Below are 57,671 nucleotides of genomic sequence, written 5' to 3'. Positions count from 1 at the left end.
TCTTACCGTTTATTCTATCCAGTAATGCATTTAATACCGCTTCTTCTCTGAAGTCCCCCTGAAGGAAATCAACCCCCGCTAATGAGTCCATCGGTAAGATATCACAAGCAATAACTTGTCCGTCAATATCTACCTGCTCTGCGAGATACTGCGACCAGCTCCCTGGAGCCGCCCCTAAATCAACTACCGTCATTCCTTTACGGATCAATTTATCCTTTTGCTGGACTTCTTCCAGCTTAAAAACCGCTCGTGAACGATAGCCACGTTTTTGGGCTTCATGCACATACGGGTCTTCTACGTGTTCTTTTAACCAACGTTTCGAACTGGCGGAATGTTTTTTATTTGCCATATTAACTACAACTCATTAGTAATATTGTCTAGATGGCGTTAGAATATCGATAATTCAAGCCTTTTAATAAATAAGATTGTATCAATATGACCTTATCAAATAAACAAAAGCAGTTCCTAAAAGGGCTAGCTCATTCTTTAAACCCAGTTGTTCTTCTAGGCGCAAACGGCCTAACCGAAGGCGTCATGGCTGAAATTGAGCAAAACCTGAACATTCACGAACTTATCAAGGTAAAAGTACCAACCAATGATCGTGAAACTAAGAAACTGATTTTTGAAGCAATTGTTCGTGAAACAAATGCACATAAAGTACAAACCATTGGCCATATCATTGTATTGTACCGCCAAAGCGAAGACAAAAAGATCCAGTTACCTCGTAACTAATCTTTGTTGTCTGCGACGTTTTCACCTGAAGACGTCGCAATCTCTTGTAATAAACTTGCTTCTTCCGCTTTTACTTTCTTAATTTCCTGCTCACTCACCTGAGGCAGTAATTTCTTCTCAAGCGCCAATGCGTCAACAATAAAGTCGTTCGTTAACTGATTAATAATGCCACTCTCTGCATTTAACAGTAGACTAAACCCAATTCCAAGCTCTGGAATAATCACCACATCGGTACGATAACCTTGCACCCAGCCGCTATGGTAATAGAGCAACTTGCCATCATAGCGATAAATTCGCCATCCAAGTCCATAGTAAGCTTCTTCTACGTGGCCACGCCAAACACGCCTGCGCAGCTCACGTTTCGTCAACGTATACGGCACTGATTGCTTACTCAAAGCATCTGGTGATAAAACACTTGGATACAGACCTAATTGTGCTTTTAACCACTGCGCCATATCAGCAGCACTAGCGTTTACACCAGCTGCGGGGAGTACTTTATAATAATGCGGCTTTAATTTAGCGGTATGCCAACGCTTTCGCCCTCTGACATGCGGCCACGCAAAATTATCATTTTTTGTCATTTGCTCGTAGCCTAGACCGGCGTCATGCATATTAAGTGGCGCGAAAACAAACTCTTCCATCCAAGTTTTGTAACTAATGTTCGTCGCCTGCTCGATAACATCTCCAATTAAGCTAAACATGACATTTTGATAACCATAACACTCCCCGGGCTTACATAACGCTTTGACTTGCAGTAAGCGCTCAACAATTTGTGGGTAGTCCATGCGAGACTCGATTAAATTATCGTAGGCATTAGGCACTAAGCCACTCGAGTGACTTAACAAATGATAGAGCTTAAGTTGGCTATAATCACCTTTGGCGACTTGCGGCAAATAGCTACCCACTCTATCGTCAATATTAAAATACCCTTCGCTCGCCAATTTAGCCGTTAGACTTCCTGCAAACGTTTTTGAAACCGATGCCAAGCGAAAGCGAGTTTGTTCGTTGACCACACTTCCTTGACGACTTTTTGTCTTGCCAAAACCTTCTGCGTAGCTGCCGTGCTCGACATGCACGACGGATAAAGCAGCACCGGGCACCGATTTTTCTTTTAGTTTGCGCTCGACTTGCTTAGAATAGCTCTTTAAAAATTGTGACCATTGCTGGTTTGGGGTTTTTGCAATCGTTATTTTTGGATAACTAATGCAAAAAAAACAAACTAATGTGAGAATTAGCGACTTCATAATGACTCATTTCATTAACACTCGCCCGCCATACTAACATGATGAATTGGCGGAACTCACTAAATATAAGAAAATAACTGTTTAATTGAGGTATTTTAATGCGTTTAGTGCTAGCAGCTCTATGTACAAGTCTACTTTTTGGATGTGTCACCACAGCGCCATTAGCGCCAAAGTTAGATGTACCTAAGAAGCCACTACTAAAAAAGTCTGTTTATCAAATCAGCTATAGTACCGAACTTAATTCCGCACGAATTAAATCAGTGCAATTGCCCGCTCACCCACTTGCTCAAGGTGACACAGTCTACATCAATGCCGATAAGGTCAGTTTGACTGATACACTGAGAAAGCAGATTGTTGCTTTACTTGAGAAAAAAGGTCTGAAAGTTGTTGCAGCTAAAAACGCAAACTACACGCTAACGATTCATCAACTTGATTTGGAATTTGCAGCTAATAAAACGTACGCACTGGATAGGCCAAGAAATCCACATCCACATATTGCTGAACTTGCTCAAAATTCGCCAGCATTTCAATGTACTAATATTGTAGCTTCTGTCAGTATGCGTTTAGCGCATCAAGCATCATCCGATGTTGTCTGGTTTGCCAAGTCATCGGTAGATAGCGCAGGCTTCCAAGGTATCCCTTTACAATTCACCTTTACTGAAGTGGAAAAAATAGAAAACGAACACGATGTACTGTCGTTTATCGTCGCACAAAATACCGACGAGGCACGCCGTCAACGTGGCGAGAAGCCGGTTGATATTCCTCCTTACAAGGTAACTAAAACGGTTTCACCGCTTGAGAAAACCGCTGGTGCATGTACCCAAACGGAAGTGTCAGCGTTAACTGCGGATATGCAAAAACACTTGGCCGAGAGTTTAATTGAAAAGCTAAACGTTAAGTAACATAAGTACTCGCCAGTTTGACAGAGGTCAACTGCAAGCTGGCGCTACATTTATTTACAGACAATAACGCTTTTAGGATTATACTCGACGCAGAAAAATAAAAAGTTCGGAGTAAAGACATGGAGCAATACGGCACAATCTTATTGGTTGAAGATGATACTTCATTGGCGCAATGGGTCGCCGAATATCTTGATAACCAAGGCTATAAAACACATTGCTGCTATCGCGGTGATGAAGTTATTGAACGTGTTAAGTCACTAGACCCCGACCTTGTTTTACTTGATCTTATGCTCCCTGGTAAGGACGGTATCAGTGTATGCCGCGACTTACGTCAGTTTTATAACAAGCCTGTTATTATGCTCACTGCCAAAGATGAAGAAATGGATGAAGTCATCGGTTTGGAAGTTGGTGCTAGCGATTACGTTATCAAGCCCGTTCGTCCTCGTGCCTTACTCGCTCGGATCAAAGCAAATGTGCGCGCTGCACAAGAAAAACCCCAAGATCATCACGCAGCCAATCACGAACTCGTAGTTGGACAGTTATGCATCGACACTCAAGCTCGCAAAGTCAGTGTTACTGGCCAAGAAGTCATCGTTTCTAGCGCTGAATACCTACTACTGCAATTTTTAGCCAGTCACGCTGGTGAAGTTGTCTCTCGCGATGCGGTATTTAAAGCGACAAAAGGAAGAGAGTATGACGGCCTCGACAGAAGCGTTGATGTGCTCATTTCTGCCTTGCGTAAAAAGTTTAATGATGATCCTCAAAACCCAGAAAAAATTAAAACGGTGTGGGGTAAAGGATATCTACTCGTACCATCAGCTTGGTAATGAAGGTCGCAAGCTAATATCGTGAAGAAACTCTACATCTACTTACTCGCTGGTGCATTGATTTCGATCTTTGCACTGGGTTGGGTGATCGACACCTATAATCAGCAAACCGCTCCTTTAGAAGATAGTTTTGAGTGGCAGAGCAAACTAATTACAGGCCTTGCGAAACAAGTTGCAAATATTGAGCAGGAAGAGCGCGAAAATGCAACGGCTTTAATTGCTCAACAATTCGACATCAACATTCGTTATAAAGATGGCGATACTTTAGCCATGCCGCTCGAATTAAAACAACAGATGTTACTACCTGATGGGTTAGTGATAGAAAACGAGAATGTATATCTGCTAAAAACAACCCCTGAAATGGCGCCTGATTACGTTGAACTTGAATGGGAGCCTCAGGTTGAACAGGCAGATTACGACGTATTGCTGACGTTATTTTTCTACGGTGGCATTTGCGCAATATTATGGTTTATTCTTTCTCCGTTAGTTAAACGCTTGATCGTTCTCAATACTGCAGCAAAACACTTTGCCAGTGGTAATCTAAGCGCGCGCATCGCCCCAAATCATTTCACTTATATTCGTGACTTAGAAAATACCTTTAATCGAATGGCAAGCCAAATAGAGAAGTTGATGGCTGAGAATAAGCTCATGGCCTCCAGTCTTTCTCATGACATTCGAACACCTGTTGCGTGTTTAAGATTTGGCCTAGATGCAGCTTTAGATGAAAGTGATATCGATGCTATTCACGACTATTTGGCGCGCATGGAAAAAGATCTAGATCAAATGGAAGATATGCTCTCAAGCTATCTATCTTTTGCGACGCTTGAACAAAAGTCTCATTTACTCAAGCACGAAGTAACAACCCTATCTCGCTATGGTCAAGACCTGATGCAGCAAATGCAACCAAAGCTGCAAAAGAACCAGCTGTCTGGCCGCGTAGAAATTCCTGAACACTTAATGATCCATGGTGACTTACATTGGCTTGCAAGAACGATAAGTAATTTGATCAGCAATGCCTGTGATTTTGCCACTGCCAGTGTGCTATTAAGTGCACACCGCACCGAGCATTGGCTCATTATTACCGTTGAAGACGATGGCCCAGGGATCGCGAGACAAAATTGGGATAAAGTCTTTAGTCCTTTCTTTCAAGAACAAACTCACCGCAACCGTGCAGGTAAAAGCTATGGCTTAGGCCTTGCAATCGTTGCAAAAGTCATGGATTGGCATCATGGTACAGCCACCGTTAGCCAGTCAGAACGATTAGGTGGCGCAAAATTTGTGCTTTCGCTACCCTGTAAAGAAAAATAATTATTGTAAATAAGTCGCTACACGTCGACTTATCTCATATAGAAATAATCGTGAAAACATTAGCTTATAAGCTAAGCTTTGCTTTTTGAGTGCAACAACTTAATTACGGCTAAATATCAGGCTAAAACTTGCGCTAAATCAAGGTAATTTACTCTTTTTATTTCTTTTTAATTACAGTAGATTGTCAGCGCCGTTAGAAATTTTTAGAGAAGTATAATAATTATGAGCAATGTCCGAGGAGAGTTCAGCTCTCGCTTTGGTTTTATTATGGCTGCCGCAGGATCGGCGGTAGGTTTGGGAAACATTTGGGGGTTTCCAACACAAACGGCATCCAATGGTGGTGCTGCGTTTGTTTTAGTTTATCTGGTTTTGGCTTTTTGTCTTGCCTATCCAGCACTAATGGCAGAACTCGTCATTGGTCGTCACGGCCAAGCAAATGCCGTATCTTCACTGCGCAAACTAACAAATACAGCATGGCAAAGTAAGCTTGCTTTTGTTGTCGGATTCGGCGGCATAATTTGTGCGGGTCTTATTTTAAGTTTCTATGCAATCGTGGCTGGGTGGATGTTTAGCGCAACACTTGAACCCATCGCGGAAGTTGCATCCATGACTCAAGCGCAATCTTGGCTTGCTGATTCGTCTATGTCGCGCAATATAGTGTTTACAGCGGCCTTTATTGCACTCACAGTGCTTATAATTAGTAAAGGCGTAGAAAACGGCATTGAAAAGTGGTCAAAGCGTTTGATGCCCGCACTTATCGGTATTTTATTCTCGTTAATTGCGTATGTATTAACCCAAGAAGGTGCCGTTGAAGGACTTAAGGTGTATCTTGTTCCTGACTTTTCTTCTGTGCTCAATCCGCAGTTACTCGTTGATGCCCTAGGACAAGCATTTTTCTCGCTTTCGCTTGGTACCAGCGTGATGATCATTTACGGCTCATACATTAGTAAAAAAGAGAATTTAGTTTCACTTGGTGCCATGGTTACCTTAATCGACGTCTTTATCGCGTTCGTTGCTGGCTTACTTATCATTCCCGCCATGTATGTTGCGCAAGCGCAAGGCGTAGAGATTTTTGCAGCTGACGGCTCACTGCTAAATGAAGACACCTTAGTGTTTCAAGTATTGCCAGCATTGTTTGATAGCATGGGGAGTATAGGCCTTTTAGTGAGCTTTGCTTTCTTTGCTCTGATGAGTATTGCCGCACTCACCTCATCTATTTCAATGCTAGAAGCGCCAGTTTCTTATGCCGTTGAACGTTTTGCATTGGGCAGAGTACAGGCCACCTGGATCATCGGTACCTTGGTAACAGCCGTGAGCTTCACCATTTTGGTAAACATCGAAACCCTGTTCGGCTTTACTGTTAGCCTAACAACGAAGTTTGGTCAGCCACTACTTGGCATGCTGTGCTGTGTATTTGTCGGTTGGATTTGGCACAGAGCAAAACTGCTTAAAGAAATTGAATCAGGATGCCCGGAAGTTGGCAGTAGTTTTTTCTGGAAGGTATGGCCTTGGTACATCCGCTTTGTTTGTCCAATTGCTATTGCTGCGGTATTTTTAAATTCACTATAATTTCGCTCATAAAAAGAGGCTACGCATAGCCTCTTTTACTTTTTAACAAATAGCATATCCTGATGCGGGATCCCATCTTCTAGATATTCTTCACCTTGCTTCACAAAGCCGAGCCCCGTATAAAACTTGTCTAGATAACACTGCGCAGAAATAACTAGAGTCTCATTAGAAATCTCCGTTTCACAACAAGCAATCGCACGATGCATAAGGTCATGTGCAACGCCCTGTCCTCGCAGCGTTGATGAAACAATAACACGGCCAATGGATGCAGTAGTTACGGATTTTCTATAACAACGTGCATACGCTAAAATTTGTCCATCTTTAACTAAAAATAGATGTCGAGTTTCAGGCGCCCTATCGGTATCATCAATTTCTGGATAGGGACATGCTTGTTCCACAACGAATACATCAACCCTTAGCTTTAAAATCTCAAAAAGCTCATCTTTAGTGAGCGCATCATAACTTTTAATTTGCCAATTCATATTATTCTCTGTCATACCAATTAGCTTTATTAAGACTAATTGGTATCCTTTATGCCTAAAGTAAAAGATCCACCTTCTAAAGAAGGTGGCTTTGCATTAGCCCCCTAGAAGGGGGCGTTGTTTACTGGAGTGTTAACTGCGCCTGCTCTTGCACCTCTTCCTTTTCTTGGTGCCTGACATACCGCCTTATTATTTCTTCATTTATCCCTACAGTATCTACGAAGTACCCTCTCTGCCAAAAATGGTTTCCCCATAACTTGTTTTTCCTTAAGTATGGATATTTGCTAAATAGCTTTAACGCTATTTTTCCCTTTAAAGCACCCATTAATTTCGAGACTGACAACTTCGGCGGTATCTTTACTACCAAATGAACATGGTCAACCTGCACATTTAACTCGACTACTTTGCACCCTAACTGCTCACAATAAACTTGTATGCACCTGTAAACATCTCTGCCTACTTTGTTCTTCAATATTCTGAACCTATACTTTGGTGTCCAGACTATATGATATTGACATCGCCAATACACATGCGATGCTTTCTCGTATCTACTCATGTTTTTTCCTTATATGACTTCGCTAAAAATCAAGTAAGGAATTAACATGAGTATTTTTTCAGGCAAAGCCTAAATGATGATAACCACCTACTGAAGTAGGTGGTTTAGGGCCGAAAACAAAAACGCCCAGACAAAGCTGGGCGTTTTAGAGTAAATTAAGTGATTATGAGAACAGCCGCTCCAACTGATCGCACAATTGAGAGATATTTACGTGATCGTGCTCAATTGTTAGATCGACGTAACCATCCCCTCGAAACGCTCTGTCCAACTCTATCAGTACATGAGTTCGATGCGCTTCAGGTACAAACGAAAGTTCAACTTCTTGTAGTCCAAATAATGCACGTGAGTTTGGTCGGTATTCTAATTCTTGGTAACAACCAGAAACAGACTGAAACTCAGACGCTCGTAAATAGCCCTTTTCTACATCCGCTTTCACCAAATGGAAGCCTAAACGCTCCATCGCTGTCATACATGCTTTCACTGCTTCATTTGGATAAATGTGTAAAGCATCTTTGTCTGACGGATCGATTGCTAAATCAATGTCTAAGCCAGTTTCAATCCAAACATGACAACGGTTGAAGCCCGCATTGATTTCTGTGATTGGTGTTTCTGAATGAAGTCGAGCTTCAAAAGGAATAACTTTTTCTTCGCCTGGGCCTATCGTGAAATTATTACCTACACGCCAACGGTCAATAACATGATTACTAAAGTATTCTCCGTCTTCCCCTTCAACCTTAACTCTTGTCATTAGCGCAAGCTCTAAACCTGTTACTTCTTGGCTAACGTCACCGCCTTTTACTACAATTTGCGCTTGAAATTTCTGTCCCGGGTGCAAATGCTCTGTTTCCAATACAGTATCTACTTTTGCCGCACCGATACCGACAGATGCTAGGATCTTCTTAAACATTACGTCTCCTGTCCGGTATGTCCTTACCTGCATCATAACCATATTTTTTCCAACTTGTCAGCGAAAATTTATAATTTATATATCAGGAGGTTTTGGTACACTGCTCATATCTTGGATAAAAATTTAAAGTTATGGAACTGCTCTATTTTGCTGTCGCATTTGCATGCGGATTTTCTGTTTATCAATTAAAGCTTCCTCCTTTAATTGGTTTTTTGATGGCAGGCTTTGTCTTAAACCTACTTGGCCATAAAACCACGGACTTACTTACCCAACTGGCAGATCTTGGTGTCACGCTGCTGCTTTTCAGCATCGGCTTAAAGTTACGAGTTGGTAACTTGATAAAGCCTCAGGTTTGGGCGCCAGCGAGTATGCACATCATTACCAGTACGGCGTTTTTCGCTAGCCTGTTGTTGATGCTAGGGGCGATGAGCCTACCTTTATTTACCGACCTAGACTGGCAAAGCGCTTTACTGGTTGGTTTTGCATTTAGCTTTTCCAGTACCGTTTTTGCGGTAAAAGTGCTGGAAGAACGCGGTGAAATGGCAAGTCTTCACGGTAAAATCTCAATCGGTATTTTGGTTATGCAAGATATCTTTGCGGTTATCTTTCTCGCCGTCAGTACAGGCAAAGTACCCAATATTTGGGCACTGGCACTGCTTGTGGTGCTACCGCTTGTACGTCCAGTTATGTTTTGGGTATTAAGCCGCTCAAAGCATGGCGAGTTACTCCCTCTTTTTGGCTTCTTTTTTGCCTTGGTCGCAGGTTATCATGCCTTTGAATTTGCGGGTCTCAAAGGAGATCTCGGTGCGCTGATCATGGGTATGATTTTCGCCCCACATAAAAAAGCTGGTGAGTTGTCAAAATCACTACTGAATGTGAAAGACATCTTGCTTGTTGGGTTTTTCTTGAATATTGGTTTGAATGCCACGATTACACTGGACGCGCTTTTAATAGCGATTCTACTGGTAATTGTTTTACCGATTAAAGTCTCTCTTTATTATCTCTTCACCAATATGTTCAAATTGCGTGCTCGTACATCGCTATTGAGCGCTTTTACACTCACTAACTATAGCGAGTTTGGTCTTATTGTCTGTGCCGTTGCATCTGCTTCTGGTGCGGTTGCTCCTGACTGGTTAGCGGTCGTGGCTATTGCTGTTTCTATTACTTTTGTGATTGCGTCTCCGCTAAACAAACGCTCGAACGAAATCTACGTTAAATTAGAGCCTTGGTTATTAAAGTTTGAGAGCCAAGACCGCTTAGAAGAAGAACTACCCGTAAACCTGACCGATACAAAAATCGTAATATTTGGCATGGGAAGAATTGGAACAGGTGCTTATGAAACAATACAAGCCAGTTTCCCTGATACCGTTGCAGGTGTAGATATTAAACCTGAGGTGGTTGAAAAACATGTGTCCAGAGGCCGCAGAGTATTAACCGCCGACGCAACCGATCCTGACTTTTGGCAACGTGTAAATCATTCTGAAGTAGAAATGGTAATGCTCGCGATGCCAAAGCATATGCAAAACATTTACGCACTGGAGCAGCTCAAAGCATCGGGTTATAACGGCCAAGTTACCGCCATTGCGAACTACCCTGATCAACAGAAGGAATTAGAAGAAATGGGCGTGAATTCTACCTATAACTTCTACCTTGAAGCAGGTAGTGGTTTTGCAGAACACGTAAAAGAGAAATTATTTACTTAAATTAGATATTGGTTCTCAGTATCATAATTGGTACTGAGAACTATTTTCATATTCAGATCATTGTGTTACGTCTAGACGTCTATTTTTATTGTTTCATTCCTCTCATTATTCGATTTACAAAGCTTTACATCCAAGATGGTAATTTGCCCCCACTTCAGAGTAAACTGATCACATCGGACATGGCGTAAGTATCTATTTTATGAACATAAATTGATACCGAATGCCCTTTGAACATCGTGTCACTGGATTGTGAACAAGCTATACCTTTGGGGGTTTTATGATTAAGAATAAATCTAATGGTCAATTTTCTGCAGTAGTGGATGACGTCAAGGCTGCGCCTTTTTCAGACCTCCAAGAAAGACTAGACGCAATTCAGGACAGCGGCATGACAGCGCTGGCAATTCGCAATATCCTATTTCATAAAATGCTCGATATGCATGCAGTACCAAACGATCATTATTTAAGAGATGAAGAAACTCCGAGCCGTTTAGACGATCCTAAAATAATTGAGAAGTTAAATGAGCTGGGCTTTTTCCGCAGCAAGCCTTCATCGCAACTACACTAGTAAAGATTTAGGGAGCCTACTCTCCCACATAGGCTGACAATGCCCGTCGTCAGCCTATTTTCCTCTTCCAAGCACAAGCTTTCACCTCTTTCACAAGCATCCTAATAAAGTAATAAATAGCGTAAGCTATTACGGTGATTAGCAACACCAATTTTTCCCTGCAAAGAAGTGGAACTGAGTAACCGAGATCAGTCACCCTGCGAAGATTTTAGTGGCGGGTTATTTTTCTTTTTCGGTAATAATGTTTTCCAAGCCTGCTTGAATGGCTTCAAGTAAATTGCGGTCAGTGAATCATGCCCTGCATCATATTGCCCAACTCCAATGGTAATTTTACCCGCACTCGAGGCCTTAATAAGCGAACCATACATACGGTCCCAAATGGCTAGTGCTGAACCTAAGTTGGTATCAAAATGGATTGGATTGCTACTGTGATGCACTTGGTGTTGTGCAGGACTAATAAACCAATTCTCTAGCCTATTACCCCAACTCAGCCATATATGTGAATGCCTTAAATTAGCCCCAAAGATATTAAATAAAAAGACAAACGCATTCGCACCAAGAATATCGTACATACTCAAGCTGCTGCCAAATACGTAATACCCTATTCCAACTACAATTCCTTGAGTTAATGCCATACGACAGGCGTACAGGTAGCTTTCAACGGGATGTGAGCGATAAATGGTAAAGGGAGTCAGGACTTTTGCAGAATGGTGCACCTTGTGAAACTCCCAAAAGAATGGGATTTTATGTAGCATCAGGTGCAGCAAGAACCGAGTGAAGTCATCGACTATAAATAAAAATAACGTAAATAGTCCAATCACCAGCCATTCTGGCGCTTCAAGATGTAAAGCTGGACCAAAAAGCGCTTCAAGCCCACCGGATAACCCTAGCGCCACCGGTACCATAGTCAACACGATAGGCGTGAACGTCGCCGCCTTTATCAATCGATTTGTGACCAATAAACAGTAATCGAGCTTGGCGCTTTTGCACCACCACACTTGCTTGGGAAACAGAAACTTTAAAAAACCTTTACCAGAGCGCGCTTTTTCTGTGGCGATATAAACAGGAACAGCCATCAAAATGGCACTAAACAAGTATGGCAAATACACTCTTTTATTGGCATCGAACAAGTAGCCTGGGAGTTCAGTAATGCTTTGCCATAATTGCTCTAACATAGTCATTTCCATCAAAAAGAAATAATGAGTTCATATATTTTTGGAATAGCTCCATAGGCCTTACGACAGGCGCCATGAAGCTGCGGCCCTTATTTTAAGAGCCGCATAGACAATCAATTAAAACTGGTATTTATAGCCTAAACTAAATTGTCTTGGTTTGCCTGGGCGCGCGCCATACGGGCGGCGACTGACAATTTCTGCTTCATCGAACAAGTTATCGATTTTAGCATAAACTTGACCATACTGACCTAGCTCGTAACTTGCGGATACATCAACGATGGTTGTGCTAGGCACCTTGGCACCTTCAAGTACAAGCTCAAAGTCTTCAGTGCTTCTGCCAGCAGCTTCGTTCATCTCACTGATGTATTTGATGGCTACGTTAACTTTCCAGTCATTTGCTGCGAGGCCAATGTTAAAAGTGGCTTGATGAGATGGTAAATACGGAAGCTCATCACCATTTTTAATATAACCCCATTGTGCGAACGTTGTCGCACGCTCATTCTGGAATTCACCTTTCGTATAGGTGTAGGTGAGACTATAAGGGATATCCAATTGAAGGCTCAAAGGGTAACGTTGTGCAAACTGCATTTCGAGACCGTAAACATCCACCTCACCACCACTGAATTGCTGGTCTTGTTGGTCATTAACACCACAATTAGACTGACCACAGCTTTCGTTCAGATTCTCATAATCGTTGAAAAAGCTCACAATCTCAAACTGAGTCACACCATCATTAAAGCGCCCACCAAATTCGTAGTTAACGCTCTTCTCAAGCTCTATATCCGGATCTTGTTGTGGTGAAGAAGGCACAAAACCTTGGTGCACACCAAATAAAAGACCGGCATCATCAGAAAGCTGATAGAAACCACTTAGGCTAGGTAGCCAAATACGGGTGGTTTTATCAATCCAAACATCGGCATCTTTATTATCTTGGTAAGACATGTCCATCAGCTCGCCACGAAGGCCAAGGCCTAGTGTCAACGCATCAAGTTGTACTTTATCTTCTAGATATACCGACCACGCTTTGGTATTTTCAGTATTCAGTGATGTAAACTGCTTTGAACCTTCCAGCAACACAGGTGAACCACCTTCCATTGCATACGCTTGCTCAAAATGTTTGCGCTCAATTTCATCTTCGTGGAAACGCACGCCAACAGCAATATCATGGGTTAAGTTAAACAGACTAAAGCTCGTATTGGCATCGACTTGAAGACCTTGAGAGAAATACTCACGGTCATTAGTCCCCATATTCAAAAAGATATTTGAACCTGCAACGACAGAGTCCCTTGCCCCAGTGATCACACCGTACTCATTTGCAAAAGTCTCTGGGGTTGCCATGATTTTTGAAAGAGATGGTCCACTTTTGCTACCCACACTATTGAGCTTAAGCCAAGCTCGCTCATAGTCATTACGGTACAGTCTTGTTGTAACGTTAAAGTCTTTGCCATCAAGCACATGGGATAACATTACCTGAGTATGCTTGGTATCCATCTCTGCCGGCTGAGACGCTGCGTATCGACGATACGGGTTTTCAGCAAAATCTGCCTCCGTTAAACCAAGGTAGGTTTCGTCAGACAACTCGTCGGCGTAGCTGAGTTTTAAGCCAAAGGTATGATTTAGATCACCTTGTGAAAGTTTATAATTAAACTTGGCTAAGATATCGTTCTTCTCAAACCCCGTATCACCACCGCCATCAAGCTCTTTAAAACCATCGGCTTGTAGATTAACCGCTTCGAATAAGAAGCCGACATTATTTACGACTGAACCGTAGTAGCCGTGCGCTTTGGAATAACCATCGCTGCCAGCCGCAACATCAATACCGCCTTCTGTAAATTCTGGCACTTGGCGAGTCACCAAGTTAAGCGCACCAGCAACGGTTTGCGGGCCATGCTTGATAGCCGCAGGTCCTTTAAACACTTCAACTGCAGTCATACGAGTCGTAACCGGGAAATAATAAGCAGCTGGCGCAGAATAAGGAGCCGGACCGATGAGCACACCGTCTTCCATTATGGTGATTTTCTTGCTTCGCTCAGGTGTTACACCACGAAAACCGATGTTTGGTCGCAGGCCATAACCATCTTCTTCACGAATATTAACGCCAGGCACATTGGAAAGAATACGGTGAATATCATCGTATTCGTATTCTGCCAACTGCGCTTCTGACAACAACGTTGCAGAGCCAGCTTCTTTTCGCAATTTATCGTGGTGGCTGATAATAGAGATATGCTCAATATCTTGATTGTCATCCGCAGCTTGCGCTTGAGGTAGTGCAAAGATTACCGCTACCGTTAATAAAGATTTCTTCATGTTCATGCGCTTAGTCATTGTCACCTGCCGAAGTTTGTGGAAGTTCTAGGGCGAGCTTTTCGATAAACTCGGTCTTTAAATCATCCGTCACTTTTTTAACGTCTGTATGCGTTTGCGTCACTTGCTCTGTAGACCCTGCAAGCTCAGCTTTAAGGCTCGCATTCATCGCAAGCAGTGTAGCTTCTGCATCCGCTAGTCCTGCAAGCATGCGCTCTTTTACATCACTACCATTCTCAGCATCTAAAAAGTCGTCAAAGCCCAATGTATTCTCAGCATCTTGGCCATTACCGGTGAAGATGTTTCTAAATGCTCTGATGTTAGCAAGTAAATTCTCTTTCGAATGTTCTGCAATTGGCGACTCCACCGCATCAGGGCAAGCCTCTAAACCACACGCATTCGGAAAACCTAGGCCTAACGGCGTCGCTATTTTGCCGTCTTTTAACTCTTCGGTCATGTAAAATAGCGCCTTTGATATTTCATTGAGCGCTAAGTGGGGCGTGTCAAACGGCGAGCCTAGTTGTCCTGCATTAACAAGTTTAGCTGCGTAGCCATTTTCTCCAGTCCACTGAGACAGGAGTATGTTACTCTGTGCTTCAATGTCTTTAGCCACTTCCGTCGCAAACTCACAACGCGCAACCGCTCTTTCCTGAGTTGAACGGCTATTCCATGGTGCCAAAGCATCATTCACTGACGAGCAGTTGTGGTCAAGATTGGCATTGAATAGAAGGTGCTCTAAGGCAGTTAAGCCTTTACGGTTTGCAGTACGCTCAGAGATATTATAAGGATTGCTAGCATTACCGTTAATAACGCCATCTTCAAAATACACTACATCCAAGTCGATATCACATAACGAGCCTGTAGCGGGCCAAACATAAATATTATTTTTAAGCTCTTTACTATTGGCAGTAAGTGGACCCATTTGCATCAATTCAACATACTGCCACCCAACCATAGCGTTGCGCCAACTTTGTTGAGCATTTTGCCTTAACGCAGCGGTATTTTCAGCCAGTACTTTTTCAGCACTACAATAACTCGCAACTTCAAGTTGTTGTGTTACAGCGAGTTCATTGAATTGCTCAATTGCAGGGGTAAGCACATTATTCACAAGGTTACTTACCAAGGCTGCTTCATCAAATTGCGTGGGTAAAGTTGGATTATCCGTTCCAGAGTTATTATCCTTCACTCCAGGACCTTGGCTACTTGAAGTACTTTCACCACAACCCGACAATACCAAAGCCACAGCGACGGCAGCGGCACTTAAACGTTTAGATACTCTCATTTGTATTCTCTATTATCTATATACAACAAAAGGTTAGCAGAATTAACGGCTAACCTTTTAACGTTATAAACGAAAATTTAGATTACCAGTTGGCAACATTCTCAGCATCGAAATCATATGCAGTTGCAATGATTTCTCGCGCTTCCAATAAAGCAGTCTTATAAGCTTCCACTTTATCTGCCGCGAATTCAGGCTTATCACCCATTAATTCATGGATTTTAACAAAGTCTGCATCTGTAACAGGAGAAAACGGATTAAACTGGAAGTTTAATGCGAAGCCTTTCATTTCAGACCAGTGCTTTGCTACTGCATAGAATTGATCAGCATCAAAATCACCTGATGCGATATCGTCTAAATCACCATCATCATTTGAGATTGTATCATTGATATAATGCACAACGGTTGCAGCGATAGACTTTTCCCATGCTAACAACGCTTGATTACGCAATGTCTCTAAACGCGCTTTATCCTCGTCTGACCACTGCGCAACATTAGTACCAACATTAGCGTTGATAAGTTTACGCGCTTCAATAAACGCTAATTGTGCTTCAGCGCTGAAGTCCGTTGGGTTAGCGTTAGATTTAGTGCCACGGTCACGCTTTGCTGCATTTGTTGAGTTACCAAAGTTAAATTCAGATAGTAGATCGATTTTGCCATCATTATCCAAATCATGATAACCATTTGCATACGCTTCACGGCCACCTTTAGCTGAAAGTTCATCATCTGTATAGTCTAGATAATCAACAGCAGCTCCGAAATAGCCATAGCCTTCATCAAACTTGTGTTCAAGTTCCGTGTAGCTTTTGCCATCCGCTAATGTCGCGTTATCAGCTGACTTTTCACCAATGAGTAAATCATCTAGATAATCGTCCGCACCTTGAGAAAGCGACACTGCACCATTTAAGTGTTTTTGCATTAGCTGGGCAAGATCAAGGCCTTCCGGTGTTACGTAGAGTTTGTTCAGCGTGATAGCTGTGCCATTATGCTCTGCTTTGATTGTTGAGCCATTTTCAAACTGCTGAAGTTGCGCTTGTAGCAGGTCTAAATAGTGTAGGGCTAAACCTTCAGGTGTTTTTGGCTGTGTACCAAAGTTAACCCAACCAGCCATGACCCCATCCTCTTCCCATGCTTTATGCATATTAGAGGTATCACGTCCTGCAATTTTACCACCTTCGCCAGCGACGTTTTTCAGTGAACTTGAAATTTGTCCTAATGTGGTTTGTGCAGCGTTTGCGGCAACAGCGAAATCAAGGGTTTCGTCCAACACCACTGTATCTGTAGGCATTAAGAAGGTTTTAATCTCAGTGATTGCCGCTTCAGCTGTTTTTTGCTCCGCCGCATTACCCACAGTTTCATTATTAAGCTTACCCATTAGGCTCTTAATATGAACCATAGCTGCGTGACGTGCGATTTGGCCAGAATAAGAAACTGAAGATTCACCTTGTGTGTTATTAAAGGCATAGCGGTTTACACCCGCTTTGTTTTCTTCAGCAATTTGTTGAACAGCAATTTCAGCTTCAACTTCTGTTTTTTCGCCTTTGCTATCAGTTGCCGTGATAGTTACCGATACTTTACCGCCTTCAACCTGTTCGAAATTTAGTGCGTTTGCAGCTTTGAGCTTAACCGCACCGTCAACAATTTCAAAACGGTTGTCAGAGATGGTGAGTGTTAATGCACTTACTTCATCGTTGTCGTCAGCAAAAGTAATATTTGCAACCGCAGCACCAAGTGTATCTTCAGATACTGATGCACTGTCTACGGTAATAGTAGGTGCCGCATTGGTGGCTGGAGGTGGTGTTGTGTTGTTATCATCGTTGTCATTTGAGTTGCTGCTAGAGCCACCACATGCGGTAAGGCCTAAAGTTGCAGCGAGGATAGCAGTCGTTAACAGAGACTTTTTAAGTGCCATTGAATTGTTCCTTTGAGACTAATTATGTTTATATTTTCATAACTAGGCGTAAAGTATACACACACCTAAATAGCAATCAATATTATTTGCATTGTATAAATAACAATTTTTTTAAAAAATGCTACGTAACAGCTAACTACTCCAGCGCTATCACTCTTCAAAAGGAGTATAGATACTTCATATAAAACAAAGGGATAACACCATATAGCTGGCATTATCCCTTTGTATCAGAAATCTGTTTCACAAATTTCTCCGAATTGAGCATTCGGAAAATTCGAAGTATCTTTGCGTTAAATCAAATTGTTACTTTTTAGTTCCAAACATCAGTAACAAATAAGTAACCTTGACGCCAAATCGTTTTGATCTTTTCTGGACGACTCGGATTATCATGTAGCTTTTTACGCAAGCGAGAGATGCGGACGTCTATTGTTCGAGTATCTGGGCGATAGTATTTACCAAGGATCTGCTCGTATACAAAGTCACGCTTCACTACTTTGCCGCCATTGCTCGCAAGTAACCATAGCAACTCAAACTCATGGGTTGTGAGGTCAATTCGCTCCTGCCCATAACTCACTCGTCTGGTGTTTTTGTCGATATGCAGCTGGCCAAAGGTTAACTGCTCTGGCTCATCGTCAAACTGCGAGTTTGCAGCTTGCCTTCTTAACACTGCATCAAGTCGAGCTCGCCATAATCTAGGCTTTGCGTCTTTGGAAATAACTTCGTCAGCACCGAGCTCTAAAAACAGGCTGTGAACATCCTCGTCATCGCTGTCAAGACTGACGATCACAGGGGCTTTGAATCTTTGTCTAAATTGGCTGATTGAATCGCAGGTTGGTACGGATGCGATAGCTTGATCAAGCACGATACCGTTAATAGACTTCCCTGAAAAACCATTCAATTGACCTAATTCCCTCAACAACTCAACAGTATAGCCTTGCTCTTCAAGCATTTTTTGTTGTGATGTCAATATATTGTTATTGCTTTGTGCAACCAAGATAGTGGACACGGACGCACCTCATTCATTCAACATGGATGAACACAGTGTAGTCACGCAACCTGAATGGATGCTTTACAGCGTAAATAATCCTTTTGCCGTATCCCAAAGAGCTTTAACAACTGGGTCATATAACCGTTTATTCTTAGTTACAAGTCCAATTTCAATTTCATCCGATCTAAGCTGCAAAAGCTGAACTTGATTCTTAAATGGACTTTGACTAATTACTATCTCGGGGACACACGCAATACCAAACCCTAAACTCGCGAGCGCAACCATAGCTTCATGACCCGAAACATGCGCATAAACTTTAGGAACAAAATTGTGTTTTTTGCAAAAGTTATCGATTCGATCTTTTAACACGCCTTGCTCTGGCATAATAAAAGACAGCCTCTGCCACGGCATTTCACTATGACTATATTCATCAATAATAGACTTAAGCGGACAGTCCATCGTTGGGCCAATAAACACCAATCTCGAACGGCCGATTGGCAAGTACTCTATACCGTTCGGTAGATGTTTTGGCTTCACTGCTACCGCGACATCTTCTTTACCACTGGCAACTTCTGCTATTGAATGCGCGGGGTCGCCGGTAATAAGATTTAACTCTACTTGCGGGTACAGATGGCGAAACTTGGAAAAAAGATCATAAATAAAACTGTAAGTCGCGGTCACTGAACAAAATAAACTCAACTCACCAGTCAAAGGCTTATCATCGTCAACGCATTCGCTCTTAAACTGCCGCCAGCTTGCTAATGTCGCTTGCGCGTAATGAACAAACGCTTTGCCTTGTTGCGTCAGCTCAACGGTGCGATTATCTCGTAGAAATAAAGGTGCGCCGACTTCCTCTTCTAACTGTTTGATTTGACGACTTAATGTCGGAGGGCTAACAAAACAGCGCTCACTCGCCCGAGAAAAATGCAGCGTATCTGCAAGTGCCAAAAAATATTTTAGTTGTTTGTGATTCATAGTATTTCACCTTTTGAAACACTATAGTTCAAATATATCATTTTACGCAATCAAAAGTTCGCCATACTCTGACTTCAATCTATTTCTACAGAATCAGGAAATATCATGTCGAATTACTTTAATACTTTATCTTTACGTGAGCAATTAGCTCAGCTTTCTCAATGTGAATTCATGGATCCAAAAGAATTCGAACAAGGTGTCGACGTTCTGATTGGTAAAAAACTAGTCATTGTTGGTTGTGGCGCACAAGGCTTGAACCAAGGTCTAAACTTAAGAGATTCTGGCTTGAACGTCAGTTACGCACTACGTCCTTCAGCAATTGAAGAAAAACGTCAATCTTTTCTTAATGCATCTGAAAACGGCTTTATTGTTGGCACCTATGAAGAACTCATTCCTGAAGCTGATTTGGTTCTAAACTTAACGCCTGACAAACAACATACTTCTGTTGTAAACGCAGTCATGCCGTTAATGAAAAAAGGCGCAACACTTGCTTACTCTCACGGCTTCAACATCGTAGAAGAAGGTATGCAAGTGCGTGAAGATATTACCGTAATCATGGTTGCACCAAAATGTCCTGGCACAGAAGTACGTGAAGAGTACAAACGCGGCTTTGGTGTACCTACGCTGATTGCAGTTCACCCTGAAAACGACCCCGAGGGTAAAGGTCTTGCGCAAGCTAAGGCGTACGCTGCCGGAACCGGTGGTCATCGTGCAGGCGTATTGCAGTCATCATTTATTGCTGAGGTAAAGTCAGATCTAATGGGTGAGCAAACCATCCTATGCGGTATGTTGCAAACTGGCTCATTACTATGCTTTGACAAAATGGTAGAAGAAGGCATTGAACCTGGATATGCATCAAAGCTCGTACAATATGGCTGGGAGATCATCACTGAAGCGCTAAAACACGGTGGTATCACCAATATGATGGACAGACTGTCTAACCCCGCTAAGTTACGCGCATTTGAACTGAGCGAGCAACTAAAAGACATCATGCGCCCGCTTTATAACAAGCATATGGACGACATCATCAGTGGTGAGTTTTCAGAAGGTATGATGGCTGATTGGGCTGAAAACGACAATAAATTGCTTACATGGCGTGCAGAAACCGCACAAACTGCGTTTGAAAAGCAATCGAATACTGATGCTGAAATTTCAGAGCAGACTTTCTTCGACCAAGGTATTTTGATGGTTGCTATGGTCAAAGCTGGTGTAGAGCTAGCGTTCGAAACCATGACAGCGGCTGGCATTATTGATGAATCAGCGTACTACGAATCACTACACGAAACGCCGCTAATCGCGAACACCATTGCGCGCAAAAAGCTTTTCGAAATGAATAGTACGATTTCAGACACCGCAGAATATGGTTGCTACCTTTATAATCACGCATGTTTGCCACTGTTGAAGCCATTTATGGAATCAATCACAAAACGTGAGATTGGTGAAGGCTTGTTAGACAGTGACAATTATGCTGACAACCAAAAGCTCATCGCTGTAAACCGTGCGATCCGTAACCATCCGGTAGAAAAAATAGGTGAAATCCTTCGCGGTTATATGTCAGATATGAAAAAGATTGTTTAGTAAGTAGAAATAAATTTGCGTCAATAATATAGCAAACTAGTTCGCTTGTTAGTAACCAAGGCCACTTTCCACCCTGAGATTGTGGCCTTTTATCTCTGTTTCTCAACATAACCTCCCATTTAACTCAAATACAGTTAACACTAAATACTGAGGTTAACTTTATTTTATAAACCAAAATTATTTTTTTGTGACTTGGATTGTTACTTGTTCCGAGCTGGTTATTTACTATGCTAGAATAATCGGTTCCACGGGATTACACACACAAATCGAATGCAAAACACAGGTTTAACAATTACTCAAAGAATTACCCTTCTGGGTAGTCTCATTGCGATTGCTGTCGCTTGTTTAATCGGGTTTACCTCGCTTTACAGCGCCAAAACGCTCATTAATGAACGCATGATGCAATCTGAATTGCCAAGCAAGATAGAAAGTATCAATAAATCATTAAGCAAGCAGATAGACACGTTGAAAAATGCAGCCGAGCAGCTTTCAAGCAATTTATTAATCACCCAAAGTGCCAAACAAAATACTTTGGATGAAAAACTTCTTGTCAACGAACTCAAGCGTATTGCGGCGCAGTATGACTTAGTTACGGCTTCTTGGGCTAACCGCGAAACCAAGCAATATTGGAATCAAAACGGCTTTCTGCGAGTACTAAATAGAGAGCAGGATGGTTGGTTTTTCGGCTTTACCACTAGTGGCTCGGCTTACTCTATTAGTATCTATCAAGAAGCGCCGGGCGATGTGAAAATGTTTGTAAACCATCAACAGCTAAACGGTGTTGGTTTAGCTGGACTTGCGAAAAGTATTGATGATATGCAGGCGATGCTTGCTAATATGAAAATCGAGCAAAGTGGCTTTGTTTTCGTCATTAACAGGCAAGGTACGGTGCAATTGCACCCAGATGCAAGCAAAGTCGCAAAGTCCTCAATTGAAGACTTTTACGGCCAGCACAGTCGCGATTTTACCTCCACACGTGGATTTATCGTTAAAGAGTTGGAAGTGGATGGCGAAACCAATTTAGTTGCAGCGAGCCCAATTCCAAACACAGATTTGCTTGTGATTGCCCAAGTGCCAACCAGTGAAATCAATAGTGGGATCACTTCTTTGCAGTGGCAAATCATTGGTTTTTCGCTGGTGATTGCGCTAGTGGCGAGCTTTTTTAGTATGCTACTGGCTAAAAACTTAAGCGCGCCACTTAAAAAGATGGCGGATTTATTTGAACAACTTGGCAGCGGCGACGCAAAACTCAATTATCGTTTACCAGACTCAGCACAACCTGAACTTCATGCTTTGGCTGGTGGCTTCAACCAGTTTATGGCTAAGATCGAAGAAGCTATCCACATGGTTGCACAAGAGAGCCGTTCAATTCGCGTGACGACCGAAGCCGTGTTTAAACAGAGCCAACAAAACTCTCAGTCTCTGGATGAACAAAAGTCTCAAACTATGTCTGTTGCCGCGGCAATCAATGAGATGGGCGCGACAGTACAAGAGATAGCGAGCAGCGCGACCAACACGGCAAAATTAACAGAAGAAAGTAAAACGTCAACCAAACGCAGCCGTCAAGGTGTGCAAGAGAGCCAAGAAACACTTCACCTACTTGCTGGTGACATCGAAAATATGGCAGGTCAAGTCGCTACGTTGGCCGAAAAAACACAGTCCATTGCCAACATCGTTGATGTGATCAGGGGCATATCTGAACAAACCAACTTGCTTGCACTTAATGCCGCGATTGAGTCTGCCCGTGCGGGTGAGCATGGTCGTGGGTTTGCCGTCGTTGCAGATGAGGTGAGAGCGCTTGCGAGCCGTACATCACAATCAACTGACGAGATCCAAGCAACGATATCTGAATTAACTCAGGTGTCTGGCGCTGTCGTAAGCCAAATCCAACAATCCAGTGAACAAGCAGAGCAAAGTGTTCAAACGATGCAATCGTCAGTGGAGTTAATGTTGGAAATCTCGGAAACCGCAAATCAAATAAATGACATGACCGCGCTTATCGCAACAGCGACAGAAGAGCAAAGTAATGTCGTCGCGGACGTCGGCCGCAACATCGAGCAAATTAGCGAAATAAGCGATGCAGTGATGAACGAGCAGCTTGACACGGAACAAGCAATTCAGCGTCTTGCTGCATCAGCAAAAGCGCTTGATGATCTCGTCGCGAGCTTTTAAAACCTCTGCTCAACTCTAAAGTAAGCCTGCACGTTTCGTCTTGTAGGCTTACCCTTTCACATTGTCTCTTTGTTACATGGTGTAACAATCACACCGCGCAAATTTTGCAATTATAGTCTAAATTCAATAATAGTAAGGGCCAAAGGTAAGCAATTAAGCCATAACTAAAAGCCAGCCGAATGCCCAATCTGGAGGTTGTATGAAGATAGTAATTCAGTTCTCTATTATTGTGCTTAGTGTTTTACTTAGTGCCTGTAATAGCACTCCCAAAGCGACGATAGACACGTCAATTCTTAATTCAGAGCATCAATTTAATATCCAGCCTGTAGAGTCATACTCAGAGGTATTTCAGCTAAACAATCAAATTAAAGCAAAACTCGCTCAATATTTTCATCACGACGAAATTGGCGTTAAACGCGCAAAAATGTTGATGGCGTTTTTGGTCAATAGTGGCGACGATTCAATGTCATATTTATCTGGCGCAAATCTCACTGCCAACCAAGCTTTTAGTAATATGAATGCCAATTGTCTTTCGCTTTCAATTTTAACCCATGCTATCGCGAGACAAGTGGGTTTGAGAACTCAATTTCAACGTGTACACATACCCGAATATTGGGACGAGAGCCAAGGCTACAGCTTGCTTACAGGGCACGTAAACATAAAAATCTTTGAAGTGGATAATACCCAAGATTCTGTAAAGACACTGTATGTCAAACCCGCTTCCGTTACCGTAGACTTTGACCCTAATAGCCGAGCACAACATTTTAGTACCTCGGCAATAGATACAAACACTATCTTATCCATGTTTTATAACAACAAAGGCGCCATGGAAATGATTAATGGCGACCTTGACATGGCCTACAGTTACTACAAAGCAGCGGTAGAGAGCGATCCCTATCACGATGGCGCATGGGGTAATCTTGGGATCCTATATCGCCTAACTCAACAGTACGACCTTGCTGAGCGCGCATATAACCAAGCACTTGCCATTAATCATGACAATCGAAACGCACTAGGCAATCTTGCAAAACTTTACCATCTCACAGAACGTGACCACGAAGCGAAAGTGATCGAAGCCAATATTCACAACTTAAGAAAGAGCAATCCCTATTATATGCTAGTGTTGGGTAACGAAGCGTTTAAGCATGGAAATTTAAGTCGCGCTAAGCATTTTTATCAAAAAGCTTATCAACTCGACCATAGTATTCATGGCAGTTTCTTTGGGTTAGCTAAAGTTGCATTTGAAGAAGGGAACAGAGAAAAAGCAGAGTATTACCTCAATAAAGCATACAAAGCATCTGTCTTCGAGCACGACAAAGCGCGCTACGAAGGCAAGTTGGCCTTGTTGAGAGGTGTTGCAAGCAACCAGTTAAATTCCACAGACAACGATGAGAGATAACAATAACAATGAAGAAGCTCCCTTTCCAACTACTTGGCATGATGCTAACCGCGATATGTACCACGAATGCAGTAGCGCAAACGCAACATCCAAGTATTGTTCATGTTGATAATATATTGGTGCAGGATTTACAAACACTCACAAGTGCTCGCCACCAAGGCCGTAAAAGTGGAGCCCAATCGCCTAACATCAGTGCGCAATATATTTTTGCTGCTTTTGAGCAATTAGGTGGAAATCCGAGCTATCAGCACTTTACCTTTAGAGCCGGCATTTTTAGTAAAGACGCAGGTCACAACATCACAGCGACTTTACCTTGCACCCAACCTCGTTGTGACAAGGCCATTGTTATCAGTGCACATTACGACCATTTAGGAACTACAGGACAAAGACATTATCCAGGCGCCAATGATAATGCATCTGGCGTAGCAGCGATGTTACATATGGCTAGGCAACTCAGTAAAACAAATCGCGCTCGCGATATATTGTTTGTCGCAACCGATGCTGAAGAGCGCGGCTTACATGGTGCAAAATATTATGCCAAACACCTTAATCAGGAAGTTGAACTCAATATTAATTTAGATATGTTAGGGGTAAATAACAACAACCGTTTATTTGCGTTGTTTTCACCGGGTTTTAAGGAATATAAAACTGAGCTCCAGAACAAGGCAAAATATCAAATCAAATTGACTATAGTATCGTCACAACGACAAATTGAGCGTTATACAAATAATCCAAGAATTGATTGGCACAAAGCAAGCGATCACTACGCCTTTTATCGCCAAGGGATCCCCTATATTTATTTCGGTATGGGTGAAGATAAACATCATCACACTACAAGAGATACATTAGATAATATGGATTTAAATAAGTATCAGGCAGGGGTAAATCTCATCAATGACTTTATTTTGTCATTAACTCGCTCACCATTTGACTCTACTAGCTGAATTTTTTGTGCTTTTGTAAGCTGCTTAACATGCCACTCAAGTTTTGCAGCTTGGGATTTAGTACCGACTCGATATTGATATTTTAACGTTAAGGGCCCTTTACCTTTTAAATTTTTTGCCCCTTTCCCAGCCTGATGTTGCTCTATGCGCCGTTCTACATTGGTTGTTATTCCTGTGTACCAATGACCAAAGCGCGTTTCTAGGATATATAAGCTCCAAGTAGCTTGGTGTTCCGTTTTATTGGGCTCGCTAAGTAACATCTTTCCTAGCACTTCGTGGTTCTCCTCAAGATCTTATCTACAATTTGTGTTGCACATGATGACTATTGCAACTTATGTACGAACTTTTTACACTTAGTGCAGTCCAATTCCGCTAAGAGACTTTACCTTCTCTGTGCAATCGGTATCATGCAAACAACTGATAATAAGGATACACAATTTCATGCTGTCTAATAAAACCCTTTCTGTTTGGCTCAGTGCTGTAGTTATGACGGTGTTTATGTCTGGCTGTTCAAGCTGGATTTATCGCATCAACGTGCCACAAGGTAATTTCTTAGAGCAGTCAGATGTAGATAAGCTTCGCGTCCAAATGACCAGAGAGCAAGTGCTATATGTACTAGGTACACCACTTGCAAAAGACACTTTTAATAACAATGTCTGGCATTACCAATACGTATTTAATATTGACAGAGACTCTGAGGTCCGAAAGTCATTTAGCGTTTATTTCGAGAATGACAAACTAATTCGCGTAAGCGGCGACTTCGAAGAGCCAGAAGAATTTAACACGCCTTTAGACTCATAGAGTCAAAGGGCACACATTATTTCGTAGTCAAAGGGGAAAGGTATTTCCCCTTTTTTAATTAACCTGAGGTTTGGATAAGGAATGAGCTAACTCATTGTTTTTAATACCACATTAAATTATACCCTTATCTAGCCAGACAGTTTTAGGGATAACAAGGCGAATTTACGCACCAATAGTTGGCTATTGGAAGTGAATTCAACGCAGTTAGCGCTAAAACTGGCTGCTAGAAAGGCATTAACTATCCGAAGCTCAGGTTAATTATTCCTTATCTCCTAAAGAGACAGGTCGCCCACCGGTAACTTTGCTTGCACGACCTTCTTCTTTTGCTTTCTCCGCACGGCGCCTGCGCGCTTCTTTCGGGTCAGCAATTAACGGACGATAGATTTCGATTCTGTCACCATCACTGACTACTTGCTGTAATTTTACCGTTCGGTTCCAGATCCCGAGCGTCAAATCATTCGCATCTATCTCTGGGCATTTTTCTAAAATCCCTGACTGTAGAACTGCTTGCTCAGCAGACGTCCCTTCAGGCACATCAACCGACAATGACGTCGCGCTGTCTGGCAATGCAAATACCACTTCAACCTTTATCATCATCTCGCTCCGTAAACAACTTTGGCTCGCTGGGTAAACGCAGACACCATATTCTTGGCCACTTCATTAAATAGCTTGCCAAACGCCATCTCAATTAATTTGCTCGCGAATTCAAACTCTAATTTTAAACTCACCTTACAAGCCTGTTCATCAAGCGCGGTAAATTCCCAATAACCATTTAAAGACTTAAATGGTCCATCTACTAGGCACATTTTTACTCGATTGCCGTCAAATTCATTTTTTGTGGTAAACCACTTTTTTAGGCCGGCTTTCGAAATTTCTAGACTCGCGGTCATCCCTTGATCATCATTGCTGATAACTTTTGCATCTGAGCAATGCGGTAGAAATGCGGGATAAGCGTCAACATCATTGACCAATTCAAACATTTCCTTGGTGCTATACATCACCAAAGCACTTTTTTCTATCTGTGGCATAGACACTCCAAATCTTAATACAAGGATTTTACCAAGGTTTTGCAGATTTATCTTGTTTGCAGCCACTGACTAAGTAAAAATACGTCACATTAATGAAAAAGCGCTGTCTTAAAACAGGATTTATAGGTAGACTAAGCCATTATGGCAAAGAAAAATTCAAGTAAATCAAATAGCAATACCATAGCGCTAAATAAAAAAGCGCGTCATGAGTATTCACTACATGAAAAGTTCGAAGCAGGTATCGAATTACAAGGCTGGGAAGTAAAAAGTATCCGCGCCGGTAAAGTCAATATCTCAGATACTTACATCCATATCAAAAACGGCGAAGCCTATTTGTTGGCCAGTCAAATTCAGCCGTTAAATAGTGCCTCTACACATGTGATATGCGATCCGCTTCGTTATCGTAAACTGCTACTAAATAAACGTGAAATCTCACGTCTTATCGGTGCAACCGAGCGTGATGGTTATTCTCTGATTGCCACAGCAATGTACTGGAAAAAGTGCTGGGTAAAACTCGAGTTCTATCTTGCAAAGGGTAAAAAGCAACATGATAAGCGTGCTGATATTAAAGACCGTGACTGGTCACGTGATAAAGAACGTTTGATGAAACATAACGTGCGTTAAATAAATGAGGTAGATCTTTACTGTTTCTCCTCTAAAACCAAAAACTGGCTGGTTTTGGAGTTTATCTCAGAAACATTGACTACCTCCCCCTTTAACTCAATTTCCGCGAGCACCTTAGAACCTTTAATATTCTGCCAGGCGTCTAACATTCCATCCTTCATTATTAATGCTCCGATCCCTTCACTAAGGTTTTCGGATTTTAAAAGAGTACCATCCGTATTTTTGCTTTTAAGTGCTTGACGTACTCCATCCACATTTTTTACTACCAACCCTTTATATTGAGAAGACAACATTTCTTCGGTAACTACCCCGCTACGCTTAGCTATAGATGGATCGATCTCAGTTACTGAAACATAGATATTACCGGTGTTATCAGCCCAGGGAATAATCATTTTATTAGAACCTGATGGCCCAGCAATAACCGTAGGCGTAGAGTTAAATTCAATACATATAACCTTCGTTTCACCATCTTTGTTCTTAACTTGCCAACACAGTGTCTTGCCATAGCTTTCAAAACTAATTATAAGCGCAACCAAAAATAGTAAAGTAAGGTATTTCATTCGTATTTTCTCCTAACTTAGTTAGATTCCATATAAGCTTTTAAACCCATTTCTACACAAGAAGAAAAGTCGATATTTTTTTCTTGTTTACACGCTTTATATATTTTCATTTCAACACTTTCAAAGTTTTCTGATAACTGAAGATATTCCGGTAATCCAACAGTTTGGTAGTGACTATTTATAACGCCACCACAAACCACCATTATTGCGCCAATAATTATTGCCCCTAAGCCTGACGAAGCAGTTTTAAAATCAATACTAATATCTGCGCCTTTCAAACTGCCCGCAGCACCACCATCATTAAAACCCAAAACGACAAAAAGCATACCTATCGATATTACGGTAAAGCCAATTTGAATCACTGCAACTTTCATAACCTGCTTATTTTTCATTGATCCTTGATTTGCATTTTCAGATATCATTAAAGAAAACAAAGCATAGTCATTACCTTTTTTCAACTTACCCGAAACAGTGTTAAATTGGCTGACTATATCCTCTAAAGATGCAGGGGAGCTCATTTCCTTCTCAAGTTTAGAGATACTTGTATAAATACTAAATAAAAGTGTGATCGGGAAAACAACCCCAAACAGAAGGCTTGCAAGCAGTTTTATTACTTTCATCATAAAATTGTTTCAGGTGTGAATATTATGATAAAGCTAGACTTTGATTAAAGCTCTGTCAAAGTATGTTTTAAATATTGAAAAGGTAGGAAGTTTGTTGCTTTATTATTTTTAATACAGGTAGTAGTGTTATTCTGACAAGATATCAGAAACAAGTCACCTTGTTCCTGATATCCTATAAGGTAAATTAGCCTTTGTACTTTTGCATCACAAGTGTTGCGTTAGTACCACCAAAGCCAAAGCTGTTGGACATCACGGTGTTAAGCGGTCCATCACGGCGCTCGGTTACAATGTCTAAACCTTGTGCTTGTTCGTCCAATTCATCAATGTTAATTGATGGTGCGATAAAGTCATTATCTAGCATCAGCAAAGAGTAAATCGCTTCATGCACGCCAGCCGCACCGAGTGCGTGGCCTGTCATTGCTTTAGTTGCACTAATAGCTGGGGAATTATCGCCAAACAATTCTTGAATAGCGCCTAACTCTTTCACGTCACCAACTGGTGTTGAAGTACCGTGCGTGTTTAGGTAGTCAATCGGTGCGTCAAGACCTTGCATCGCTTGTTTCATACAACGTACCGCGCCTTCACCTGATGGTGCTACCATATCGAAACCATCTGATGTCGCACCATAACCAACGATTTCAGCATAAATGTGCGCGCCGCGAGCAAGAGCGTGTTCTAGCTCTTCAACTACCACAATACCGCCACCGCCAGAGATGACGAAACCATCACGATTTGCATCGTACGTACGTGATGCGCGCTCAGGCGTTTCATTGTACTTGGTTGACAACGCACCCATGGCATCGAATTCCATCGCGAGCGTCCAGTGTAGCTCTTCACCACCACCAGCAAAGATAACATCTTGTTTGCCTAGTTGAATCTGTTCAACAGCATTGCCAATACAGTGTGCTGATGTTGCACATGCAGAGCTGATTGAGTAGTTCACACCTTTAATTTTAAATGGTGTTGCCAAACACGCAGAAGTCGTGCTTGCCATGGTACGTGGAACCATATAAGGCCCTACACGCTTTACGCCTTTTTCGCGCAGAATATCAGCGGCTTCAACTTGGTACTTAGACGAACCACCACCAGAACCTACGATAAGGCCTGTGCGTTCGTTTGATACTTGCTCTTCTGATAGCCCTGAATCTTCAATTGCTTGCGCCATCGAGATATAAGAAAACGCTGCAGCGTCCCCCATAAAGCGATGTGCCTTACGGTCAACGAGAGATTTTACGTCGATATCGATTTTACCAGACACTTGGCTACGTAGGTTGTAGTCTGCAAATTCTTGGTTAAAAGCAATACCGCTCTTACCTGCTTTTAATGACTCTAAAACTTCTTGCTTGTTGTTGCCGATGCTCGAAACAACACCGATCCCCGTAATAACGGCTCTTCTCATGGGTTTATTCCCTTCGATATTACAAATTATGCGTAGTATACGCTGAATTTTAGCGCCAAGTGGTCAGCTTTCCAGCGTACACATGTACTCTGAACCTAAATAACTAAAAATGCAACCAGACTATTGAGTCGAAAGACAGTAAAATAGTTCCCAAATAGTCGAACATAGAGTCTTTCATGATAAAAAACGCTCAAATACACTTCAACGATGCTGGTACCCCTGTTGCCGATAGTTTTGACGATGTCTATTTTTCCAACGATGATGGGTTAGCTGAGTCACATTACGTCTTTTATACTCAGAACCATATCGACGAGCGGTTACAAAATCATGGCAAAGACCGATTTGTCATCGCAGAAACTGGTTTTGGTACTGGATTAAACTTTCTCAACGCTTGGTATCACTTCAACCAGCGTAGCAAAGACGCATGCGTTAACCAACTTCACTTTGTCTCATTTGAGAAATATCCAATCCATATTGATGATTTAGTTAAAGCGCTACAAGCTTGGCCTACGCTTGCCCCGCTCGCCGAAAAACTTTGCCAACAATACCCGATGGCCCTTGAAGGATGCCATCGCCTAGAGTTTGACAATGGTCAAGTGACCTTAGATTTATGGTTTGGTGATATTCACGATAATTTACCACAACTAAGTTTTGAACAAACCGGATTTGTCGATGCTTGGTTTTTAGATGGCTTTGCTCCGAGTAAAAATCCAGATATGTGGCAACAAAGCTTATTTGATGCCATGGCCAATATGAGCCGAGATAGCGCTACTTTAGCAACATTTACCGCAGCGGGTTTTGTCCGCAGAGGACTACAAGACGCCGGCTTTGCGTGCAAAAAAGTCAAAGGGTTTGGTCGTAAACGCGAAATGGTGATTGGAACGCTGAGCAGTGCCAATAAAAACTCCAATACTCCAGCGTATTACAGCACCACACCGCGTAAGCTAGAGAGTATCGCTATTATTGGCGGCGGTATTGCCTCAAGTTGTTTGTTGTATCATCTTGGTAAACGTAACCTTGGCGCAACACTTTTTTGCCAAGACGACGCGTTAGCCAAAGGTGCTTCTCACAATCGCCAAGGCGCGCTATATCCAAACCTGCAAGCAGATCACACGCCATCGAGCGAGCTATACGCCCACAGCTTTTTATATGCAAAGCGCCTTTATCAGCATATTGCAAATACAGGCTACCACTTCGCACACGATTGGTGTGGCGTACTCTTACAGTCCGTTAGTGAAGCCAAACAAGCGCAGCATCAAAACCTAGCTGAAAAGGCAACTTGGCCGCATGACTTAATTCATGCCGTTGATGCCAAGCAGGCTTCAGTCATAGCAAATACCACGCTGCCCTACGGTGGACTTTATATTCCAGAGGCAGGCTGGCTAAACCCGGCAGAGGTAACGCAAGCGGTGTTTGATGCAGCTCACGCATTCAAAGCGGTTTCGACTCATTTTAATACTGATATACAAAAGCTTGAAAAAACTGAGAGCGGCTGGCTGTTACACAGTGAAGATAATACGTTTGGGCCGTTTTCAGATGTCTTTGTCTGTGGTGGTGAGCATTCTGACCGATTCGAGCAAACCAAACATATTCCTCTACACGGCGTTCGCGGTCAGGTCTCTCATATTGATGCTGGAGAAGAATCACAAAAACTCAATACCGTACTTTGCCATAAAGGGTACTTTACTCCTGCAATGGATGGACAACATTGTATGGGTGCGACATTTGAAAAAAATAGCAAAAGCCGAGAGGTGAAAGCCGAAGATGATGCAGTTAACCGTGCCCAGCTTGAACGCTTTTACAAAGACACGGATTTAGCCGCGAGTCTTGGCGAGATTACCTCGGCAAAAGCCGCTGTACGCTGCTGTTTTAACGATCATTTGCCTATGCTTGGTCAAGTCCAGCATAACGATGAGTTTTGCTCGGCGTTTGCTAATTTAAGAAAGGGAAAACACTACGGTTTTGGAAATCTAGCACTACCCTATCAAGGTATTCATGTTGTTACCGGTTTTGGCGCACGAGGACTGTGCAGCGCTCCACTTGCTACTGAGCACTTAGTTGCAACTCTACTTGGCGAAGCAAGGCCTTTAAGCGAACGAGTACATCAGGCAATCCACCCAGCCAGATTGCTCGTCAGGGATTTAATTAGAAGTAAAATCTAATAATGGCTAAGGCATAACATCACCTAGATATCATGCCTTAATCGATATACACCCATTACACGGTAAAGACCTGTCTATTTACGACACCCCAATAGTCGTCTTGATATTGAGATTCGCTGTAGTCGATACCGTTTAACGTCAATGCGTTGCGCCAAAAATTGATCGCGTGATCTGCGCCTTGAATTTGTTTGACTTGCCAATGCCCAGGATACATTTGCCATATTTTGAACATAAACGAAGAACCGAGTTTACGTTTTCTCGCTGCTGGCACGATATAAAACTCACACACTTCAAAGGTGTTTTGCGCTTTAAAAATATTGATAAAGCCAACCGGGTGGCCATTTTCATATGCCAAGTAGCCAAGGTGCTGTTCGTCTATTGGCGTATCTAACTGAAATAAACCGTTACTATCTGGTAATTTTTCCGTCAACACTGAAAACTCAGCTTCATATGCTTGCACCAAATTAAAATAGACTTGCGTTAATGAACCCACTACTTGACGAATTTCCAAAATACCGACCTTTACTCAGAATTAGTCGGCGTAACTTACAGCAATAGTGCACAAAGTTAAACAGACAAAATTACGATTTCATCTGAACTTGGAATTAGAAATGAACTGACTAAAATGCATAGATCAAAAATATCATCCGACCCTAGCACGGTACTTTTACTCTGGATATAAAACCCAATACCGACATAGGTATTGGGTTTTGCCTAATATTAAGTCAGAAAAGTAATTGTACCCACCTGATTAATAAGGGTTATTGGGTAAATAAAAGTTACTCAAGTTTCCGTTAATGGAGACCGCGAGTTCACCGCTACTATGTGTGTGGGTGTAGATGTTGTAACTCTGCCCCGGCAACACTTTAACTCGCAAAAAGTCTTGATATTGTACTGCTTGACCGCAAGCGAGTGCTGTTCTTTTAGTTTGTTCTGTTTCTTTGAGAATATAAACTTCAGCGCTGCCATCCACGATCCCTTCGCCTTCGCTATTGATGAAAATTGATGTTGCTTCACTCGCTGCAATATTAAAATAGTTACTACTGTGGCGAGCTAAAGATACGGCTGCACGTCCCATTCTGTCACGCTCAGCAAAGTGCGTGTCTGTTAGCGCATTGTCTAGCATGGGGATAGAAACAAACCGACTACTAAAATTCAGTGTTTCGTGACAAAAATCGGTTACTACTTCACTGGAGATAGCACCGAGCACACCATCAGGATCGTAAATACTGTCGGCCAGTAACGCCATTCCAGCTGATGTACCACCAACAACACCTCCCTTATCAAAAACGTGCTGCACCGCGCTTTGGACAGAAGTTCCTTGCCATTTATTTAGATAATCAGACTGATCGCCTCCAGCAAACCAGACAAACTCGGCACTGCGAATAGCCCAATCAACATAAGGGTCATTAGCCTTACTAACAGAATCAATAATTAACGTCTCAACTGAATCAGCGGCCATTAGACCAAGTAAGTAATCATTGTACGCGTCCGTGCCAGAAGTACGCAGTACCACCACATCAGCACCATTACCAATATGAGGAGCTACTCTTTGGCTAAAGGCATTATCAACATCGGTTCCCCCGCCCATTAAGAGCGTGGCACCGTTATCCGGTGTGAGCGTGTTGCAAGTGTCTGAGCTATTTCCAGCAAGATAAGCCTTTAATGCCCCAGGTTTTGACGGACGAATACCGTAATTACACTCTCCAGTTGGCGGCGGAGGAGTTTCACCTTGGACAAAATTCACAATCAAATCATACCAACCAGAGCCACTATATCGCGTTAGCTTTATATAATAGGTACCTGCAGTCTCAGCATAAAAGCTCCCGGTTTCTGGTATTTGACTCGTTTCCCTACTGACAACTGCTGAGCCTGTTTCTTGATATAAGAACCAGTCAAAATCATCACCAGAGCTATGGTCTAGCGAGATATCTATCGAACCTGGCGCCGCCACATCAAAAGTAAACCAGTCGATATCACCTCTGGATAACTCGCCGCTAATTGTCGTGTTATTACACACTCCACTATTGGCATTACCTTCGCTGTCGTTAGATTCAGTTTCAGTAGTTGAGCAAGCATAGCTATGGCTTGTAACAAGCATTAGAGCAGCTAGTGATACAAATAGAATGTTATTGTTTTTCATAGTATTTACCTGAATGTATATATTTCTATGTTCCGTACCGTTGCATTGCAAAGTTACGCTGACGCACACCGTATTTTGCACTAAGCGCCCACGGCGACTTATACACAGATGACGATGGCCAAAAGCACAGAAGTGAGCCTTATACCAATTGAATTAATTCTCTAATCAATTTGAAGGGTGAAATAGCATATTAGCTTCGTTAAAAATTTCTCATTTAGAACAACTAAATAGCAAAATTTTTGCCTTGCCTATATGGATATAGGTACCTTAGCGGTAGCAGGACGCGAGAGCGGTGCTACTAAAGCTATTTCCCCGCTTCAAGATAGATCATTTACTTAATACAACTGGTATTATTAATTTGGTTTTTTGAAAAACCTAAACGCAATTAGCGTTAGGGTTTACATTCGCATTGATACGGAACGTGATAAAACCCACCCAACAACTTGTCGATGGGAATAGAATTGAAATTCAGGTGTGGCTATTCGTCGAACCACTCACTCAAGTGGTAATTAACGGAACATTCATGCAGATCACTAGGGCGTTGTTTGTTGTAGATGAACATTTACGTCTCCTAGATGACAGTTAAAAGAATGAGTATTAAGCAGATGTAAACAACCTGCATAAAAAATATGGCATGCAACGCCTACCTTTTCAACTTTTATTATCAAAAACTCAACAAAACAATCATCGAGTGACGTCAATTACGGACTCTCGACATAACAACTCGGCTTTCTTGGACAGCTTTTTCCTCGAGTACAAATCACCCGAACAGAGCCCTCAAGCCCTCTTTCAATCCACTGGATATTTAAAATCTTGGCAACACGGAGTAATTGGGTTTTCATATGATAGGGCACCACGCTCGCACCACCATGGCTAATACAAGCTTGTTGCAACTCTCCAATCAAGGCATCAGCATCAATCCCTTGTGCATTAATAGCAGGATTGAGATCGAGACCCGCGCACAGCACTCTTGGGCGATTCGCAACATCAACGATTTTTACTGACTCACAGCAATACAGACGCGGTTTGCCATTAACATTCAGGATTGAAAGTTGAGCACTGGCACTATTACTATCATCATGAAATTTACGAAATACGGCCCAGTGCTGACACGGATCGGCAACGCTACGCATATTGCCCCAAGGTAAAGGAATGCCATTGCCCCGATACACCGCCTTGAGTTTACCGGCTTGATAAGCATCAAAATAATGCCAATGTGGATAAGGTGAAACCGATGTCATTCTGCGCATTGCGACGGAAGCAGAAATACCAAGTTGCTCATGGACGCGTACATCGTAACCTCGGCTTTCGAGTAACTGCCGAAATGGTGTACGGGGACACAATAAAGCCCCTGCAAAGAAGCTCGATTCAAAATCCTGCCACGCGCTCAAAATATCTTGGGCATTTGGAGTATCATGATCGGGATTATCGTTACTTTTACGACTTTCTCCAGTAGTGAGTACACATTCTAACCCTTCACTATTGTGAAGCACGGCATGGCCAATATGAACAGCTAAATCGTATTTCATTCTCGCGGGATGTGCGTGCAACGCGCGATTTATAAACACCATGTTTGGCTCTTTGAAATAAGAAGTGATCATTCCCTCTCCGTCAGGCGAAGATTGCTCAAACCACTCCACTTTGCGACCTTTTGCTATCAAAATTGCCATTAGGTCATCACAGCTGAGATAGAGATTTTTACCTCCTACTTCATCGGCTGCTCGCTCTAAATCAGGAAAGTGGTTTTGATGGTGCTCTTGATGGGCACGGATCAAAAGGTGCGCAAACTGCCTACCACTGATCCCCGCTTGGGATAGCATTTCTGGGATCGCAATTTGTAATATCTCTTTGGCAAATAGAAAGTTGGGCTCTAAAGCCATCCCCACTATCCCACCGAAATTGCCTTTATCTGGCGCAATCTCCGGCGCTTCTGGTTGACTATCTAAAAACCACTCAATCGGCTTTTGAAATACAGTAGAGAAGTTTTCGAGCATCGCTTCGCTTGGCGTACGCTGGCCTCTTTCAATCATTGATAGGTAGGAAACGGAAGGCGCGCTGGCCGGATCTTGCTTAACGCATCGAGCCGATAAGTCTTCTAAAGTCAAATGGTTACGCTTTCTTAGATTTCTTATTTTAGTACCCAAAAAGTGAGACTTTCTAATTAAGCTTGCAACTTTTGCCATGATTTCACACTCCGTTTTTGTGAAATTCACACTGTGAAATTCTTTTTGTGAAATTATTTGAATATTTAACTTACACTCAAAATGTACACGAAACAACCAGAATATATTTCCCAATTTATGACAACATGAATAAGTGAGGTGGATCATGGCAGCGCAATTACAACCGCATACAGAGCAACCAATTGACGATACAAAAGCGCAACAGTCAATGCTGGCAAAACAGTATCTTGATGAACAATGTCCTTTAGAGTTTGGCTCACACATGGAGGTGACAGACTATGTGGTTTACTACAATCACCTGCTTGCGTTTTTTGCCAACGGCACCCATTGTGGTTTAAAAAATTGTAGCCAATTCGTCGCGCTTTGCGGTCACCGTGAAACTCCGGAGGCTATTTTGTTAAAACAAGACGATGGCTTACATATTGAAATTACTTTCAATCGCACCGGAATGCTCGGCCAATTTGATAGCGCCCATATCGAAGATATTATCGTCGAAACACCACTGGCGTCTGTGGTTGGTAAAAAGACTAAAACCCAGCTACAAAAACTGTGGATGAGCTTTTATCATGGCGTGCAACAACCAGCAGGAAAAGCCTGTTATCGTGCCAAAAATGGGGATGATTATGAACTTTGAGTAAACACTCGATAATTTGTAATCAAATCGCTCAAACATTCAGTAAGTTTTAAGCTAAGCTAATTAGAATACCGCTCTTTTTTCGACTGAGCACATGACCAAATTGCTTAATTTTCTAAAAAACATTAACTGGATGCTTTGGGCGCTCATACTTGGCATTTTTGCGGGTTTAGTTTTCGGTGAACGGTTATCATTTTTAAAACCTATCGGTACAGGTTTTGTAAACCTGATGCAAATCACCATTCTCCCTTATATTGTCGTCAGTCTTATCGTGGGTTTAGGGAAATTTAATCCCGAACAAGTTAAAAGCATTCTTGCAAAAGCAGCGCTAGTCATGATCTCCATTTGGGTGGTAGGTCTTGCTGTGATCTGGTGCTTTATTATGACATTACCAGCGCATGATGCCGGGACCTTTTTCTCCCCTGCACTGGTCGCCGCGGCTCCCGAAGTAGACTTCGTTAAACATTATATTCCCTCTAATCCATTTGCTTCTATGGCAGAAGGTAATGTACCGGCCTTAGTCATATTTTGTATTGCGCTAGGTATGGCGCTTATTTCTAATCAAAAGAAAAACCGTTTACTCGATGTGTTAGAAGTCGTTGGTCAAGGTCTGTCAGTTATTTCCAAGAAGATCATTGCCATCTTCCCTATTGGCATTTTTGCGATGACAGCAAGCACCGCAGGCACCATGAGCGCAGAAGAACTGTCTGAATTGCAAGTGTACTGGGTTGTCGTTTTATGTGTCGGCGTGTACTTGATGTTAGTACTACTACCTATGCTTGTTGCCGCACTCACCCCTGTTAAGTATCGCGACCTCATCATGGTTATGCGCAATGCATGGATCACCGCATTTAGTACTGGAAACGTTTTTATTGTATTGCCGGTGATCACCGAGGGGATCAAAGATCATTTACGCAAAATTAAGCAAAGCGACGAAAGCTCTGATCACATCGCTGAGGTGTTAGTGCCTATCGCTTATACCTTCCCGAGTTTAGGAAAGCTTACTACCCTCATTTTTGTCTCTTTTGCGGCATGGCTTACCGGCAATCAGATCGGCATCGAACAAATTCCTAATGTGTCTTTATCGGCGATGCTAAGTTACTTTGCTAACGTGCATATCGCTATTCCCTATTTGCTCGATACCTTGCGTGTCCCGGCTGATACTTATCAGTTATATCTATCGATGTCAGTACTCACCGCAAAAGTGGTTTCACCGACCACTGTGGTATATATCTTCGCATTTGTATTTTTATGTATTTTTATCAATCGCAGACAATTACACTTAAAACGCGTACGTTCAGTTTATTATTTAACGCTATTATCTGCATTACTCCCAGCATTTATGCTGTTGAGTTTTACGGCAAATAATTATCTCGGTAAGCAAACTAAATCGGCCGATGAGGCCATAGCTAATATGGTGATCTCGGATACCGTCCCTGCTCATGTGCTTAGCTATGTCCCTAAAGCATACCAAAGTGGTGAGCTGTCTCTGACGAATATCGATGTGATTAAAAAACGTAACCTGCTGCGTGTAGGATATCTTATCGATAATGTGCCATTTAGTTACTTTAATCAAAAAGACCAGTTAGTGGGTTTTGATGTCAGCCTCGCACATAGGCTCGCATCCGACCTTGGGGTTAAAATCGAGTTTATTCCTTTTAAAAAGCCACAACTGGCAGAGTATCTCAACAAAGGATATTTCGATATTGCAATGTCCGGCCTTGAAATTAATATTGCCGACTTACAAAGCTTGCGCTTTAGTGACAAGGTGTTGGAGCTGCAACTGGCGCTCTTGGCCAAAGATCATGATTTAAAGAAGTTTGCTGACAAGTCAGCCTTGCTTACGCTTGATAAACTGAATTTAGCTCACGTTGAATATGCTCCACTACTCAAACAATTGGCGCAGCAAAACCCTAAGGTAAAAGTGTCCAGTATTAACAATTTGCAAAGCTATTTTAAGCACCCAGAAAAATATGACGCCTTAGTGATCAGCGCAGAGGCGGGCTTTGCATGGAGCATGTTCTACCCTGAATTTGGTGTTGTGGTACCGGAAGGGGCGAGCTTGAAATACCCCGTTGGATTTGCTGTCGCCAAGCGCAATCAAGATCTACTGAGTTATGTAAATGCTTGGCTGACTATCCAGCATACCAATGGCCGTATTGAAAAAACTTATGATTACTGGATCTTAGGAAAAGGTAGTGTACAAAAGCAAACTCGCTGGTCGTTAATGGATGAACTGGAAATCGACCCAAACACACTCATTGATAAACTGAAGTTCTAATTAAAAAAACGCCGTCAGTTAACACGTTAACTGACGGCAAGTCTACTCACTGGGCGAGCTAGCTTTCAAGCTCACTTTAACCTTAGTCAAACCATAAAATAAAACAAGTTTTTAACAAAAAATTCATCAATTTGATAACCGACTTCGTAAACCACTACTGCGGCTCACACTTCGATTCATACCCTGCACTAATACTTTATATTGCGCCACCAATTCAAACTGCTGTTTAGCTCGGGTGATCCCTGTATAAATGAGCTGGCGGTTTATCCCCTGCTGCGCACGTTGAATTGGTGGTAGTATCATTGCCGTGTAAGCAAACTCCGAGCCTTGCGATTTGTGGATAGTCATTACATACACTCTATCAAAGCTCGGCAATCTGGCAGGATAAAAGCGCCTAACGCTGCCCTGCTCATCAATAAATGATGCCTGTAGCTCACCCTGTTCGTCACGTAAAATGATCCCGATATCGCCGTTAAACAGTTTCAACTGGTAATCGTTTTGAGTGATCATAATGGGCATACCAACGTAAAATCGCCCTGTCGGTTGTACCAATCCCATTTGACTGAGCTTAAGCTCTATTCTGCGATTTAATTCGTTCACACCGTAAGGGCCTTCTCGCACGGCCGCAAGCAATTGATAACTGGCAAACTCGCTATGTATTATGGCCTCACTCTCACCATGATGAATGGCAAGCAGGTATCGCTGGTATTGCTCCGCCGCTCTGGCAATTAAGGCATTGTAGGTTTCACTATTTAATTCATGATGCTGTATATCGCTATAACCTTGCCTCAGCACGCTGTCTAATTGCCGCTTATTATTGCTATTTACGGCAAATGCTAACTGGCCAATTCCACTTCGGCTGTCAAAACGGTGACTTTTTTGTAAAAATGCCAGATTATCTTCCAACATAAAGCCAGCGCTGGTATCACCCGACTTAGGCAGGTTTTGTTTACTCAGCTCAGCTAGCTTTGCTTTCAGTGCCTGACTGTAATGTGGTGCTTGCCCAAGCGTTAAGTTTTCACATAAGTCGCTGAGTACGTTACCGGTATCTACCGATGCCAGCTGATCTTTATCGCCGAGCAAAATAAGCCGTGCATGTTTTGGTAATGCATCCACCAGCTTTGCCATAAGTGATAAGTCCACCATGGATGCTTCGTCAACAATCAGCACATCAACATGCAGCGGGTTATCTTGATTGTGACGATAGTGTACGCTATTAGGAATAACGCCTAACAAGCGATGAATAGTTTGCGCCTGCTCCGGCAGTAAGTCGGCAAGCGCTGGCGGCAGATTTAACCTCGCTTTCGCGCCAATAATTGACTCACTGAGCCTAGCAGCGGCTTTGCCGGTTGGCGCCACTAGCTTGATGGTCAACGGCGCACTGCTATAAAGCGATTGTAAAATCGCAAGCAGTTTTGTGACCGTCGTGGTTTTTCCCGTACCGGGGCCGCCCGTGATGACACAAAATCGCTTAATGATTGCAAGTGTACAAGCTACTTTTTGCCAATCAATGTCTTCTTCACTGGTTGGAAAAAACGATGCCAACAGTGCACCCAGTTTTGCTTCGTCCAGCGTTACATCGGCTTTTGCCAACATTTCAAAGTGTCCTGCAAGCCTTGCTTCATAATTTGCTAATCTCGCCAAGTAGAGCTTATTAGCGTATAACCGAAGTGGCTTATCTTCACCGATTGCAGGATGCTGTGCGAGCGCGCTAACGGCTATACCTGTGCTTGAAAATGGCGACAACTCTACAGCTCCATCCGCAACCGCGTAGCCGAGCTCAAACGGGTCCTGATAATTAATATTGTCTAACTCTAAACAACTATGCTGACGTCCATGAGCGATTAATAATAGTAAAAATACATAGAAGTGATCGTCGTAGCCTTGCTGATTCAACAACTTGGTTAGCGCGATATCGGCTTTTCCGACTCGTTTGTGTTCAAGCAATAGCGCCATGAAACCCTGATGATCAAATGCCTCAAAGTCCATACTTAACTGGCTCATACAGACTCCTCAAATAATGCATCTAATTCTAACACCTGCTCTACGCTTAACTGATTGAAGAAAATCCCCTGATTGTCCGGTAATGCGCGTAAGAACAAATAGTAGTTCCCGCCCAAATGCTGCTCAGGGTTATAGTCCACAAGGCGCTGCTTTAACAAGCGGTGAAGTGCCACGGTATAAATCATATACTGTAAATGATACTGATGAGACGACATCGCGGCATTGAGGTTATCGTAGTGATAATCTTCTGGGTTATCGCCAAGGTAGTTGGACTTGTAATCGAGCACAAAAAACTGTCCTTGCCACTTGAAGATTAAGTCGATAAACCCTTTCAACATGCCTTTCACATCATCAAAGTTTAAAAACGACTTTTGTCCAGTAATGTCACTGAGGATCTTGTTCAGCTTCACCGCACTGAGTGGTTTCAGTGGTAAATAAAACTCCATTTCAACAATGCAGTCGTTCGGTGACAACACACCAAGTTGTAAATGAGGATGTGGCGCAAGTGGTGCTGCCAAACAGCTTGTTATCCAACGCTCAGCGGTCTCTTGCCACTCGGTCGCAATACCAAACTTATCCAAAGACTTAGTGACTGCTTCGGTCAGCGTAAACTTATCTTCGTTTTTGGGGGAATGTGGTGCAGTAAAATCTATAAGCTCAAAGATTTCGTGCAAACAACTACCCGGCTTGGCACCCTTGGGAAAAGTATAAGAGGTTTTTTCCCGCTCTTGACGTTGCTCAGGTAAGTCCAGTAAATGGTTTTCGTCCACGGCCCCCGCAGGTTTATCACCATGATGCGTGTGATAGCTTAGCTGGCTAAAGCTTGTGGTACGCCAGTGGCGTTCAATCTGACCGGAGAAGGTTTTCGCAGACAAAGCTAGAGGCTTGTCTTCAAACGTCGTTTTTATCGCTTGCTGTGGTGCGGTGATTTCATCTAATCTTACACATTCCATTGCCGCATGTGCTTCACATAACTGGCTTAAAACACTTTGCCAAGCCTCAGCACTGTCGAAGGTTTCCGTGCCAAACAAGGCAAACCCTAAAGCCGTTTTGTGCAGCGCAGACTTTTTACTGCGCCCTTGTTGAATATCGTAAAGCCCAAGCTCGCAATAATGCACCGCACGCGTCAGCGCAACGTAAAGTAAGCGAATATCCTCAGCCAGTCGTTCTTGCTCTGCTTTTTCTTTGGCGTCGTCACTGGCTTCAAGGTCGACAACTAGCTTACCCCCTTGGTGATAAACTAACGTATCAGCTTCACGAAACCCAAGCGCAAATGGCATAAAGACAATCGGATACTCCAAACCTTTTGATGCGTGCATGGTCACAATTTTTACCAAATTGGCATCGCTCTCCAAGCGAATTTGGCTGCTGTCACTCTGGGCGTTATTTAGCTGCGATAAAAACCAACGTAACACACGACCCGTGCCATCAAGCTCTAATTGCTTATGCTGTAAAAGCTCAGCTAAATGACGGAAGTCAGTAAGCCAACGCTCCACTTCCATTCCCTGCTGTTGCCAAATCACTGGCAGCTCACAAGTTATCAATAAGTGTTCCAGCATCGCCATTGCACCAGAGCGATACCACAGCTGTGTTAACTCACTAAATAACTGTAAATAACCTTGCCACTGCTGCTCATTAAACTGCAAGTCGTATAGCGCTTGGTTGTTTAAATAAAATAATGGTCCCGCAAGCACGCCTCTGAGCGCAGCTTCGTCGTAACTCCCGTGCAGTACATCAAGCAATTGATACAACGCAATTGCTAACGGCTGCCTGAATACACTATCTCTGGCAAGGTACACACTGGCAATATCGAGTTGATTTAAGGCTCGTTTGATCAAGCTCGCTTCTATGCGGTCACGAACTAAAACACAGATATCCGCTGGCACAACTGGGTTTTCGCCAATCTTCGCAATCCCCGACTGCCCTTGCTCGATAAGCGCTGCAACTCGACCAGCGAACGCCTGACTTAGCCGCGCTTGCGCGGCGCTTTTGTTAAGCGCTTCATCCTCATTTGGTAATACACTAAAGCGCAGAGCTGACGACTTTTTAGATGCGATAGTAAATTGCGCATCCTCGGCTTTACCTTGCGCGCTCACCTCAATGAAAGGGATATCTTTGTTGTAGATAAAACTATTGGGATGGCGAGTAAATATCGTATTCACTGCAGCAACCACATCACTATCGGAGCGATAATTGGTTGCAAGCGTATACTGCCTGTTTTGCGCAACTCCTTGCTTTGCACCGATATAAGTAAAAATATCCGCTCCGCGAAAGCCGTAAATGGCTTGTTTTGGGTCGCCTATCAAGGTTAATGCCGTATTTTCCTTTGCATAAACTCGGCTGAAGATCCCATATTGAATAGGATCGGTATCCTGAAACTCATCTATCATGGCAACCGGATATTGCAGTGCAATTTTTTCGGCTAAGCGCTCACCACTATCGCCCATCAGCGCTTGATGCAGCTGCTTAAGTAAATCGTCGGGAGAGATCAAGCCATATTCTTCTTTGTGGGCGTGAAGCAAAGCTCTCACCTCAGTTACCGCTTGTTGCACTAACGCGATTTTAAGCCCACTCCCGACCAATTGGTGGAGCTCTGCCAAGGTATCAAAGTGACGAATGAGCTCATGCTCCAGCGGCGTAGTATTCTTTTTATAGTGAGCAACATCGGCAAGGCTTTCACTGCCCCAAAGTCCAAAGGAATGATTACTGCTACCAAACTCAAACCACCACTGCTCACTGTTAACATAATCCTCCAGAGCTTGAAGATTAGCTTTTCGCCCTGGTGCCCGATTGCCTGCCAGCCCCGCGTTTTTCAACACATTGATGTAGTCAGCTTTGGCTATTTCGGCCTTTAGCCACAGTGCTAATGTTTGGTATTTTTCACGTGCGGCAAACACTGCATCTAAGGAAACAGAGGGTTTAATTTCGGCATTTTCTCTTGCTAATAAGGGTCTAACTTGCTTCGCAAGTGCATAAGGTGTAGCAAATTGCTCTATCACAGCCTGTGTTTTTTCTGTATCTAGCGGATAGACAAAACGTCGCCAATGATCTGCCATCGCGGCGTCAATCAAGTCGCTCTCGTCGAGAATAAATTCGAGGTTAAATGCCACCTTAGACTCAAAAGCGTGTTGCTTCAGCATTCTTTGACAAAAGCCGTGAATGGTGAATATCGCGGCCTCATCCATTGACTTAGCAGCTGCATCAAGGAGATCAAAGGCACGCTTTTTATCTTCAACTTGCGCCAAAATCGCATTGATCAGTTCATCTTTACAGACTTCACCTAGTAGCACGTCGCGAGCTTGAATAATGCGTTTTCTCACTCGGTCTTTTATCTCTTGTGTTGCCGCTTCTGTGAAAGTTACCACTAAGATTTGTTCAACGCTTAACGGCTCATGTTGCTTATCAGAAGTACGCAAACCGAGTAAATAACGCAGATATAAACCGGTGATGGTGTAAGTTTTCCCCGTACCTGCACTGGCTTCAATTAGGTTTTGGCCACTTAGAGGCATAGTAATGGGATTAAGCATCTCCATGGCGTACCTCCTCGGCGGTATCAAGAATAGGTGTTAACAAAGTAAGGCTAAGTGCACAAAAACGCGCTTCATGAGCTGACAAATCGCTAAAGCATAGTTGAACATAGGGATCTTCCCCTTCTCCTCGACCAACATATTGCGGCTTAAATTTATTTACCGCCTTTTTAATATCCTGTGTCTTGGCGTATTCCATGCTAGAACTTGGAAAAAATGCCACAGGTTCACTCAGAGCTTGCTTATAAAAAGCCAGCCACTGCTCCAAATATTGTTGTGCTTGTGGCTGTGAAATAGTGGCAAAGTGCACGCTTTGATCTAGCCCGACAATATAAGTAGTGACTTCATGCCCCATTACACAGGCCGCGCAGTGATGTAAAAACCCTTTAATCAAATCTTTGGCTTTAATACTGGCGCTACGATAGTAAACTTGCCTGTTGTCATACACACAATCAAGCCAGCCGACCAGTATATGTTCTGCAACACCAAGTTTTAGCTCTAGAGGTTCCTTTGGTTCATTAAGCAACAGGGCCAGTACGTTAACCATAGGTTCAACGCGGCTGAGCAGCCCCTCTAGCTGTAGTTTGCCAATGTTCGCTTGTGGCAGCGAGCCTCGTTGCAATATTTGTTCAAGATTTAAGGGCTGTTGTTGTAGCTGAGCATCCAACACTTCATCTAAATATTGATAGCGCTCCAACGCATCTAATGCGAAAGGCTCTTCATCGAGTGTTAACGCTTCTATTGGTTTGAGTTTTATGCCCAGCGCTTGCTGATAAAATAACTTTTGCGGCTCACACACGCCGCGCAGCAAATCGCTAAACTCAATTTCTGCGTCTAAAACTGGTGCTAACGGTTTTGTCTCATCAGCTTGCGCCGCTCTATGCTGCCAAAGCCAAGTACGATTGTAGCTCTGCAGTGAGCCTGCTTTAAAATGTTCGGGATTAAAAGGTTGTAATGGCAGTTGTGAAGTTAATCGAGCAACAAGCGACTGCTTTGGCATATCTTCAAAATAAAAGCTGCGGTCTAGATATTCAGTCAACTCGCTGACTAGAACAGATGGCACCTGGGCTTCGTTGTTAAAACAAGAGCGGCCAATATAACTGATATACAAGTTTTCTCGAGCACTGAGTAACGCTTCTAGAAACAAGTATCTGTCGTCTAGTTTTCGTGAGCGATCGCCTTTACGTCTGGTGGAGTGTGCGACTAAATCAAAACCAATAGGCTGCACGGTACGAGGATAGTCAGCGTCATTTAGGCCAAGCATACACACCACTTTAAATGGAATAGCACGCATCGGCATCAGCGTACAAAAGTTTACCGTTCCGGCTAAAAAGCGCTGCCCAACCCCTTTCTCTCTAACGCCTTGCTTGACCAAATACGCTAATATTTTTGCTGAGACTGGCGCTTGAATATCGCCATTTTCATGGTGTTTTTCGATGTTCTCTATAATCTGCTCAAGCTTAAGTAAATCCCAACTCTGTTCAGACTCTGACGAGTAAAATAGCGCCATGGCTTCACGTAGAATTGCTGCGAAGTTCGTTAAGGTCTTTTCGCTGCTGAGTTGTCGCTTTAACCAAATCAGCGCATCAACAAAGCCGATAAGCTTGTTAAGTACCGCCACCGACATCCCTTCGACTTCATCAGCAGGATAAATAGATGCGAACGGCGTCTGTTCGTCGTTTGTTGCAACCCCTAATAGCAAACGGTTGAGTCCATGCTGCCACGTATTTAATGGTATTTTTGGCAAACCATATTCGCTTTTATGGCTGTCATTTAAGCCCCATTTAACACTGACCTGATCAAGCCAATAGCGAATTAAGTCAAACTCATGGCTTTCAAGGTTAAACTGTTCGGCTATCGGCAAAACGCCCAACAAATCGAGAATATCCGATACACAAAAACGGTTATTGGGTAAGTCTGTTAGTGTCACAAAAGACGTTAAAATAGGCCGCTCTTGCTCGATTGCAAGATCGGAAATCGCATAAGGGATCCTTAGCCTATCTTCACAGCTGTCAAACACTGCTTTAATAAATGGCGAATAGGTGCCCACATCAGGCATCATGACAATAATGTCTTTAGGCGTCAGGCTTGGATTTTGTTCAAACAGATTGAGTAAATAATCATGGAGCCGTTCGACCTCACGCAGTGGTGTGTGGCAATCCTGAAAAACGATACTGGTATCATCGGCCATAATGGGTAATTTGCCCTGCTGCGAAACAAACCAATTTGGATCAGCGGTTAACGACTCTCCTTTAAATGCCAACTGGTAGATCTCTTGCTGCACCTGGCCAAGCAGGCTGTCATCAAACGCGTCATCAAATCCATCTATCCAACTGGCATCAAGCTGCAATAATTGCTCAAAATAGTCACGTCCGAGCTTTCCCCATGAAGAGAGGAGTGGATTGCCAATGTAGTAATACTCGCCGTCTTTCGCTTCAAGTTCTGGCATCTTGGCGTATTTTGCAGCGACTTTAGCTTGAGTCTTCTCATCGACTAAATCTCCCCAGTAGTGTTCACTGGGGTTAAAAAAGAATAAAAATACATTCGTTTTTTGGCCAAGCGCTTGAAAAATATCAAGCTGACTGGTCGATATGGCCGAAAGTCCAAATATACAGATCCGCTCGGGAAGTTTGCCTTTAGGTGCATTGGCCAGCCCTTGCAGTAACTGATCGTGCATGTTGGCACGGTGATACGGACTTTGTTCAAGTGCTTCAACATGGTGGACTAAACGACGCCAGAGATCAGGCTGCCAAGGGGCGATGGCTTCAACATCCACATCTATAAGCGTATCTTGGCCCTGATCCCAAAGTTCAATCCACTGAGGGCGGTACATTAAATATTGGTCAAAAACGTCGGCAATTTTTTCACACAATGCAAAGAGTTTAATTCCTGACGGGTCGTCACCTAAATAGTGCTTAAGCGCAATATATTGAGGCTTATCAATGCAGTCGGGTAATAGCGTAAATAGCTTCCAAGTCATATTGCTTTTATTAAAAGCGGATTCCTTGGGAACATCATCAATGAAATTTTGGTATAGCTTCCAAATGAAGCTAGATGGTAATGGAAAGTCGACCTGTGCACTTATTCCTAAGTGCTGACTCATGCCTAGTTTGAGCCATTCAGACATACCAGGAGATTGTACTAACACCACTTCTTTTGCAAAAGGGTTAGCGAGCGGTGCTGATTTTATGAGTGTGCAGAGTTGCGCCTGCAAGATTTCCATTCGATTCGATTGGATGATGTGTAACATGTTGTCTGCCATGCAGTTTAACGCTGTGTTAAGTGTATCTGAATCTTCCTATAAGCGGTAGTTATTGAGGTTAATGCGAGTGCGCTTGAATAGAAAAGCGACAACCGTCGCTTCTCAGATAAACTGTTAGAACAAATCTATATCAGAGCTCTCTTCCGGCGCTTCAATTTTATGCTCAGACAGCAACTCTTCGTAAAAACAAAGCATATCGCGACCGTTATCTTTGGCGTAATAAAGTGCCTTGTCGGCATTTTCAAGCACAGTAATGGGGAAATCATATGGGCTTATGCGAGACATTCCGACACTGACGGTAAGCTTTTTTACGAATGGAAAGTGGGTATTTCGTACCAACTCCATAAACTCGTCCATCTTAGCTTTTATCGAGTCGTAATCGGTTGGCTCAAAGACCAGTACAAATTCTTCACCACCGAAGCGAAATAATAAGTCTGTGGAACGAAAAAACTGGCGCATACGCTGTGCTAATAACAGTAAAACCTCATCTCCGCACACATGTCCGTAGTTATCGTTTACTTTTTTGAAGTGGTCGATATCCATGATTGCAAGCCATGAGGTTGCGCCTTTATGCACCGAGCGCACATCACCATGCCATACCGTTTTATGCTGTTTGATAACTTGCTTTTCAATCAGTTGTTTCAAGCGCTTTTCAAAGGTTTGACGGTTTAGTAGTCCGGTGAGTTTATCGCGCTCGTTTTCGTGAAGAATGGTGAGATAATTTTCAAAAATGCGGCAAAATGCATTAAGTAGTACTTGATCTGCACTAGACATACCAGTGCTTACAACTGCGATAGCACCAACAGGCTTTTCCTGAAGGCTGATTGGCACCCAACGGTGCTCGGTGCCATCTTTCGCTTGTACCGTGATGATACAGGCTGACTGCAAGCAAGAAATTAATTCCTTATCGGGCTCTTTAACTAGGCTTCGCTCTTCCCAATCAAATTCCTTATCGGACAGTTTTCTTAAGAGCAGGCTTCTCTCTATCGCGATCTCTCCGGGAACGAGCAGATCCTTATAAACAGCGACTTCTTTACAGCCTATGAACTCTTGAATAGTAGACACTAAGCTGTATTCGAGAGAATCAACGTCTCTCGTTTTTGTTATTTTGATAACGGAATTTAGTAAATCTTCTTGCATGTCCGACGCACTCACAACTGCATTGCTGGCATATTATTACACACTTAGCGAACAAATAAACTCCAAAGTACTCCTTTATTCCTATCAATGTTAAAAAATAAGCTACAATCCAGTTGATTATTAATTAGCAAATACTTGAGGGTTAAACACTTAACTGCTCTCAAGCTTAATTGATAAAGATGACAACTTTTGCATCAAAAGTTTTCGCTTTACCACTGACGCCTACTTTAAGCTTATGCAATGTATAAAAAAATGCCAAACTTAAGTGTTTGGCATCCCACTAAATCCATACTTATGGATTGGTTTTAGACTAACGTTGCAAGCATAGACTCATCATACTCTTTCACGGCTTGACCGGCTTTCACCTTCTCCACATAATCAGGATTGGCAATGAACGGCCTACCAATCGCCAATAAGTCAAATTTTTGGTTTTGGATAGCTTCAGCACCTGATTCAGCTGTATAGCTCCCCACACCTACCAACGTTCCTTTATAAATGCTACGCAAGTAAGCTGAAGCACTGCCGCCCAAATACTCAAACTCCATCGCGTCATCAAAGATACCCACGTGCAGATAGGCTAAGTTGCGACTGTTTAATGCCGAGATTAAGAAATCAAATACCGCTCTGTCTCTTTGGTCACCATCCATATTGAAGTAAGCACCGGGTGACACTCTTAGACCCACTCTGTCGGCACCAATACGATCGGCGACAGCATCGGTGACTTCCAAAGCAAATCGACTCATATTTTCTGGTGTTTGACCATATTCATCGGTACGCTGATTCGCAGCGTAATGTAAAAACTGGTCAATTAAATAACCATTGGCACCGTGTATTTCAACTCCATCAAAACCTGCCTCAATCGCGTTTACTGCTGCTTGGGCATAATCGGCAACAAGTTGTGTGATTTCTTCCTGAGTTACTGCTTTAGGGGTTTGATAGGTGAGTTCACGCATTCTTGGAACCGTACCCTCAACTCCAATAGCCGACGGTGCTAAGACTTCTCCGTCAAAAAAATACGGGTGCGCAACACGCCCAACATGCCACAACTGCGCAAACATCTTGCCGCCTTCGGCATGTACAGCATCTGTTACTTTTTTCCACCCTGCAATTTGTGCTGGTGTAAACAAACCTGGGGTATTCGGGTAGCCTTGCCCATCAGGGCGAATAATCGTCGCTTCACTAATGATTAATCCTGCTTTGGCTCGCTTAGCGTAGTACTTCACCATGTCATCGGTAGGAACTAAATCGTCGTCTGCCATACAGCGCGTCAATGGCGCCATCAAGATGCGATTATTGAGTGATATGGTGTTATTTAGCTTAACATTTTCAAAAAGTACCTGTGGCATGGGTGTCTCTCCATATTTGAATATACATTCAAGATAGGGATTCTTGAATCGTTATTCAAGTTAAACCTTTACATTTTTTTCATTGTTATCAAAAATAGGAGTGAAGTATTGGTATAATGGCGACGTTTAAACACATTTGGTGCACTTAGGAAATCGATGAGAACAGCAGAGTTTGATAGAGAAACCGTACTGAGAAATGCCATGCAAGCATTTATGACTTATGGCTACAACAAAACCAGTATGCCCAAACTGACCGAAGTAACCGGACTCCATCCGGGTTCTATCTACTGTGCGTTCAAAAATAAAAAAGGTTTGCTATTAGCCGCCATAGATCAATATCAAGCAGACCGACGAGTGCATTATCAAAAGCTATTCGAAAACAGCACCAGTCTTCGCTGTGCGCTTGAGCGATTCTTACAAGATCTTGTCGGTGAATGTTTAGGCGACGAATCAAAGAAAGTGTGTTTGCTCACCAAAACGCTTAATGAAATTGGCGAGCAGGATGTGGAAATTCAAACGGCACTCAGCGCTAACTTGCACCAATTTGAATCACTTATCAGGCAACAGTTTTTAATAGCTTGGCCCGATAGTGAAGCATTAAGTGAAGATGAAGCCACAAAGAGGGCCCGTTTCTTTATTATGTCTGTATATGGTATTCGAACTTATGCAGCGACACAGTGCGATAGCTCACACCTAAATGCGCTGGCGGATAGGTTATTGGAAGTCTCAGTTTAAAGCCGAGGGCTTTGCGCTTGGCTAAATTGCTGTTTAAACGTATCGTGTAAACTCTTGTCTATGTATTCTAGATGCCAATTAATAAAGCGCTCGTCCATCGTCAAGCCCGCCAATACAGAATTAACCGCCGCTAAAAACCTCCGTGTAACGGATGTATCCCGACAAGCGATATGCCCAGTAATAAATGGAGCAAAACCACTAACCGCAATTGGTACGGGTTTTTCTGATGCGTCTTTCGCGTGGTATGCAATAACCGAGGGGTATTCAAGCAGCAACTCAAAACGCTTGCTCATCAACATAGAATACATTTGTGCTTCGTTTTCGCTGCCTTCTTTCACGTAGAGCTGATCTGGCGGCGTCTGCTGTATCATGGCATCGGCAATATCACCATATGAGCGCTCTTTTTCTACGCCCAACAACCATTTGGGATGACTCGTTAACAATGCCTCTAGGCTTTGCTCGGTTTGTGTAGACAACAATTGCACTGAAGGTGCAGCAAAAACTTGTAACCCCAAAAAATAAGTGGTCGGCTCTGAAAATAGCAATGTTTTACTGCGCGCTTTATTCACAACTAAGTTTCTAACGCACTCCCCTTCACCTCCTGCAATATTTTTAAGCGCACGGTCAACACTGGCATCAGACTGTATAATCTCAAACTGAGTTAATTGGCTTTGCAGATAGGAAAATACACGGCTTTCGGTTTGAACACCTTGAGAAGGGTTATTGTAAATTGTGATTGCTTGCGGCTGGGGCTGAGCGATTGAATAGCTACAACAAAATAACAAACCAATTAGTATGCCAAGTCTATTCATTGATACATCCTTTTATTTCCCGTTGAAACGTGCCACACGCCGTTTGATATATAAGGCAGAGTATACAACGAGAACAAGCCCAAGATAAATGAATCACCGAAATTGATATCTACGGATACTTTTCACACAACACTGTTACTTTCGATATTTTTCGTACAGAGAATCAATTGAGTATTCAAATAGCGCTTTTATATGATTTTTAGCCTCTGGAATTGAGACGAGCTCAAAATCGACTGAAGCAGATTTACCACCAAAGAGTCCAAAAGTAGCTGGCTTAGACACAACATCCAAAGTCAGTAATCCGCGGTTATTTTCTATTGGTGTCAATTGGTAAGACGCACACTTACCGCCTTCATCGCCAAGTATAAAAAACAACCCGCCACCTTCCCCAAGTGCCTCAAACAATTCCAATTCTTTGTCCCAAGGGTAATGATCAATAACATCCCAAGCCTCACGATAAGATTGTAATTCTTTTTCATAATTGATGAGCTCAGTGCCGCCGTCACGATGTTGGTAATAGACTTTAACTCGCCTCATTAAACTTTCCTTATCCACTAACATCACATTTTTTGAGAATTTGCTGCCGTAGAAAAACCTTCAGCAGCCTAGCTGACACACTCTACATTTACGCCGCAAATACGTCATGTATTTTCTCAGGCGTTAGCTGGTTGAACTCACCGTCATGATAGTTTTCGACATATTCAATAAAGGCGCTTTGTGTCGTAGGAATAGCTGACAGAAGCCAGCTCGAACCGTTATCTTCATCATTATTAAACTCTACTGCTCCTTGAGACCATGTCGCTTCATTATCAAGTCGCCAAATGCAAAACGTGACCTCTTCTATTTCGAAAGCCTCATCATTCAGTACTTCCAACAGCTCTGTTGGTGCTCCCTCGTACATCCTCGGCCATACACCGTACTCTTCTTGAGCATGAGGGCTAACTTCTGACTCATGATCGAATCCCCTGATAAGGATCGACTCGTCTTTTATCACGACAACAATATTGTCGCCGCCCCCATTTTCATAAGTCGCGATATCAATACCAGCAACCCAATTTTCGGTATAAGTAAAACAGCGCAAATACTCATCATCTGAGATTTCAATATCTAATGCCGCACTGGCCTTTAGAGCCAACTTTAATACCTTATTTGATATTTTGTTGAGTTCCATCTTTTTTCTCTATGTTGGAGGTGAGTTATTGAGCACCAGCGTTTTCATAGAGTTAATAGGTATTAGGAAATTGAGCTCTATCTAAAGTTTAAATAGCGATAGGTTTCACTGCTATTCTCCTCACTGCTACTTCTCAATATGTGTTTCAACGCTAACGCTCTAGCCCTTCCATAGGGTGAATGATTTCGTCTTTTACATTCTCAAGATTGGCATTTTTTAAGAAGAAATAAAACGTTGAATCAACGACTTTTAACTGTCTTGAATTGGAGTCATATGCAATAACTGGAGGGCTAATTCCTTGTTTAGACTGTAATTCAGTCAAGCCTCTTAGGACTGTTGTTAATTGAGCTCCTTTCAAATCGTCTTTACGATGATGTATTTGCTTAATGCTATGTAATAGAGCTTCTTTACTTATGCCACCATTCAGCCCCTGATAGCCCGACTCAAGGATATGAATCACTATGTAATATTGTAAAAAGTAAGGCATTGGCTTGTCTTCAGAAATAACCGAACCATGGCCACAAGCAATGGCCTCTAGATTTCTTAGGTGACGGCCAGAATACTCTTCAGTTTTACACTGTATAGCTCTGCTGTAGCTTTCAATATTATCAATAAGCTTATTATTCTCTTGCTTTTTATGAACATCACTTTCGATGCAAGTGTGTTTTAGCAGTTCCTGAAATACACCAACACTTCCAAATGCATTTTCAACGCAATGAGCTAAAATCTCATTTGAAAATTTAATGTTTAAAAGTTGCTCACCTTTTTCTGCAATAGCTTTAAAATCAGCACTTAGCCAAGGCTCTACAGGTATTTCGTAAACCCTATCTTGTAGCTCACCGTTGAACTGAGCTAACCGATTAGCTTCCTTCCATACCCCCAAGATAACAAATCGCACTTTTAAATCTTGAAAAGTCCTTAAATCATAAGCAAATGTTCGTTGTAACTCTTCTGGCAAATAATGAAAGTTTTCCAAAATTATGACTTTTCTTTGACCTACTCGGTGAATAAGATCAGCGACATCGTCAGGTAACTCTAGATTAAATTCAATTTCATCGTACTGTTCATCACGCTTGTTGCTTCTTTCTTTATCTATATTTCCTTCTACTTTACCCTTTAAAAGCATAGCTACAGCGCCTTGAATAGATGCTTTAGCTTTGACTTTAGTCTTATCTCCTGTCCCTTCTGTATATGAAGTTTTTAAAATAACACCTGACTTTCTCAAGATTGATTGGTAGATATCTTTTAAAGTCGTTTTAGGCGATAAACTTATTAAAATATTTTCTTCATAGTTTATATATTTTTTTACGAGAGCTGTTTTACCTTGTTTTGATGCACCATACACAACTATTTGTTTGTCAGTGCGCAATGCATCTATAAATTTATCGTCCACATGCTCTCTTTCAACATAACTTTCTACTTGCTTACCACTAACACCAAATACGTCTTCAACATTCATATAATTGCTTTCACTCTGCCATGCTTGCAGTCTTTCAACTGCGCTAAAACATTTATGCGACACGTAGTTTGTGTTACATAATCGTTTATTGAACTGAGCCGCTACCCGCTCGATGTGTCAGAGTTGGTGTTGTTTATGCTATGGCTTTACTTAAAAAAATAGGCTTTTAGGGGAGCTAGCTCTTCTGGCTAGTTTAATCAGCTCTGCTATTATTATTTAAGCTTTCCCTGCATTACTCAGCGCTTATTAGGTGTTCATTACACATAAATTTGGTTAGATAAGCAAAGATATTTTTAAATAGAAATGACGTAAACCAGAATGGCTTTTGAAGATGCGCTGTATTTAGGAAATAAAAAAGAAGTTTAGGGTTTTCATAGCCCCTGAATGTCCCCAAAAGTACAAACGGCTTTTAGTAGGTGATTGATTTGAATAAAGAAGGAATGGCGGAGAGAGAGGGAGTCGAACCCTCGATACGCTATAAACGTATACACGAGTTCCAGTCGTGCGCCTTAAGCCACTCAGCCATCTCTCCGCACTGAATTGCGGGGCTAATACTATGAAAAGCCTCGCACTTTATCAAGCAGTTTTTTGCTTTTAGGATCTATTTGTCTATTAATCCTACTATTTCTGCAAGGATGCAGAAAAATCTAGCATGCGATTTAGCGAACGTAGTGCGCCTTCACGCAATTCCATATCAACGAAGACTTCTTTGCCTTGTGGGCTGATAAGCGCTTCTTCAATTGCCTGTAGGCCGTTCATTGCCATCCAAGGGCAATGGGCACAGCTACGACATGTCGCGCCTTCACCAGCGGTTGGTGCTTCGAAGAACTCTTTCTCAGGGCAAAGTTGCTGCATTTTGTAGAAGATACCGCGATCGGTAGCAACGATAAACTTCTGATTATCCATTTCTTGCGCAGCTTTAATTAATTGACTCGTTGAGCCTACCGCATCCGCTAAGTCTACAATTTCCGCAGGAGACTCAGGGTGGACCAGTACCGCAGCGTCAGGATGTAGTTGCTTCATGTCTTTAAGGGCTTTGGTTTTAAATTCATCATGAACGATGCACGCACCGTTCCACATGATCATATCGGCACCCGTTTTCTTTTGGATATAAGAACCCAAGTGCTTATCCGGACCCCAGATGATTTTTTCGCCTTGCTCATCAAGGTGCTCAACAATCTCAAGCGCGCAAGAAGAGGTGACAATCCAATCCGCTCTTGCTTTTACCGCAGTTGAGGTATTGGCGTATACCACCACTTTTCTGTCTGGGTGTTGATCGCAAAACGCAGAGAACTCGTCGATAGGGCAACCGACGTCCAACGAGCAAGTTGCTTCGAGTGTTGGCATCACAACGGTTTTGTGCGGTGTTAATATTTTTGCCGTTTCGCCCATAAAGCGCACGCCGGCGACGATGATCATGTCTTTGTCTTCTTGCTTAGCGCCAAACCGTGCCATTTCTAATGAATCAGCAACACAGCCGCCAGTTTCTTCAGCAAGTGCTTGGATCTCAGGATCAGTATAATAATGGGCAACCAGTACCGCATTTTTTTCAACTAATAGCGCTTTGATACGCGCTTTATACTCTGCTTTTTCTTCAACGGTAAGAGGGGCAGGTTTTGGAGGGAAGATATAATCTTCCGGCATAATACGTTCAGCTAGACTCATTTCTCGACCACTAGTCCACATTGCATAATTAGGTAGAATTATACGAAAAATACAGGGGTAATCCTAGCGAATGTTTAACTCAAAATGGCGAGTTTAAGAAAGTATTTTGAATAATATATGAAGAATAAGAGGATGGTGGGTCATGATGGACTCGAACCATCGACCAATGGATTAAAAGTCCACTGCTCTACCAACTGAGCTAATGACCCGCTCAAGCATTAAAAGTGCCATTAATTCGTCCTGAAGAGGTGTTCCGGCTCGTCGTCCTGACTCGCATTCAAAAAGCTGCGAAGCCTTGCTTCGGTCTTTTTTCACCCAACTGAGCTAATGACCCGCTCATAATTGAATTCGTATGCTTTTAAGTGGTGGGTCATGATGGACTCGAACCATCGACCAATGGATTAAAAGTCCACTGCTCTACCAACTGAGCTAATGACCCGCTCAAAATCGAATTCGCAAGCTTATAAGTGGTGGGTCATGATGGACTCGAACCATCGACCAATGGATTAAAAGTCCACTGCTCTACCAACTGAGCTAATGACCCGCTCAAAATCGAATTCGCAAGCTTATAAGTGGTGGGTCATGATGGAC

At 42.7% G+C, this 57,671-nt stretch carries 47 protein-coding genes and 4 tRNA genes (1 of these 51 running past the window's edge); 17 read left to right on the top strand and 34 right to left on the bottom strand.

All coding sequences use genetic code 11. The features are described 5' to 3' along the window. Window positions 1-349, bottom strand: the 5' portion of a protein-coding gene (rlmE, locus tag NH462_RS06235; protein WP_095728537.1) for a 23S rRNA (uridine(2552)-2'-O)-methyltransferase RlmE. Its footprint begins 281 nt before the window's first position; 349 of the gene's 630 nt are visible here — the first part of the coding sequence; its start codon is at window positions 347-349; its stop codon lies off the left edge, out of view. 86 nt (window positions 350-435) lie between these two features. Here rlmE and yhbY point away from each other — a divergent pair, with 86 nt between their 5' ends. Beyond that, entirely contained in the window at window positions 436-732 is a 297-nt protein-coding gene (yhbY, locus tag NH462_RS06230; RefSeq protein ID WP_010373854.1) for a ribosome assembly RNA-binding protein YhbY, read from the top strand. On the opposite strand, the gene NH462_RS06225 is transcribed toward yhbY, so the two are convergent. Next, window positions 729-1,976 (bottom strand): serine hydrolase domain-containing protein, encoded by a 1,248-nt coding sequence (locus NH462_RS06225; protein WP_130126136.1) that lies wholly within the window; start codon window positions 1,974-1,976, stop codon window positions 729-731. The genes yhbY and NH462_RS06225 overlap by 4 nt on opposite strands. Window positions 1,977-2,074: 98 nt before the next feature. Here NH462_RS06225 and NH462_RS06220 point away from each other — a divergent pair, with 98 nt between their 5' ends. The 4 genes from NH462_RS06220 (at window position 2,075) to NH462_RS06205 (ending at window position 6,582) form a co-directional block, all read left to right on the top strand. Further along, a complete protein-coding gene (locus NH462_RS06220) occupies window positions 2,075-2,878 on the top strand; it encodes a hypothetical protein (RefSeq protein ID WP_010605083.1) in 804 nt (267 codons plus the stop codon). A gap of 119 nt (window positions 2,879-2,997) precedes the next feature. Continuing rightward, the gene (locus tag NH462_RS06215; protein ID WP_010373849.1) at window positions 2,998-3,705 is read left to right on the top strand and encodes a response regulator; all 708 of its coding nucleotides are present in this window, start codon (window positions 2,998-3,000) and stop codon (window positions 3,703-3,705) included. Window positions 3,706-3,726: 21 nt separating this feature from the next. Next, window positions 3,727-5,013 (top strand): HAMP domain-containing sensor histidine kinase, encoded by a 1,287-nt coding sequence (locus tag NH462_RS06210; RefSeq protein WP_253104902.1) that lies wholly within the window; start codon window positions 3,727-3,729, stop codon window positions 5,011-5,013. A 222-nt stretch (window positions 5,014-5,235) separates the two neighbouring features. After that, complete coding sequence (locus NH462_RS06205) at window positions 5,236-6,582, top strand: sodium-dependent transporter (RefSeq protein ID WP_045963472.1); 1,347 nt, start codon at window positions 5,236-5,238, stop codon at window positions 6,580-6,582. A 35-nt stretch (window positions 6,583-6,617) separates the two neighbouring features. Here the strand turns inward: NH462_RS06205 and NH462_RS06200 are convergent, their stop codons facing one another. The 3 genes from NH462_RS06200 to NH462_RS06190 form a co-directional block, all read right to left on the bottom strand. Next, a complete protein-coding gene (locus NH462_RS06200) occupies window positions 6,618-7,064 on the bottom strand; it encodes a GNAT family N-acetyltransferase (protein ID WP_253105103.1) in 447 nt (148 codons plus the stop codon). Between the two features lie 121 nt (window positions 7,065-7,185). Beyond that, the gene (tnpA, locus tag NH462_RS06195) at window positions 7,186-7,620 is read right to left on the bottom strand and encodes an IS200/IS605 family transposase (protein WP_036970631.1); all 435 of its coding nucleotides are present in this window, start codon (window positions 7,618-7,620) and stop codon (window positions 7,186-7,188) included. Between the two features lie 163 nt (window positions 7,621-7,783). After that, on the bottom strand, window positions 7,784-8,527 hold the full coding sequence (locus NH462_RS06190; RefSeq protein WP_010605088.1) for a sporulation protein: 744 nt from the start codon (window positions 8,525-8,527) through the stop codon (window positions 7,784-7,786). 131 nt (window positions 8,528-8,658) lie between these two features. On the opposite strand from NH462_RS06190, the gene NH462_RS06185 reads away from it, so the two are divergent. Both NH462_RS06185 and NH462_RS06180 read left to right on the top strand, forming a co-directional pair. Further along, window positions 8,659-10,230 (top strand): cation:proton antiporter family protein, encoded by a 1,572-nt coding sequence (locus tag NH462_RS06185; protein WP_045963476.1) that lies wholly within the window; start codon window positions 8,659-8,661, stop codon window positions 10,228-10,230. 277 nt (window positions 10,231-10,507) lie between these two features. Continuing rightward, entirely contained in the window at window positions 10,508-10,795 is a 288-nt protein-coding gene (locus NH462_RS06180) for a hypothetical protein (protein WP_069020008.1), read from the top strand. A gap of 188 nt (window positions 10,796-10,983) precedes the next feature. On the opposite strand, the gene NH462_RS06175 is transcribed toward NH462_RS06180, so the two are convergent. From NH462_RS06175 to ilvY, 6 genes are all read right to left on the bottom strand, one after another. Beyond that, window positions 10,984-11,970, bottom strand: coding sequence for a sterol desaturase family protein (locus NH462_RS06175; RefSeq protein WP_253104899.1), 987 nt, complete (start codon window positions 11,968-11,970; stop codon window positions 10,984-10,986). Window positions 11,971-12,087: 117 nt separating this feature from the next. Continuing rightward, window positions 12,088-14,295, bottom strand: coding sequence for a TonB-dependent receptor (locus NH462_RS06170; protein ID WP_253104896.1), 2,208 nt, complete (start codon window positions 14,293-14,295; stop codon window positions 12,088-12,090). Continuing rightward, window positions 14,288-15,556 (bottom strand): imelysin family protein, encoded by a 1,269-nt coding sequence (locus NH462_RS06165; protein ID WP_253104893.1) that lies wholly within the window; start codon window positions 15,554-15,556, stop codon window positions 14,288-14,290. The genes NH462_RS06170 and NH462_RS06165 overlap by 8 nt, the downstream gene beginning before the upstream one ends. A gap of 82 nt (window positions 15,557-15,638) precedes the next feature. Continuing rightward, window positions 15,639-17,465, bottom strand: coding sequence for a DUF4856 domain-containing protein (locus NH462_RS06160; RefSeq protein WP_253104890.1), 1,827 nt, complete (start codon window positions 17,463-17,465; stop codon window positions 15,639-15,641). 310 nt (window positions 17,466-17,775) lie between these two features. Then, window positions 17,776-18,471: a response regulator transcription factor gene (locus NH462_RS06155; protein ID WP_010373828.1), complete on the bottom strand. Its 696-nt coding sequence runs from the start codon at window positions 18,469-18,471 to the stop codon at window positions 17,776-17,778. Window positions 18,472-18,534: 63 nt separating this feature from the next. Continuing rightward, on the bottom strand, window positions 18,535-19,428 hold the full coding sequence (ilvY, locus tag NH462_RS06150; RefSeq protein WP_010605095.1) for an HTH-type transcriptional activator IlvY: 894 nt from the start codon (window positions 19,426-19,428) through the stop codon (window positions 18,535-18,537). 105 nt (window positions 19,429-19,533) lie between these two features. Here ilvY and ilvC point away from each other — a divergent pair, with 105 nt between their 5' ends. The 4 genes from ilvC to NH462_RS06130 all read left to right on the top strand — a co-directional run bounded on the left by ilvC (window position 19,534) and on the right by NH462_RS06130 (window position 25,521). Then, a complete protein-coding gene (ilvC, locus tag NH462_RS06145; RefSeq protein WP_253104887.1) occupies window positions 19,534-21,006 on the top strand; it encodes a ketol-acid reductoisomerase in 1,473 nt (490 codons plus the stop codon). Between the two features lie 270 nt (window positions 21,007-21,276). Further along, entirely contained in the window at window positions 21,277-23,178 is a 1,902-nt protein-coding gene (locus NH462_RS06140; RefSeq protein ID WP_253104884.1) for a methyl-accepting chemotaxis protein, read from the top strand. Between the two features lie 199 nt (window positions 23,179-23,377). Then, a complete protein-coding gene (locus NH462_RS06135) occupies window positions 23,378-24,577 on the top strand; it encodes a tetratricopeptide repeat protein (protein ID WP_010373821.1) in 1,200 nt (399 codons plus the stop codon). Window positions 24,578-24,585: 8 nt separating this feature from the next. Then, window positions 24,586-25,521, top strand: a complete 936-nt coding sequence (locus tag NH462_RS06130) for a M20/M25/M40 family metallo-hydrolase (protein ID WP_253104881.1) — start codon at window positions 24,586-24,588, stop codon at window positions 25,519-25,521. Here the strand turns inward: NH462_RS06130 and NH462_RS06125 are convergent. Continuing rightward, the gene (locus tag NH462_RS06125) at window positions 25,449-25,781 is read right to left on the bottom strand and encodes a GIY-YIG nuclease family protein (protein WP_253105100.1); all 333 of its coding nucleotides are present in this window, start codon (window positions 25,779-25,781) and stop codon (window positions 25,449-25,451) included. The genes NH462_RS06130 and NH462_RS06125 overlap by 73 nt on opposite strands. 181 nt (window positions 25,782-25,962) lie before the next feature. Here NH462_RS06125 and bamE point away from each other — a divergent pair, with 181 nt between their 5' ends. Continuing rightward, on the top strand, window positions 25,963-26,322 hold the full coding sequence (bamE, locus tag NH462_RS06120) for an outer membrane protein assembly factor BamE (protein WP_239359280.1): 360 nt from the start codon (window positions 25,963-25,965) through the stop codon (window positions 26,320-26,322). Between the two features lie 258 nt (window positions 26,323-26,580). On the opposite strand, the gene NH462_RS06115 is transcribed toward bamE, so the two are convergent. Next, complete coding sequence (locus NH462_RS06115; protein WP_010379113.1) at window positions 26,581-26,916, bottom strand: RnfH family protein; 336 nt, start codon at window positions 26,914-26,916, stop codon at window positions 26,581-26,583. Continuing rightward, a complete protein-coding gene (locus tag NH462_RS06110; protein WP_017215972.1) occupies window positions 26,916-27,350 on the bottom strand; it encodes a type II toxin-antitoxin system RatA family toxin in 435 nt (144 codons plus the stop codon). The genes NH462_RS06115 and NH462_RS06110 overlap by 1 nt, the downstream gene beginning before the upstream one ends. 141 nt (window positions 27,351-27,491) lie before the next feature. Between NH462_RS06110 and smpB the strand changes: the two genes are divergently transcribed. Then, a complete protein-coding gene (gene smpB, locus NH462_RS06105) occupies window positions 27,492-27,974 on the top strand; it encodes an SsrA-binding protein SmpB (RefSeq protein WP_010379116.1) in 483 nt (160 codons plus the stop codon). Between the two features lie 17 nt (window positions 27,975-27,991). On the opposite strand, the gene NH462_RS06100 is transcribed toward smpB, so the two are convergent. The 3 genes from NH462_RS06100 to fabB form a co-directional block, all read right to left on the bottom strand. Next, window positions 27,992-28,534, bottom strand: coding sequence for a hypothetical protein (locus NH462_RS06100; RefSeq protein ID WP_253104878.1), 543 nt, complete (start codon window positions 28,532-28,534; stop codon window positions 27,992-27,994). A 17-nt stretch (window positions 28,535-28,551) separates the two neighbouring features. Next, on the bottom strand, window positions 28,552-29,157 hold the full coding sequence (locus NH462_RS06095) for a hypothetical protein (protein WP_253104876.1): 606 nt from the start codon (window positions 29,155-29,157) through the stop codon (window positions 28,552-28,554). A 184-nt stretch (window positions 29,158-29,341) separates the two neighbouring features. Beyond that, window positions 29,342-30,556: a beta-ketoacyl-ACP synthase I gene (fabB, locus tag NH462_RS06090; protein ID WP_253104873.1), complete on the bottom strand. Its 1,215-nt coding sequence runs from the start codon at window positions 30,554-30,556 to the stop codon at window positions 29,342-29,344. Between the two features lie 176 nt (window positions 30,557-30,732). Here fabB and mnmC point away from each other — a divergent pair, with 176 nt between their 5' ends. Continuing rightward, window positions 30,733-32,718 carry a bifunctional tRNA (5-methylaminomethyl-2-thiouridine)(34)-methyltransferase MnmD/FAD-dependent 5-carboxymethylaminomethyl-2-thiouridine(34) oxidoreductase MnmC gene (gene mnmC, locus NH462_RS06085; protein ID WP_253104870.1) on the top strand — a complete coding sequence of 662 codons (1,986 nt, stop codon included), beginning with the start codon at window positions 30,733-30,735 and terminating at the stop codon, window positions 32,716-32,718. Between the two features lie 55 nt (window positions 32,719-32,773). Here the strand turns inward: mnmC and NH462_RS06080 are convergent, their stop codons facing one another. The 3 genes from NH462_RS06080 to NH462_RS06070 form a co-directional block, all read right to left on the bottom strand. After that, window positions 32,774-33,229: a GNAT family N-acetyltransferase gene (locus NH462_RS06080; RefSeq protein ID WP_253104868.1), complete on the bottom strand. Its 456-nt coding sequence runs from the start codon at window positions 33,227-33,229 to the stop codon at window positions 32,774-32,776. A 240-nt stretch (window positions 33,230-33,469) separates the two neighbouring features. After that, on the bottom strand, window positions 33,470-34,861 hold the full coding sequence (locus NH462_RS06075) for a pre-peptidase C-terminal domain-containing protein (RefSeq protein ID WP_253104865.1): 1,392 nt from the start codon (window positions 34,859-34,861) through the stop codon (window positions 33,470-33,472). A gap of 701 nt (window positions 34,862-35,562) precedes the next feature. Beyond that, on the bottom strand, window positions 35,563-37,044 hold the full coding sequence (locus NH462_RS06070; RefSeq protein ID WP_045962157.1) for a DUF3612 domain-containing protein: 1,482 nt from the start codon (window positions 37,042-37,044) through the stop codon (window positions 35,563-35,565). A 145-nt stretch (window positions 37,045-37,189) separates the two neighbouring features. On the opposite strand from NH462_RS06070, the gene NH462_RS06065 reads away from it, so the two are divergent. Both NH462_RS06065 and NH462_RS06060 read left to right on the top strand, forming a co-directional pair. Beyond that, window positions 37,190-37,678, top strand: coding sequence for a malate synthase (locus NH462_RS06065; protein ID WP_010379126.1), 489 nt, complete (start codon window positions 37,190-37,192; stop codon window positions 37,676-37,678). Between the two features lie 94 nt (window positions 37,679-37,772). Further along, window positions 37,773-39,959, top strand: coding sequence for a cation:dicarboxylase symporter family transporter (locus NH462_RS06060; protein ID WP_088530322.1), 2,187 nt, complete (start codon window positions 37,773-37,775; stop codon window positions 39,957-39,959). A gap of 126 nt (window positions 39,960-40,085) precedes the next feature. On the opposite strand, the gene recD is transcribed toward NH462_RS06060, so the two are convergent. The 5 genes from recD to NH462_RS06035 all read right to left on the bottom strand — a co-directional run bounded on the left by recD (window position 40,086) and on the right by NH462_RS06035 (window position 51,238). Continuing rightward, a complete protein-coding gene (gene recD / locus NH462_RS06055; RefSeq protein WP_253104862.1) occupies window positions 40,086-41,963 on the bottom strand; it encodes an exodeoxyribonuclease V subunit alpha in 1,878 nt (625 codons plus the stop codon). Then, the gene (gene recB / locus NH462_RS06050) at window positions 41,960-45,496 is read right to left on the bottom strand and encodes an exodeoxyribonuclease V subunit beta (RefSeq protein WP_253104860.1); all 3,537 of its coding nucleotides are present in this window, start codon (window positions 45,494-45,496) and stop codon (window positions 41,960-41,962) included. Before recB ends, recD begins: the two co-directional genes overlap by 4 nt. Beyond that, complete coding sequence (gene recC / locus NH462_RS06045) at window positions 45,483-48,740, bottom strand: exodeoxyribonuclease V subunit gamma (RefSeq protein ID WP_253104857.1); 3,258 nt, start codon at window positions 48,738-48,740, stop codon at window positions 45,483-45,485. Before recC ends, recB begins: the two co-directional genes overlap by 14 nt. Window positions 48,741-48,866: 126 nt before the next feature. Beyond that, window positions 48,867-49,892 carry a GGDEF domain-containing protein gene (locus NH462_RS06040; RefSeq protein WP_017215981.1) on the bottom strand — a complete coding sequence of 342 codons (1,026 nt, stop codon included), beginning with the start codon at window positions 49,890-49,892 and terminating at the stop codon, window positions 48,867-48,869. A gap of 305 nt (window positions 49,893-50,197) precedes the next feature. Beyond that, entirely contained in the window at window positions 50,198-51,238 is a 1,041-nt protein-coding gene (locus tag NH462_RS06035; protein ID WP_253104854.1) for an alkene reductase, read from the bottom strand. A gap of 156 nt (window positions 51,239-51,394) precedes the next feature. Here NH462_RS06035 and NH462_RS06030 point away from each other — a divergent pair, with 156 nt between their 5' ends. Continuing rightward, the gene (locus NH462_RS06030) at window positions 51,395-51,973 is read left to right on the top strand and encodes a TetR/AcrR family transcriptional regulator (protein ID WP_253104851.1); all 579 of its coding nucleotides are present in this window, start codon (window positions 51,395-51,397) and stop codon (window positions 51,971-51,973) included. On the opposite strand, the gene NH462_RS06025 is transcribed toward NH462_RS06030, so the two are convergent. From NH462_RS06025 to NH462_RS05985, 9 genes are all read right to left on the bottom strand, one after another. After that, a complete protein-coding gene (locus tag NH462_RS06025) occupies window positions 51,970-52,785 on the bottom strand; it encodes a hypothetical protein (protein WP_253104848.1) in 816 nt (271 codons plus the stop codon). The two genes, NH462_RS06030 and NH462_RS06025, sit on opposite strands and share 4 nt — an antisense overlap. A 135-nt stretch (window positions 52,786-52,920) precedes the next feature. Continuing rightward, window positions 52,921-53,322 carry a hypothetical protein gene (locus NH462_RS06020; RefSeq protein WP_119231105.1) on the bottom strand — a complete coding sequence of 134 codons (402 nt, stop codon included), beginning with the start codon at window positions 53,320-53,322 and terminating at the stop codon, window positions 52,921-52,923. Between the two features lie 88 nt (window positions 53,323-53,410). Beyond that, window positions 53,411-53,956, bottom strand: coding sequence for a hypothetical protein (locus tag NH462_RS06015; RefSeq protein WP_253104847.1), 546 nt, complete (start codon window positions 53,954-53,956; stop codon window positions 53,411-53,413). Window positions 53,957-54,107: 151 nt separating this feature from the next. Continuing rightward, window positions 54,108-55,415, bottom strand: a complete 1,308-nt coding sequence (locus NH462_RS06010; RefSeq protein WP_253104844.1) for an ATP-binding protein — start codon at window positions 55,413-55,415, stop codon at window positions 54,108-54,110. A 441-nt stretch (window positions 55,416-55,856) separates the two neighbouring features. Continuing rightward, a tRNA-Ser gene (locus NH462_RS06005) sits at window positions 55,857-55,947 on the bottom strand. Window positions 55,948-56,036: 89 nt separating this feature from the next. Continuing rightward, a complete protein-coding gene (gene nadA, locus NH462_RS06000; RefSeq protein ID WP_026000839.1) occupies window positions 56,037-57,080 on the bottom strand; it encodes a quinolinate synthase NadA in 1,044 nt (347 codons plus the stop codon). Window positions 57,081-57,213: 133 nt separating this feature from the next. After that, window positions 57,214-57,289 (bottom strand) — tRNA-Lys (locus NH462_RS05995). Between the two features lie 154 nt (window positions 57,290-57,443). Beyond that, window positions 57,444-57,519, bottom strand: a tRNA-Lys gene (locus NH462_RS05990). 29 nt (window positions 57,520-57,548) lie between these two features. After that, a tRNA-Lys gene (locus NH462_RS05985) sits at window positions 57,549-57,624 on the bottom strand. Between the last annotated feature and the right edge of the window lie 47 nt (window positions 57,625-57,671).

The organism is Pseudoalteromonas sp. OANN1, from assembly GCF_024124685.1.
Classification (GTDB): Bacteria; Pseudomonadota; Gammaproteobacteria; order Enterobacterales; family Alteromonadaceae; genus Pseudoalteromonas; species Pseudoalteromonas piscicida.
This window is presented reverse-complemented; position numbering and strand designations above follow the sequence as displayed.

Bases quoted from the DNA above. Each gene is read 5' to 3' on its own strand.
- yhbY (WP_010373854.1), top strand. From the start codon at position 436: ATGACCTTATCAAATAAACAAAAGCAGTTCCTAAAAGGGCTAGCTCAT.
- NH462_RS06225 (WP_130126136.1), bottom strand. From the start codon at position 1,976: ATGAAGTCGCTAATTCTCACATTAGTTTGTTTTTTTTGCATTAGTTAT.
- NH462_RS06220 (WP_010605083.1), top strand. From the start codon at position 2,075: ATGCGTTTAGTGCTAGCAGCTCTATGTACAAGTCTACTTTTTGGATGT.
- NH462_RS06215 (WP_010373849.1), top strand. From the start codon at position 2,998: ATGGAGCAATACGGCACAATCTTATTGGTTGAAGATGATACTTCATTG.
- NH462_RS06205 (WP_045963472.1), top strand. From the start codon at position 5,236: ATGAGCAATGTCCGAGGAGAGTTCAGCTCTCGCTTTGGTTTTATTATG.
- NH462_RS06200 (WP_253105103.1), bottom strand. From the start codon at position 7,064: ATGAATTGGCAAATTAAAAGTTATGATGCGCTCACTAAAGATGAGCTT.
- tnpA (WP_036970631.1), bottom strand. From the start codon at position 7,620: ATGAGTAGATACGAGAAAGCATCGCATGTGTATTGGCGATGTCAATAT.
- NH462_RS06190 (WP_010605088.1), bottom strand. From the start codon at position 8,527: ATGTTTAAGAAGATCCTAGCATCTGTCGGTATCGGTGCGGCAAAAGTA.
- NH462_RS06185 (WP_045963476.1), top strand. From the start codon at position 8,659: ATGGAACTGCTCTATTTTGCTGTCGCATTTGCATGCGGATTTTCTGTT.
- NH462_RS06180 (WP_069020008.1), top strand. From the start codon at position 10,508: ATGATTAAGAATAAATCTAATGGTCAATTTTCTGCAGTAGTGGATGAC.
- NH462_RS06175 (WP_253104899.1), bottom strand. From the start codon at position 11,970: ATGTTAGAGCAATTATGGCAAAGCATTACTGAACTCCCAGGCTACTTG.
- NH462_RS06170 (WP_253104896.1), bottom strand. From the start codon at position 14,295: ATGACTAAGCGCATGAACATGAAGAAATCTTTATTAACGGTAGCGGTA.
- NH462_RS06165 (WP_253104893.1), bottom strand. From the start codon at position 15,556: ATGAGAGTATCTAAACGTTTAAGTGCCGCTGCCGTCGCTGTGGCTTTG.
- NH462_RS06160 (WP_253104890.1), bottom strand. From the start codon at position 17,465: ATGGCACTTAAAAAGTCTCTGTTAACGACTGCTATCCTCGCTGCAACT.
- ilvY (WP_010605095.1), bottom strand. From the start codon at position 19,428: ATGAATCACAAACAACTAAAATATTTTTTGGCACTTGCAGATACGCTG.
- ilvC (WP_253104887.1), top strand. From the start codon at position 19,534: ATGTCGAATTACTTTAATACTTTATCTTTACGTGAGCAATTAGCTCAG.
- NH462_RS06140 (WP_253104884.1), top strand. From the start codon at position 21,277: ATGCAAAACACAGGTTTAACAATTACTCAAAGAATTACCCTTCTGGGT.
- NH462_RS06135 (WP_010373821.1), top strand. From the start codon at position 23,378: ATGAAGATAGTAATTCAGTTCTCTATTATTGTGCTTAGTGTTTTACTT.
- NH462_RS06130 (WP_253104881.1), top strand. From the start codon at position 24,586: ATGAAGAAGCTCCCTTTCCAACTACTTGGCATGATGCTAACCGCGATA.
- NH462_RS06125 (WP_253105100.1), bottom strand. From the start codon at position 25,781: ATGTTACTTAGCGAGCCCAATAAAACGGAACACCAAGCTACTTGGAGC.
- bamE (WP_239359280.1), top strand. From the start codon at position 25,963: ATGCTGTCTAATAAAACCCTTTCTGTTTGGCTCAGTGCTGTAGTTATG.
- NH462_RS06115 (WP_010379113.1), bottom strand. From the start codon at position 26,916: ATGATAAAGGTTGAAGTGGTATTTGCATTGCCAGACAGCGCGACGTCA.
- NH462_RS06110 (WP_017215972.1), bottom strand. From the start codon at position 27,350: ATGCCACAGATAGAAAAAAGTGCTTTGGTGATGTATAGCACCAAGGAA.
- smpB (WP_010379116.1), top strand. From the start codon at position 27,492: ATGGCAAAGAAAAATTCAAGTAAATCAAATAGCAATACCATAGCGCTA.
- NH462_RS06100 (WP_253104878.1), bottom strand. From the start codon at position 28,534: ATGAAATACCTTACTTTACTATTTTTGGTTGCGCTTATAATTAGTTTT.
- NH462_RS06095 (WP_253104876.1), bottom strand. From the start codon at position 29,157: ATGATGAAAGTAATAAAACTGCTTGCAAGCCTTCTGTTTGGGGTTGTT.
- fabB (WP_253104873.1), bottom strand. From the start codon at position 30,556: ATGAGAAGAGCCGTTATTACGGGGATCGGTGTTGTTTCGAGCATCGGC.
- mnmC (WP_253104870.1), top strand. From the start codon at position 30,733: ATGATAAAAAACGCTCAAATACACTTCAACGATGCTGGTACCCCTGTT.
- NH462_RS06075 (WP_253104865.1), bottom strand. From the start codon at position 34,861: ATGAAAAACAATAACATTCTATTTGTATCACTAGCTGCTCTAATGCTT.
- NH462_RS06070 (WP_045962157.1), bottom strand. From the start codon at position 37,044: ATGGCAAAAGTTGCAAGCTTAATTAGAAAGTCTCACTTTTTGGGTACT.
- NH462_RS06065 (WP_010379126.1), top strand. From the start codon at position 37,190: ATGGCAGCGCAATTACAACCGCATACAGAGCAACCAATTGACGATACA.
- NH462_RS06060 (WP_088530322.1), top strand. From the start codon at position 37,773: ATGACCAAATTGCTTAATTTTCTAAAAAACATTAACTGGATGCTTTGG.
- recD (WP_253104862.1), bottom strand. From the start codon at position 41,963: ATGAGCCAGTTAAGTATGGACTTTGAGGCATTTGATCATCAGGGTTTC.
- recB (WP_253104860.1), bottom strand. From the start codon at position 45,496: ATGGAGATGCTTAATCCCATTACTATGCCTCTAAGTGGCCAAAACCTA.
- recC (WP_253104857.1), bottom strand. From the start codon at position 48,740: ATGTTACACATCATCCAATCGAATCGAATGGAAATCTTGCAGGCGCAA.
- NH462_RS06040 (WP_017215981.1), bottom strand. From the start codon at position 49,892: ATGCAAGAAGATTTACTAAATTCCGTTATCAAAATAACAAAAACGAGA.
- NH462_RS06035 (WP_253104854.1), bottom strand. From the start codon at position 51,238: ATGCCACAGGTACTTTTTGAAAATGTTAAGCTAAATAACACCATATCA.
- NH462_RS06030 (WP_253104851.1), top strand. From the start codon at position 51,395: ATGAGAACAGCAGAGTTTGATAGAGAAACCGTACTGAGAAATGCCATG.
- NH462_RS06025 (WP_253104848.1), bottom strand. From the start codon at position 52,785: ATGAATAGACTTGGCATACTAATTGGTTTGTTATTTTGTTGTAGCTAT.
- NH462_RS06020 (WP_119231105.1), bottom strand. From the start codon at position 53,322: ATGAGGCGAGTTAAAGTCTATTACCAACATCGTGACGGCGGCACTGAG.
- NH462_RS06015 (WP_253104847.1), bottom strand. From the start codon at position 53,956: ATGGAACTCAACAAAATATCAAATAAGGTATTAAAGTTGGCTCTAAAG.
- NH462_RS06010 (WP_253104844.1), bottom strand. From the start codon at position 55,415: ATGAATGTTGAAGACGTATTTGGTGTTAGTGGTAAGCAAGTAGAAAGT.
- nadA (WP_026000839.1), bottom strand. From the start codon at position 57,080: ATGAGTCTAGCTGAACGTATTATGCCGGAAGATTATATCTTCCCTCCA.